Source organism: Gulosibacter sp. 10 (assembly GCF_900163695.1).
Lineage (GTDB): Bacteria > Actinomycetota > Actinomycetes > Actinomycetales > Microbacteriaceae > Gulosibacter.
Genome location: NZ_FUIC01000037.1, coordinates 1 through 51728, shown reverse-complemented (window position 1 = coordinate 51728; position 51728 = coordinate 1). Strand labels below are relative to the sequence as shown.

General features: G+C 71.9%; 63 protein-coding genes and 1 pseudogene (1 of these 64 running past the window's edge). 21 read left to right on the top strand and 43 right to left on the bottom strand.

The genetic code is table 11. From position 1 onward, the window contains the following. The 4 genes and pseudogenes from FM112_RS13570 to FM112_RS17720 all read right to left on the bottom strand — a co-directional run. Nucleotides 1-914 carry the 5' portion of an MFS transporter gene (locus FM112_RS13570; RefSeq protein WP_087008490.1) on the bottom strand. Its footprint begins 283 nt before the window's first position, so the window shows 914 of its 1197 coding nt (coding positions 1-914); its start codon is at nt 912-914; its stop codon lies off the left edge, out of view. Between the two features lie 17 nt (nt 915-931). Further along, the gene (locus FM112_RS13565; protein ID WP_087008488.1) at nt 932-1522 is read right to left on the bottom strand and encodes a TetR/AcrR family transcriptional regulator; all 591 of its coding nucleotides are present in this window, start codon (nt 1520-1522) and stop codon (nt 932-934) included. 134 nt (nt 1523-1656) lie between these two features. After that, complete coding sequence (locus FM112_RS13560) at nt 1657-2640, bottom strand: MFS transporter (RefSeq protein ID WP_369678173.1); 984 nt, start codon at nt 2638-2640, stop codon at nt 1657-1659. Between the two features lie 103 nt (nt 2641-2743). Then, nucleotides 2744-3037, bottom strand: a pseudogene (locus FM112_RS17720) (MFS transporter); the annotation flags it as partial. Nucleotides 3038-3238: 201 nt separating this feature from the next. Between FM112_RS17720 and FM112_RS13555 the strand changes: the two are divergent. Next, a complete protein-coding gene (locus FM112_RS13555; RefSeq protein WP_087008486.1) occupies nt 3239-4114 on the top strand; it encodes a helix-turn-helix transcriptional regulator in 876 nt (291 codons plus the stop codon). A gap of 38 nt (nt 4115-4152) precedes the next feature. Here FM112_RS13555 and FM112_RS13550 read toward each other — a convergent pair whose 3' ends face one another. The 9 genes from FM112_RS13550 to FM112_RS13510 form a co-directional block, all read right to left on the bottom strand. Beyond that, entirely contained in the window at nt 4153-4509 is a 357-nt protein-coding gene (locus FM112_RS13550; RefSeq protein ID WP_217874584.1) for a type II toxin-antitoxin system RelE/ParE family toxin, read from the bottom strand. Further along, the gene (locus FM112_RS13545; RefSeq protein WP_087008484.1) at nt 4506-4775 is read right to left on the bottom strand and encodes a hypothetical protein; all 270 of its coding nucleotides are present in this window, start codon (nt 4773-4775) and stop codon (nt 4506-4508) included. Before FM112_RS13545 ends, FM112_RS13550 begins: the two co-directional genes overlap by 4 nt. A 9-nt stretch (nt 4776-4784) precedes the next feature. Then, nucleotides 4785-5720 (bottom strand): LLM class flavin-dependent oxidoreductase, encoded by a 936-nt coding sequence (locus FM112_RS13540; protein WP_087008482.1) that lies wholly within the window; start codon nt 5718-5720, stop codon nt 4785-4787. After that, nucleotides 5717-6241: a hypothetical protein gene (locus FM112_RS13535; RefSeq protein ID WP_087008480.1), complete on the bottom strand. Its 525-nt coding sequence runs from the start codon at nt 6239-6241 to the stop codon at nt 5717-5719. Before FM112_RS13535 ends, FM112_RS13540 begins: the two co-directional genes overlap by 4 nt. Nucleotides 6242-6283: 42 nt before the next feature. After that, nucleotides 6284-7120: an alpha/beta hydrolase fold domain-containing protein gene (locus FM112_RS13530; RefSeq protein ID WP_087008478.1), complete on the bottom strand. Its 837-nt coding sequence runs from the start codon at nt 7118-7120 to the stop codon at nt 6284-6286. A 27-nt stretch (nt 7121-7147) separates the two neighbouring features. After that, on the bottom strand, nt 7148-7930 hold the full coding sequence (locus tag FM112_RS13525) for an SDR family NAD(P)-dependent oxidoreductase (protein WP_087008476.1): 783 nt from the start codon (nt 7928-7930) through the stop codon (nt 7148-7150). A gap of 14 nt (nt 7931-7944) precedes the next feature. Beyond that, a complete protein-coding gene (locus tag FM112_RS13520) occupies nt 7945-9243 on the bottom strand; it encodes an MFS transporter (protein WP_087008474.1) in 1299 nt (432 codons plus the stop codon). A 111-nt stretch (nt 9244-9354) separates the two neighbouring features. Continuing rightward, nucleotides 9355-10542 carry an MFS transporter gene (locus FM112_RS13515; protein ID WP_087008472.1) on the bottom strand — a complete coding sequence of 396 codons (1188 nt, stop codon included), beginning with the start codon at nt 10540-10542 and terminating at the stop codon, nt 9355-9357. 32 nt (nt 10543-10574) lie between these two features. Next, entirely contained in the window at nt 10575-11333 is a 759-nt protein-coding gene (locus FM112_RS13510; RefSeq protein WP_087008471.1) for an SDR family NAD(P)-dependent oxidoreductase, read from the bottom strand. A gap of 56 nt (nt 11334-11389) precedes the next feature. Here FM112_RS13510 and FM112_RS13505 point away from each other — a divergent pair, with 56 nt between their 5' ends. Continuing rightward, a complete protein-coding gene (locus FM112_RS13505; RefSeq protein WP_217874582.1) occupies nt 11390-11995 on the top strand; it encodes a TetR/AcrR family transcriptional regulator in 606 nt (201 codons plus the stop codon). Nucleotides 11996-12119: 124 nt separating this feature from the next. Here the strand turns inward: FM112_RS13505 and FM112_RS13500 are convergent, their stop codons facing one another. The 3 genes from FM112_RS13500 to FM112_RS13490 all read right to left on the bottom strand — a co-directional run bounded on the left by FM112_RS13500 (nt 12120) and on the right by FM112_RS13490 (nt 13973). Next, complete coding sequence (locus tag FM112_RS13500; protein ID WP_087008467.1) at nt 12120-12455, bottom strand: hypothetical protein; 336 nt, start codon at nt 12453-12455, stop codon at nt 12120-12122. A 160-nt stretch (nt 12456-12615) separates the two neighbouring features. Beyond that, the gene (locus tag FM112_RS13495; protein ID WP_087008465.1) at nt 12616-13335 is read right to left on the bottom strand and encodes a hypothetical protein; all 720 of its coding nucleotides are present in this window, start codon (nt 13333-13335) and stop codon (nt 12616-12618) included. Nucleotides 13336-13367: 32 nt separating this feature from the next. Continuing rightward, the gene (locus FM112_RS13490; protein WP_087008463.1) at nt 13368-13973 is read right to left on the bottom strand and encodes a TetR/AcrR family transcriptional regulator; all 606 of its coding nucleotides are present in this window, start codon (nt 13971-13973) and stop codon (nt 13368-13370) included. 69 nt (nt 13974-14042) lie between these two features. Between FM112_RS13490 and FM112_RS13485 the strand changes: the two genes are divergently transcribed. Both FM112_RS13485 and FM112_RS13480 read left to right on the top strand, forming a co-directional pair. After that, complete coding sequence (locus tag FM112_RS13485; RefSeq protein WP_087008461.1) at nt 14043-15455, top strand: MFS transporter; 1413 nt, start codon at nt 14043-14045, stop codon at nt 15453-15455. Further along, entirely contained in the window at nt 15383-15841 is a 459-nt protein-coding gene (locus FM112_RS13480; RefSeq protein ID WP_254910503.1) for a GNAT family N-acetyltransferase, read from the top strand. The genes FM112_RS13485 and FM112_RS13480 overlap by 73 nt, the downstream gene beginning before the upstream one ends. Nucleotides 15842-15874: 33 nt before the next feature. Here the strand turns inward: FM112_RS13480 and FM112_RS13475 are convergent, their stop codons facing one another. The 3 genes from FM112_RS13475 to FM112_RS13465 all read right to left on the bottom strand — a co-directional run bounded on the left by FM112_RS13475 (nt 15875) and on the right by FM112_RS13465 (nt 17873). After that, entirely contained in the window at nt 15875-16711 is an 837-nt protein-coding gene (locus tag FM112_RS13475) for an SDR family NAD(P)-dependent oxidoreductase (protein WP_087008458.1), read from the bottom strand. Then, the gene (locus tag FM112_RS13470) at nt 16708-17271 is read right to left on the bottom strand and encodes a TetR/AcrR family transcriptional regulator (RefSeq protein WP_217874580.1); all 564 of its coding nucleotides are present in this window, start codon (nt 17269-17271) and stop codon (nt 16708-16710) included. Before FM112_RS13470 ends, FM112_RS13475 begins: the two co-directional genes overlap by 4 nt. 266 nt (nt 17272-17537) lie before the next feature. Beyond that, a complete protein-coding gene (locus tag FM112_RS13465; protein ID WP_087008454.1) occupies nt 17538-17873 on the bottom strand; it encodes a hypothetical protein in 336 nt (111 codons plus the stop codon). A gap of 155 nt (nt 17874-18028) precedes the next feature. Here FM112_RS13465 and FM112_RS13460 point away from each other — a divergent pair, with 155 nt between their 5' ends. The 3 genes from FM112_RS13460 to FM112_RS13450 are packed head-to-tail and all read left to right on the top strand — an operon-like array spanning nt 18029 to nt 18826. Next, nucleotides 18029-18304, top strand: coding sequence for a hypothetical protein (locus tag FM112_RS13460; protein ID WP_217874578.1), 276 nt, complete (start codon nt 18029-18031; stop codon nt 18302-18304). Beyond that, entirely contained in the window at nt 18264-18572 is a 309-nt protein-coding gene (locus FM112_RS13455) for a hypothetical protein (protein WP_087008450.1), read from the top strand. The genes FM112_RS13460 and FM112_RS13455 overlap by 41 nt, the downstream gene beginning before the upstream one ends. Next, the gene (locus FM112_RS13450; RefSeq protein ID WP_087008448.1) at nt 18569-18826 is read left to right on the top strand and encodes a hypothetical protein; all 258 of its coding nucleotides are present in this window, start codon (nt 18569-18571) and stop codon (nt 18824-18826) included. Before FM112_RS13455 ends, FM112_RS13450 begins: the two co-directional genes overlap by 4 nt. 73 nt (nt 18827-18899) lie before the next feature. Here FM112_RS13450 and FM112_RS13445 read toward each other — a convergent pair whose 3' ends face one another. The 3 genes from FM112_RS13445 to FM112_RS13440 all read right to left on the bottom strand — a co-directional run bounded on the left by FM112_RS13445 (nt 18900) and on the right by FM112_RS13440 (nt 21371). Further along, nucleotides 18900-19532: a haloacid dehalogenase-like hydrolase gene (locus tag FM112_RS13445; RefSeq protein ID WP_217874576.1), complete on the bottom strand. Its 633-nt coding sequence runs from the start codon at nt 19530-19532 to the stop codon at nt 18900-18902. 49 nt (nt 19533-19581) lie between these two features. After that, complete coding sequence (locus FM112_RS16945) at nt 19582-20076, bottom strand: hypothetical protein (protein WP_140400693.1); 495 nt, start codon at nt 20074-20076, stop codon at nt 19582-19584. 107 nt (nt 20077-20183) lie between these two features. After that, nucleotides 20184-21371: an MFS transporter gene (locus tag FM112_RS13440; protein ID WP_087008444.1), complete on the bottom strand. Its 1188-nt coding sequence runs from the start codon at nt 21369-21371 to the stop codon at nt 20184-20186. A 65-nt stretch (nt 21372-21436) separates the two neighbouring features. Between FM112_RS13440 and FM112_RS13435 the strand changes: the two genes are divergently transcribed. Beyond that, nucleotides 21437-22204: a helix-turn-helix transcriptional regulator gene (locus FM112_RS13435; RefSeq protein WP_087008441.1), complete on the top strand. Its 768-nt coding sequence runs from the start codon at nt 21437-21439 to the stop codon at nt 22202-22204. Here the strand turns inward: FM112_RS13435 and FM112_RS13430 are convergent. From FM112_RS13430 to FM112_RS13410, 5 genes are all read right to left on the bottom strand, one after another. Then, nucleotides 22201-22731: a CGNR zinc finger domain-containing protein gene (locus FM112_RS13430; RefSeq protein WP_176386836.1), complete on the bottom strand. Its 531-nt coding sequence runs from the start codon at nt 22729-22731 to the stop codon at nt 22201-22203. The two genes, FM112_RS13435 and FM112_RS13430, sit on opposite strands and share 4 nt — an antisense overlap. A 40-nt stretch (nt 22732-22771) precedes the next feature. Next, the gene (locus tag FM112_RS13425; protein WP_176386835.1) at nt 22772-23554 is read right to left on the bottom strand and encodes a sulfite exporter TauE/SafE family protein; all 783 of its coding nucleotides are present in this window, start codon (nt 23552-23554) and stop codon (nt 22772-22774) included. A 112-nt stretch (nt 23555-23666) separates the two neighbouring features. Beyond that, on the bottom strand, nt 23667-23963 hold the full coding sequence (locus FM112_RS13420; protein ID WP_087008435.1) for a helix-turn-helix transcriptional regulator: 297 nt from the start codon (nt 23961-23963) through the stop codon (nt 23667-23669). A gap of 18 nt (nt 23964-23981) precedes the next feature. Next, nucleotides 23982-25430 (bottom strand): MFS transporter, encoded by a 1449-nt coding sequence (locus FM112_RS13415; protein ID WP_087008433.1) that lies wholly within the window; start codon nt 25428-25430, stop codon nt 23982-23984. A gap of 105 nt (nt 25431-25535) precedes the next feature. Then, entirely contained in the window at nt 25536-26756 is a 1221-nt protein-coding gene (locus FM112_RS13410) for an MFS transporter (protein WP_087008431.1), read from the bottom strand. 69 nt (nt 26757-26825) lie between these two features. Here FM112_RS13410 and FM112_RS13405 point away from each other — a divergent pair, with 69 nt between their 5' ends. After that, nucleotides 26826-27203, top strand: coding sequence for a MerR family transcriptional regulator (locus FM112_RS13405; RefSeq protein WP_087008429.1), 378 nt, complete (start codon nt 26826-26828; stop codon nt 27201-27203). Between the two features lie 53 nt (nt 27204-27256). Here FM112_RS13405 and FM112_RS13400 read toward each other — a convergent pair whose 3' ends face one another. Beyond that, nucleotides 27257-28486 (bottom strand): MFS transporter, encoded by a 1230-nt coding sequence (locus tag FM112_RS13400; RefSeq protein WP_087008427.1) that lies wholly within the window; start codon nt 28484-28486, stop codon nt 27257-27259. 96 nt (nt 28487-28582) lie between these two features. Here FM112_RS13400 and FM112_RS13395 point away from each other — a divergent pair, with 96 nt between their 5' ends. Then, nucleotides 28583-29569, top strand: coding sequence for a LysR family transcriptional regulator (locus FM112_RS13395; RefSeq protein WP_217874574.1), 987 nt, complete (start codon nt 28583-28585; stop codon nt 29567-29569). Between the two features lie 34 nt (nt 29570-29603). Here the strand turns inward: FM112_RS13395 and FM112_RS13390 are convergent, their stop codons facing one another. Next, nucleotides 29604-30146 carry a hypothetical protein gene (locus FM112_RS13390; protein ID WP_140400692.1) on the bottom strand — a complete coding sequence of 181 codons (543 nt, stop codon included), beginning with the start codon at nt 30144-30146 and terminating at the stop codon, nt 29604-29606. Nucleotides 30147-30528: 382 nt separating this feature from the next. Here FM112_RS13390 and FM112_RS13385 point away from each other — a divergent pair, with 382 nt between their 5' ends. Continuing rightward, nucleotides 30529-31362 carry an ABC transporter ATP-binding protein gene (locus FM112_RS13385; protein ID WP_087008580.1) on the top strand — a complete coding sequence of 278 codons (834 nt, stop codon included), beginning with the start codon at nt 30529-30531 and terminating at the stop codon, nt 31360-31362. Next, the gene (locus tag FM112_RS13380) at nt 31359-32132 is read left to right on the top strand and encodes an ABC transporter permease (RefSeq protein WP_087008423.1); all 774 of its coding nucleotides are present in this window, start codon (nt 31359-31361) and stop codon (nt 32130-32132) included. The genes FM112_RS13385 and FM112_RS13380 overlap by 4 nt, the downstream gene beginning before the upstream one ends. A 76-nt stretch (nt 32133-32208) precedes the next feature. Here the strand turns inward: FM112_RS13380 and FM112_RS13375 are convergent, their stop codons facing one another. Beyond that, nucleotides 32209-33486, bottom strand: coding sequence for an MFS transporter (locus FM112_RS13375; protein WP_176386834.1), 1278 nt, complete (start codon nt 33484-33486; stop codon nt 32209-32211). A 122-nt stretch (nt 33487-33608) separates the two neighbouring features. Here FM112_RS13375 and FM112_RS13370 point away from each other — a divergent pair, with 122 nt between their 5' ends. Then, nucleotides 33609-33926, top strand: coding sequence for a helix-turn-helix transcriptional regulator (locus tag FM112_RS13370; protein ID WP_087008421.1), 318 nt, complete (start codon nt 33609-33611; stop codon nt 33924-33926). 81 nt (nt 33927-34007) lie between these two features. On the opposite strand, the gene FM112_RS13365 is transcribed toward FM112_RS13370, so the two are convergent. Then, entirely contained in the window at nt 34008-34604 is a 597-nt protein-coding gene (locus FM112_RS13365; RefSeq protein WP_087008420.1) for a TetR/AcrR family transcriptional regulator, read from the bottom strand. Between the two features lie 77 nt (nt 34605-34681). Between FM112_RS13365 and FM112_RS13360 the strand changes: the two genes are divergently transcribed. Together FM112_RS13360 and FM112_RS13355 are read left to right on the top strand one after the other, a co-directional pair. Then, a complete protein-coding gene (locus tag FM112_RS13360) occupies nt 34682-35434 on the top strand; it encodes an SDR family oxidoreductase (RefSeq protein WP_087008418.1) in 753 nt (250 codons plus the stop codon). Then, nucleotides 35434-36678 (top strand): Cmx/CmrA family chloramphenicol efflux MFS transporter, encoded by a 1245-nt coding sequence (locus tag FM112_RS13355; RefSeq protein ID WP_217874572.1) that lies wholly within the window; start codon nt 35434-35436, stop codon nt 36676-36678. The genes FM112_RS13360 and FM112_RS13355 overlap by 1 nt, the downstream gene beginning before the upstream one ends. Before the next feature lie 94 nt (nt 36679-36772). Here FM112_RS13355 and FM112_RS13350 read toward each other — a convergent pair whose 3' ends face one another. Further along, nucleotides 36773-37324: a GNAT family N-acetyltransferase gene (locus tag FM112_RS13350; protein WP_087008416.1), complete on the bottom strand. Its 552-nt coding sequence runs from the start codon at nt 37322-37324 to the stop codon at nt 36773-36775. A 60-nt stretch (nt 37325-37384) separates the two neighbouring features. Here FM112_RS13350 and FM112_RS13345 point away from each other — a divergent pair, with 60 nt between their 5' ends. The 3 genes from FM112_RS13345 (at nt 37385) to FM112_RS13335 (ending at nt 38925) form a co-directional block, all read left to right on the top strand. Next, nucleotides 37385-37993, top strand: coding sequence for a TetR/AcrR family transcriptional regulator (locus tag FM112_RS13345; RefSeq protein WP_087008413.1), 609 nt, complete (start codon nt 37385-37387; stop codon nt 37991-37993). Between the two features lie 56 nt (nt 37994-38049). Next, nucleotides 38050-38187, top strand: a complete 138-nt coding sequence (locus FM112_RS17285) for a hypothetical protein (protein ID WP_176386833.1) — start codon at nt 38050-38052, stop codon at nt 38185-38187. A gap of 429 nt (nt 38188-38616) precedes the next feature. Continuing rightward, nucleotides 38617-38925, top strand: coding sequence for an MmcQ/YjbR family DNA-binding protein (locus FM112_RS13335; RefSeq protein WP_087008573.1), 309 nt, complete (start codon nt 38617-38619; stop codon nt 38923-38925). A gap of 140 nt (nt 38926-39065) precedes the next feature. Here FM112_RS13335 and FM112_RS13330 read toward each other — a convergent pair whose 3' ends face one another. The 7 genes from FM112_RS13330 to FM112_RS13300 all read right to left on the bottom strand — a co-directional run bounded on the left by FM112_RS13330 (nt 39066) and on the right by FM112_RS13300 (nt 44609). After that, nucleotides 39066-40427, bottom strand: a complete 1362-nt coding sequence (locus tag FM112_RS13330) for an MFS transporter (protein WP_087008412.1) — start codon at nt 40425-40427, stop codon at nt 39066-39068. Nucleotides 40428-40613: 186 nt separating this feature from the next. Continuing rightward, nucleotides 40614-41057: a MarR family winged helix-turn-helix transcriptional regulator gene (locus tag FM112_RS13325; RefSeq protein ID WP_087008410.1), complete on the bottom strand. Its 444-nt coding sequence runs from the start codon at nt 41055-41057 to the stop codon at nt 40614-40616. A 164-nt stretch (nt 41058-41221) separates the two neighbouring features. Further along, nucleotides 41222-42286: an MFS transporter gene (locus FM112_RS13320; protein WP_087008408.1), complete on the bottom strand. Its 1065-nt coding sequence runs from the start codon at nt 42284-42286 to the stop codon at nt 41222-41224. Next, nucleotides 42283-42588 (bottom strand): multidrug efflux SMR transporter, encoded by a 306-nt coding sequence (locus tag FM112_RS13315; RefSeq protein WP_254910502.1) that lies wholly within the window; start codon nt 42586-42588, stop codon nt 42283-42285. Before FM112_RS13315 ends, FM112_RS13320 begins: the two co-directional genes overlap by 4 nt. Before the next feature lie 142 nt (nt 42589-42730). Next, complete coding sequence (locus FM112_RS13310) at nt 42731-43051, bottom strand: multidrug efflux SMR transporter (RefSeq protein WP_087008404.1); 321 nt, start codon at nt 43049-43051, stop codon at nt 42731-42733. Nucleotides 43052-43198: 147 nt separating this feature from the next. Then, complete coding sequence (locus FM112_RS13305) at nt 43199-43645, bottom strand: MarR family winged helix-turn-helix transcriptional regulator (RefSeq protein WP_087008402.1); 447 nt, start codon at nt 43643-43645, stop codon at nt 43199-43201. Between the two features lie 76 nt (nt 43646-43721). Then, complete coding sequence (locus FM112_RS13300; RefSeq protein WP_087008400.1) at nt 43722-44609, bottom strand: EamA family transporter; 888 nt, start codon at nt 44607-44609, stop codon at nt 43722-43724. 71 nt (nt 44610-44680) lie between these two features. On the opposite strand from FM112_RS13300, the gene FM112_RS13295 reads away from it, so the two are divergent. Continuing rightward, a complete protein-coding gene (locus tag FM112_RS13295; protein ID WP_087008398.1) occupies nt 44681-45574 on the top strand; it encodes a LysR family transcriptional regulator in 894 nt (297 codons plus the stop codon). Nucleotides 45575-45634: 60 nt separating this feature from the next. Here FM112_RS13295 and FM112_RS13290 read toward each other — a convergent pair whose 3' ends face one another. Beyond that, on the bottom strand, nt 45635-46300 hold the full coding sequence (locus FM112_RS13290) for an NAD(P)-dependent oxidoreductase (RefSeq protein ID WP_087008396.1): 666 nt from the start codon (nt 46298-46300) through the stop codon (nt 45635-45637). Then, nucleotides 46297-47211, bottom strand: coding sequence for an EamA family transporter (locus FM112_RS13285; RefSeq protein ID WP_087008394.1), 915 nt, complete (start codon nt 47209-47211; stop codon nt 46297-46299). Before FM112_RS13285 ends, FM112_RS13290 begins: the two co-directional genes overlap by 4 nt. 78 nt (nt 47212-47289) lie before the next feature. Between FM112_RS13285 and FM112_RS13280 the strand changes: the two genes are divergently transcribed. Beyond that, a complete protein-coding gene (locus FM112_RS13280) occupies nt 47290-48174 on the top strand; it encodes a LysR family transcriptional regulator (RefSeq protein WP_087008392.1) in 885 nt (294 codons plus the stop codon). A gap of 29 nt (nt 48175-48203) precedes the next feature. Here the strand turns inward: FM112_RS13280 and FM112_RS13275 are convergent, their stop codons facing one another. Then, nucleotides 48204-48443, bottom strand: a complete 240-nt coding sequence (locus tag FM112_RS13275; RefSeq protein ID WP_087008390.1) for a hypothetical protein — start codon at nt 48441-48443, stop codon at nt 48204-48206. A gap of 66 nt (nt 48444-48509) precedes the next feature. Continuing rightward, entirely contained in the window at nt 48510-50483 is a 1974-nt protein-coding gene (locus FM112_RS13270) for a VWA domain-containing protein (RefSeq protein ID WP_087008388.1), read from the bottom strand. A 167-nt stretch (nt 50484-50650) separates the two neighbouring features. On the opposite strand from FM112_RS13270, the gene FM112_RS13265 reads away from it, so the two are divergent. Further along, on the top strand, nt 50651-51728 hold a 1078-nt coding region (locus FM112_RS13265; protein WP_176386832.1), incomplete at its 3' end, for a serine/threonine-protein kinase.

The following is a 51728-nucleotide window of genomic DNA, read 5'->3' as shown; positions in this document are numbered from 1 at the left end:
GCCATGCCGAGGCAGGTCTGCCACAGCTCGCCGGCCCAGCCGAGCGCCAGCAGCGCTCCGGCCGCGGCCACCGCGCCGGATCCAACCAGCGCCCTCGGCGGGGCCGTGGCGACGTATCTGCCGACGACGGGATTGGCGATGATCGCGGCGAGGGAGGCGGCTCCGAAGAGCAGGCCGATGACGAGCGGGCCGGCGCCGAGATGCGCCGGGAGCACCGGCTCGATGCCCGAGAGCGCGCCCGCGCCGATCGCGATGGCGATCACGATCGAGAGCGAGCCCGGCACCCGCAGCACCGCGAGCGGCCCCGCGGTGTCGTCGACCACCCGCGGCGAGCCGCTCACGAGGACGATGCGCAGCACGCCGTCGGCGAGGGCGACGCCCGCGGCCAGCAGGAACGGGGAAGCGGTGCCGAGGTGTTCGACCATGAACCCGGCGAGCGGCGGGCCGACCAGTACGCCGAGCGTGATGGTGGACATCGCGACCCCCATCGCCTGGCCGCGCTTCTCGAAGCTCGTGGTCGCCGCGATGAGCGAGAGCGCGGCGACCCACGACATCCCGCCCGCGACGCCCTGCGCCGAGCGGGCGATGAGCAGCAGCCAGTACGGGCCGCCCGTGGCGAACAGCAGCGTGGCCGCGGCCAGGCCCGCGAGGCCGATGAGCAGCGGCGTCTTCGGCCCGTGGCGGTCGACGATGCGGCCGGCGAAGAGCGTGGCGGCGATCATGGCGATCGCGTAGGAGGAGAAGAGGATGCCCGTCGCGGCCGGGCCCTGCTCGACCACCGCGGGGAGCAGGGGGAGCACGGGCACGGCCAGTCCGTGCACGAGCATGTCGGTGAACAGCGCGGCCGCGCCGACGATGAGGGCGCGGCCCGGGGTGGTGCCTCCGCCCGGTGCGGAGGAGGTGTGCGTCGTCATGAGGTGACGACTCCTTTCTATGCGTGCGGCAACCCCCTTGCCAGCGCCGTCAGGGCGGCGCCCAGCTCGTCGGGCTGCGGAAGATCATCGGGGCGCGTCACCGCGGTCACGGTGAGGCCCTGGAGGAGCGCCAGCGCGAGGTTCGCGACCGTCTGCGGTGCGGCCCCGGGGCCGGCGGCGGCATCGGCGGCGGAAGTATCGGCGGCGATGCCGGCGGCGATGCGATCGCGCCAGGCGTCGAGCGCGGCGTTCTTCTGCGAGATGTCGCTGAGCGCCTGCGGGGCGACGAGCACCGTGCAGGCCGCGAGCGCGCGGAAGCGGCGGTCGTCGCGCAGGAGGCGCACGAATTCCGTCAGCAGCGTCGCGGGGTCCGCCTCGGCATCGCCGAACAGCCGGTCGCCGTAGTCGGACCAGCCCCGGGAGAGGGCGGCCTCCAGCAGTGCGGCCTTGGAGCGGAAGTGGTGGTGCAGGGCGCCTCGGGTGACGCCTGCCCGCTCCGCGACATGCTCGAACGTCGCCCCCCGCCACCCCTTCTCCTCGAAGGCCATGAGCGCCGCCTCGAGCAGCGCCAGACGCGTCCGCTCCGCGTCCTCTGCAGTCCGTCTCATAGATACAGGTTATCCCGTATGTAAATGAAGGGCAACGGGTTCGGGCACTCGGAGCGGCGCCGCACGCGCACGAGCGCCCCGCGAGTTCCCGGCGAACCGGGTTCCTCTCGCAGGGCGCCCTGGGAGCGCGGGGATCAGGCCGCCGTCCCGCTCCGCTCCGCGGGAGCCTCTGCAGCGGCGGCCGGCCCGGGCAGGCGGAGGAAGATCGCGAGGAGGATCGCCGCGCCGAGGGCGACGGCGGCGTTCACGCCGATCGCGAGCTGCAGTCCGGGCAGCAGCGTGGCCGCGACCATGCCGGTGGCGATGGCGGACATGACCGGGGTGCCGAGGGCGATGCCGACCTGCTGGCTCATCGTGACGAGGCCGGTGGCGAGGCCCTGCTTGTCCGAGGGCACGCCCGCCGTCGAGGTGACGGTGTAGCCGACGATCGCGACGAGGTTGGCGATGCCGCCGACGAAGGTGAGGATCAGCAGCGGCACGAGCCAGGCGCGGCTCTCCCCGGCGAAGGCGAGCGGCGCGGTCGCGACGGCCTGGACGACGAGGCCGATGACGATCGCGGCCTTCGGATTCGTCCTGCCGATGATCCTCGGGGCGACGAGGCCGCCGATGACGGTGCCGATGCCGAGCACGCCGAGGATCAGCCCTGCGGTGATGGCCGTGTAGCCGAGGACCTCCTGCAGGTACAGGGTGAGGAGGAACACGAGCGAGGTGAAGGTGCCGAAGGCGAGCAGGCCTGCGGTGTTGCCCCAGCCGATGTTCGAGCGCTTCAGCAGCGACGGCGCGACCAGCGGCTCCTTGACGCGACCCTCGATCTTCAGGAACACGGCGAAGAGGATGAGGGCGGCGAGGATCGGCCCCCACGTGCCGGGGTGCGCCCAGCCGTTGTGCCCCGCCGTGTCGATGCCGAACACCAGGGCGACGAGCGCGACGGTGATCGTGATCGCGCCCGGCACGTCGAGCTTGGGGCGCTTGCCCGCAGCCGGTTCGCGGAGCACGAACGGCGCGATCGCGATGACGGCGACCGCGACGACGACGTTGATGAAGAACGCCCACCGCCACGAGACCGCGCCGGTGAGGAGCCCGCCGAGCACGGCGCCCGCGGTGAAGCCGGCGGCCATGAGCGCGCCGTTGAGTCCGAGCGCCCGGGAGCGCGCGGGGCCCTCGGGGGAACATCGTCGTCATGAGCGACAGCGCGGCGGGGGTGACCATCGCGGTGGCTATGCCCTGGCCGATGCGGGCCGCGATGAGCAGCATCGGCTCCTGCGCGAGGCCGCCCGCGAGGGAGGAGACGCCGAGGAGGACGATGCCGATGAGGAACAGGCGCTTGCGGCCGAACAGGTCGGCGACGCGGCCGAAGAACAGGGTGAATCCCGCCGCGCAGAGGGCGAAGGAGGTCACGATCCACTGCAGCGCGGAGGTCGGGAAGCCGAGCTCCGCGCCGATGTGGGGGAGGGCGACGTTGAGGATGGAGAAGTCGACCGCGAGGGTGAAGTTGGCGGTCAACAGGACCGCCATCGCGATCTTCTGCGCTGCGGTGAAGCGCTCCGCCGCCGCGGGGGTCGATGCGGTATCCGGTGATGCTATGGGTGTCTTGCTCATGGCATCCAGGCTCCGCCTGCGGGAACGGCGCAGCCAGCACCCCGGTATGACGAGTCTCGGCCAGCCTGGCACTCGCAGGGACAGGCTCGTCCGGGGCGGGAGCGGGACAATGGGGGCATGGCAGCAGCATCACAGCCCCTCGACATCGACGGCCCGGTCACCGAGCTGGGCGAGTTCCTGCGCTCGCGCCGCGACCGCATCACCCCGGAGGAGGCCGGGATCAGCAGCTACGGGCGCCGCCGGGTGCCCGGCCTGCGCCGCGAGGAGCTCGCGCAGCTCGCGGGGGTGTCGGTGACGTACCTGACCCGGCTCGAGCAGGGCCAGTCGCAGAACGCCTCGGATGCGATCATCGACGCCCTCGCCCGGGCGCTGCGGCTCGACGCCGACGAGCGCGCGCACCTGTACGCCCTCGCGCATCCCGCCCCGGAGAAGCGGCCCGCCGTCCAGGCCGGGCCCGAGATCGCGAAGCCGGGCGCCGAGCGGCTGCTGCACTCGATGGGCGACGTGCCCGCCGTGCTGCTGGGCCGCTTCAACGACATCCTCGCCTGGAACCGGGCGGGGCACCTCCTCCTCGCCGGCCATCTCGACTGCGAGGCGCCCTCGCGGCCCGAGGACCGTCCGAACCAGCTGAAGCTGCTGTTCCTCGACGAGCACGTCCGGGATCTCTACGTCGACTGGGAGGACGAGGCCGCGCTCGCGGTCGCCTCGCTCCGGTACGTCGCAGCGCAGTTCGCCGGGGATCGCCGCCTCGCGGAGCTCGTGGGGGAGCTGAGCATGAACAGCCCCGAGTTCGCGAGACTCTGGGCCGGGCACGACGTGCGGCTGTGCACGAGCGGCGGCAAGCGCTTCCGCCATCCCGAGGTCGGCGAGCTGGACCTGAACTACGAGGTGCTGCACCTGCCCGAGGGCAACGGGCAGCGCATCCTCACCCACACCGCCGAGCCCGGCAGCGCGTCGTTCGCCGCCCTGCGGCTGCTGACCTCGGCGACGTAATGGTCCTCGGCGTGATCTCGGGGTGATTCCGGCTGGGCCTACTCGAGGATGCGTCGAGCGGGGATATGCATCGCGTCGTGCAGCAGGCGAACCACCTCGATGACTTCGTCAACCTGCCGATACACGACGAAGTGACGGGGGTTGGCGATGCGCCGTACTGCTGGGCTGACCTCGTCGCGGCCCGTTCTCAAATGCACCGTGCGCAAGCCGAGCCCGAGGTCGTCGCGGTCGCGCGAGCCGGGCAGCTCCGGGTCATCGGCAATGCGCGCCAAAACGGCTTCGATGAGAGCGAGATAGCCGTCTCGCACAGATGACCCGAAGTGGTTCACCGACCATTCGAGAATACCGACAATGTCGTCCTCGGCATCACCGCCGAGGACGATCAGGTAAGTCACGCGCTCTTGGCGGTTGCCCGCTCGGTCGCCTGGCGGCCGAGTTCGCTCAGGTAGCCGCCGAGCTCTTCAACGGAAAGCCGGGTGCTTCTGCCTGCATCAAGACCGGCTACGCCTTGGTCGACTGCGGCACGAAGTTCGGCGTAACGAGCTTCGTCATATTCGTCGGTGGTTTCGAGCGAAGCGATGAGCTCCTGGGCGATCTCGGCTCGCTCGGAGCGCGGCAGCGCGCGCGCTGCTTCGAGCACTTCGGCCAGGCTCCAGTTCATGGGGTCATTCTACGACGAGCAAGCGACATCGGCGGAGAATCTGTCGGCCAGGAGCTGGTAGGAGGCCAGCCTGTCCCCGGGGTCGCCGGCGAGCGTGTTCACCATGACCTCATCGGCGCCGTGCGCCTCGGCCAGGGCCGTCAGTTCGCCCGCGACCCGGTCGGGGGTGCCCGCGATGATCGTCTTGGCGCGGGCGTTCGCGCGCGTGCGCTCCTGCTCGCTCCACTCCCATCGGGCGGCGGTCTCGGCGGAGGGGATCGGCCCGTCGTGGCCAAGGTCCTTGCGCGCCCGCCACAGCAGCATCGCCTCCGCCAGCGCCCGCGCCCGCTCCGGGTCCTCGGCGGCGACCGCGCGCACCGCCAGCATCGTGCGCGCACCGTGCCCGTGCTCCGCCGAAGCGGACCGGTAGGCGGCGGTGGCGGCCTCCCCGCCTCGGGGCGCGAAGAAGTGCCCGTGCACGTATCCGCTCCCCAGGCCGCCGGCGAGCGGCGCGGTCGAACCCCCTGCGCCGAGCACCCACACCCGGCCCGGCGGCTCGCCCTCGACGGGTGCATGCAGGCCGCCGAGTTCGCGCACGAGAGCGGCGATCTTCTCCCCGTAGACGGGATCGTCCAGCGCGGCGCGCCCCACCCCGGTATCGACGCGATCGCCGTGCACCTGCCCGAGCAGGCCCATGACCTCGACGACCTTGCTCGCCGGGTAGAGCGGGAGCAGGATGCCCCCGGTGCCCACGCGGATACGGCTGGTGCGCTCCAACGCGAGCGCGGCCATCATCTCCGGTGCGGCGCTGGCGAAGGACCGGGAGCGGTGGTGCTCGGCGTACCAGATCCGGTGGAAGCCGAGCGCCTCGGCGTCCTGGGCCAGGCGGAGGCCGTCGGCGACGGCCTCCGCCGGAGTGGGGGCGTGCTCCGTGAGCGGCACCTGGTCGAGGATCGACAGCCTCACGCCGGCCGCCTTTCGGCGACGGCCGGGTGGAGTGCGGGGATGATGCGCCAGTCGCCGCCGACCTGGAACACGAGGTTGTGGATGTCGGCTCCGGCGATCGTGCGGAGCACCGGCACCAGCTCTTCGGCCTGCTCGGCGGTGGCGACGTTGAGCGGCCACTCGCGGATGGTCGCGCCGCGCAGGTGCGGGTGGTGGAACCCGGCGCCGTAGGTGGCGATGATGCTGATCGGGGCGAGCTTCGCGGCCCGCTGCTCCGGCCAGGTGAGCAGCCAGGACGCGAGGAGCCCGCCGGTCGCGTCGCGATGCAGGCCGGTCGCGTCGATCTTCCCGATGCCGACGAGCAGATGGTCGTCGAACTCCGCCAGCACTCTTCGGGCAGGGGCGTCGAGCAGGTGCACGGCTTCGGCGAACGCGGACTCCTTGCCGGAGCGGGTGACGTGGCCGAAGTGGTTGCCGTCGCGCAGGTCGATGAAGTGCCGGGTCAGCGCCTCGAGGGGAGCCGGGATCGTGGTGGTGGTCATGATGGTGTCCTTCCTGGTGGATGCGGGTACTGATCGGATGGTCTACGTGGGTCGGGCGGCGGGGCCGGGTGGCGGCTTGGGCGGCGGAGTCGGGCCGGCGCCGGTGGGTGCCGCGAGCGCGGGTTCGGCCAACGCCGCCATGACGGCGGTCAGGACCGGGCTGCCGGGGCGCAGCAGATCGGCGTGGCCGGCGTCGGCGACGGTCGCGATGCTCGTGCGCACGCGGTCGGAGCGGAGCCGACAGGCATAGGCCCTCACGTCATCGCGCACCGGGTCGTGCTCGCCGACCACGAGCGTGACGGGAGTGAGCCCGGCCAGCGTCGCCGCTCGCAGCGGAGTCGCCGGCAGGCCCAGGCCGGCATCGGGATCGCGGCCGAGCCACTGCCGCCACGCCGCCCGCAGATCCGCAGCACTCGGGAACGCACCCGGTATCGCCGAATACGACGGGCTCGCGCAGTCGGGATCGAATGGCGGATACGCCAGCACCTGCGGCGGCACCGGCTGGCCGGCGTCGCGTCGGGTGAGCGCGGCCAGGCTCGCGATGGTGCCGCCCGCGCTGTCGCCGCCGACGACGGGCAAGCTGTTCGCCCGGGCATCGGCCCACTCCAGCGCGGCGAGTACGTCGAGCACTGCCGCTGGGAATCGGTGCGTCGGCGCGAGCCGATACTCGACCGATGCGACCGCCCACCCGCTTCGGGCCGCGAGCGCGGCCGTGATCGGCGCCCACTGCGCGGCGGAGCCGAACTGCCAGGAGCCGCCGTGCGCCCAGACGAGCCAGCCTCGCGGCTCCCGGGGCCGGTGCACGAGGAGCGGCACCCGCGAGCCATCGCTCGCGATCGTTTCAGCGGGGGTCGTTGCCGGAGTGGTGATCATGGTCATGCGTGCCTCGTTCAGCGTTGGCCCTGCTCACAGTCGACGCAGCGCGCCGCCGTCGACCGGCCACTCCGCCCCGGTCACCTGCGCCGCCCTGGGCGAGAGCAGATACGTGATCACCCCGGCCACGTCCTCGGGCCGGCCGATCCTGCCAGTGGGCAGGTGGCGCTCGTCACGGATGAAGCGGTCGACCGCCGTATCGGGGTCGGTGCCGAACCGCGCGGCCAGTTGCTCGGCGAACCCGCCCGGCGCATCGAACAGCGCGGTTCTGGTGGGGCCGGGCGAGACGACGTTCGAGCGGATACCGATCGGGCCGAACTCCGCCGCGAGCGACTTCGACAGCGACAGGATCGCCGCCTTCGACGCCGCATACGGGGCCATCGTCGGATCAGGCATCCGCGCTGCTTCGCTGCCCAGATGCACGATGCTCCCGCCCCTTTCGGACATGGCGGGGATCACGGCGCGGACGAGCCGAGCGGGTGCGAACAGGTTCACCTCGAACGTCGTCCGCCACAGGTCGTCGTCGAATTCGACGAACGAGTCGCGGGTGTCGAACAGGGCCGCGTTGTTCACCAGGCCGTCGATGCGGCCGCAGCGTTCCAGTACGTCGATGATCAGTCGCTCTGCCGCGTCGGGGTCGGCGAGGTCGGCGGCGATGAAGCCGGCCGCCTCCGGCAGCACCCCGGCAACGGGAGCGTTGCGGGCGACGGCGACGACCTGCGCGCCTTCGCGGGTGAGTTCGTGGACGGTGGCGAGGCCGATGCCGCTGGTGCCGCCGGTGACGATGATGACGTTGCCGTCGAGGTGGAGTTGCATGAGAGAGCCTTCCTTCAGAGAGCCGAAGCGGAGTGAGCGTGGGCGGTCTTGCGCCGTGCGGCGATGCGCGCGGCGACGATGAGCGCCAGGCCGATCACGGTGAGTGCGGCGCCGACGAAGGCGGGGCTGACGAGCCCGTAGCCCGCGGCGATGGCCGCTCCGGCGAGGCCGACGCCGATGGTGTTGCCGAGGTTGAACGCGGCGATGTTCGTCGCCGACGCGAGGGTCGCTGCGCCCTGCGCGTGCCGCATCACTCGCGCCTGCAAGCCGGGCACCGTGGCGAAGCCCACCAGCCCGAGGAGGAACAGCAGGATCGCAACGGGAACCGGCATCCCGGCGACCGCCCCCAGGGTGAGGATCACGACCGGGAGCAGGATCGAGAGGATCAGCACGGCGTTGTCGGCGTTCCGGTCGGCGGCTCTGCCGCCGAGGATGTTGCCCGCGAACAGCCCGGCTCCGAAGATCACCAGCAGCCACGGGATCGCCGATGCGGAGTAGCCGGTCACTTCGCGCAGCAGCGGCTCGATGTAGGTGAAGACGCCGAACATGCCGCCGAACACCAAAGCTGTCGTCAGCAGCGAGGCGAGCACCTGCGGGCGGGCGAGCGCCCGGAACTGCTGCGCGACGGGGAGCTGATCCTGCTCCGGCTGCGTCCGCGGCACCAGGGCGATGAGCCCTGCGAGGGCGAGCGCGCCGAGGGCGCTGATGATCCAGAACACCATCCGCCACCCGAACTGCTGGCCCACCAGCGCGCCGGCGGGCACGCCGAGCACGTTCGCGATCGTCAGCCCGGCGAACAGCGCGGCGACGGCGCTGGCCTGCTTGTCCTTCGGCACCAGCGACCCGGCGAGCACGGCGCCGATGCCGAAGTAGCCGCCGTGCGCGAGGGCGGCGACGATCCGCCCGGCGAACATGACCTCGTAGTTCGGCGCCCACGCGGAGAGCAGGTTGCCGGCGATGAAGAAGCCCAGCAGCAACACAAGTGCGTACTTCGGGGGCCGTCGCATGAGGAACGGGGTGATGACGAGCGCGCCGGGCACGACCGCCAGCGCGTACGCGCCGACGAGGTGCCCGGTCTGGCTGATGGTCACGCCGAGGTCGGCGGCCACCTCGGTGAGCAGGCCGGCGATGACGAACTCGGTCAACCCGATCCCGAAGCCGCCGACGCTCAGCGCGAAGAGCGCGAACGCGGCCCTCCTCCCCGGCACGGCGGGCGGGCGCCCGCCGACCGGATCGGACTGCGGCGCGGTCGGGGCCGGGCTGGGGCGCTTCGAAGAACCTGCTCGGTCGGGATGCACGGGTTTCACGGTCATGCATCCACCCTGCTCGGGCCTCGGGCGGCCAACCAGAACCCCCGGCTGCCTAGCACTCGGAGGGATACCCGGGCGGCCGGCATCCGGTGCGAGCCGCCCGCCCGGGTCGGGTCATCCCGCTCCCCGCGTCCGCGATGCGCCGGCGCGGAGCGCAAGCGCGGCGAGGGCGAGGCCGAGTACCGCGAAGGCCGCCCCGCCGAAGCCGCCCCAGCGCAGCAGCCCCGCCGCGACGCCGAGGCCGCCGATGGCGGAGCCGATCGCGTTGGCCAGGTTGAACGCCCCCACGTTCACCGCCAGCGACAGCGTCGGCGCGGCGCCGGCATGGCGCAGCACGAGCGATTGCAGCGGCGCGATCGTCGCGGTGGAGAGCAGGCCCAGGACGACCACGAGCCCGATCATCGGCACCCGGTATCCGGCGAGGAGCGGGAAGGCGGCCAGTACCGCGATGAGCGCCGCGAAGATGCCGACCAGGGTCCTGCCGAGGGAGAGGTCGGTCAGGCGCCCGGCGATGAGGTTCCCGGCGAACCCGCCGATGCCGTAGGCGAGCAGCAGCGCGGGGACGACCGGGGCGGGGATGCCGGTCACGCCCGTGAGCAGGGGCACGAGGTAGGTGAAGACGATGCCGACGCCGGCGAAGCCGATCACCGTGGTCGCGACCGCGAGGAGCACCGGCCCGCGCAGCAGGGCCCGGATCTCGTCGCGCATGCCGGTGCTCGGCGCGGGGGTGCGCGGCATCGCCCACGCCAGCAGGCTCGTGCCGACGATCGCGGCCGCCGCGATGATCGCGAACGGCAGCCGCCAGTTCGTGCCGCCGCCCAGGAGCGCGCCGAGGGGCACGCCGAGCACGGTGGCGACCGTGAGCCCCGAGGTGACGATCGCGACCGCGCGGCCCTGCCGCTGCGGCCCCATCGCCGTGGTCGCGGTGGCGAGGCTGATCGCGAAGAGCGTCGCCTGGCTGCAGGCGGACAGCACCCGGCCGACGATGATCCACCCGAAGGAGGGCGCGGCCACGGTGACCGCGGTGCCGACGACGAAGAGGGCGCCGAGCCCGAGCGCGAGGCCCTTGCGGGGGAGCCGCGCGGTCAGGACGGTCACGACGGGCCCGCCCACGGCCACGCCGAGCGCGTAGGCGGTGACGGTCTGGCCCGCCGCGGCGACGGAGACGCCGATATCGGCGGCGAGCTGCGGGAGGACTCCCGCGACGAGGTACTCGGCGCTCGCGGTCGCGAACACGAGGAGGACGAAGCCGCCCAGGACGACGGCCGGGCGGGCGGGAGCGGATGGCGGGGTCGGGGACATGCGCGCGCGTTCGGATTCGGTCGGCCGGGGGATCAGAGGCTCGATCCGCCGGTCGCGTCGATGGTCTGGCCGGTGACCCAGCGGCCGCGGTCGCTCGCGAGGAAGGCGATGACGTCGGCGACGTCCTCGGGCCGGCCGATCCTGCCGAATGCGGAGACCTGCGCGGCGCCGTCGCGGGCTCCGGGCTCGTCGATCCAGTCGGCGTTGAGATCGGTGTCGATGATGCCTGGCGCGACCGCGTTCACCGTGATGCCGCGCTTCGCGAGCTCGGGCGAGACGGCGTGCAGCACGCCTTCGAGCCCGGCCTTCGAGGCCGTGTAGGCGAGGTGGGTCGGCGCGGCGACGGTGGTGTACCCGGTCGAGACCGCGACGACGCGGCCGTCGTCGTTGAGCGAGTCCGCGAGGTGGTGGAGGAGGAACAGCGGCGCGGTGAGGTTCACCGCCTGCACGCGGGCGTACGTCTCGGCATCGAGCTCGCCGAGCGTCTGCGCGCCGTTGATGCCGGCGTTGCTCACGAGCACGTCGGTGCCCTCGAAGCCCTCCTCGGCCAGGGCCCGCCGCCATTCCCGCGCGATCGCGGAGGCGGCGGCCTCTCCCGTCGACAGGTCCGCCCGGATCAGCCGCGGAGTGGCGCCGAGCGAGCGCACCCGCTCGGCGGTCCGCTCTGCGGCTGCGCGGTCGCGGCCGTAGTGGATGCCGATGAGCGAGACGCCGTCGCGGGCGAGCGCGGAGGCGACGGCGGCGCCGATGCCTCGGGAGGCTCCGGTGATGAGGGCGGTGGAACGGGGCATGATTTCTCCGTAGTGATCGTTACGAAATAGGTTCGTGAGATACCGTAGCAGTCACTATGGAAAAGTTGCGCAGGGCGGGACGACCCCGCTCCTTCGATCCGGACGCGGCGCTGCACAGCGCGCTCCTGGTCTTCTGGGAGCACGGCTATGAAGGCGCGAGCATGGCGCGACTGCAGGAGGCCACCGGGCTCACGGCCCCGCAGCTCTACCGCGCGTTCGAGTCCAAGGAGCGACTGTTCGAGCGCGCGGTGCGGCTCTATCAGAACGAGTACGGCTTCGCCATCCGCTCGGATCTCCCGCTCGCCGAGGCCGTCGACGAGTACTTCGACCGCGCCGCGAGGGAGTTCAGCGCCGAGCCGGGGCGGGGCTGCCTCGTCTCGACGGGCCTGCTCGTCACCGGTCGCGACGGCGAGGCGGCGGCAGCGGTGGTCCGGGCCGAGCGCGAGCACGCGCTGGCGGGGCTGCGCGGCCGGATCGCGGATGCCGTCGAGCGGGGCGAGCTCCCGGCGGGCGTCGATGCCGAGGGGCTCGCCCGAGCCCTCGGCGCGCTCATCCAGGGCATGTCCGTGCAGGCGCACGACGGCGCCGACTACGAGGACCTCGCGCATATCGCCGGGGCGGCCGGGGCGCTCCTCGCCGCGACGGCCGGGGTGCCGGGGTGAGGCGTCGGGCGCCGGCGCCGGCATGATCGGCGCCCCGCGGCGCCCGCACCGTTCGGTGCGGCAGCGGTTGCACGGCACCGGTCCGTCGCCTCGACCGCATGACCGCCACGGCGGGCCCGGATGCTCAGCTCGGCGTGTCGGTGCTCCCGTCGCGGCTCGGCGCAGGGCGGGTCACCGTGAAGGGCTGATGATTGAAGAAGCCGTTCCGCGCTTCGAGTCGAACGCGTTGGCCGTCGTCCGCATCGACCGTCGTCTCCTGGGCGCCGAGCACCGCGCTCGTGCCCCGGTATCGGGCGCCCACGGCGACGGTTCGGATGCCGGCCTCGACCTCGATCTCGGTGGGCCGCCCCCACGCCGCGGAGGCTTCGGCTCCGTCGACGCGGATGACCGGTCGGGTGAAGAGCCTGAGGAACCAGCCGTTGAGCCAGTGCGTTCGCGGCACGATCGCCAGGACGGGCATGGTGCGGCCTCCGTTCTGCGGGGCTGTCGGGCGCGGCGTGGGCGCAGTGCTTCAACACCATACCGGATGCACAGTTTTGCCCTCCGCGGTGCCCGCCCGACAGGAGAGGGCCGCGGACCATCGCGACGAGCCGGCGTCGTCCTCGCCCCGCGGCGCCCGATCAGGACTCGGCCTGCCACTCCTCGCCCGGCACCGCCGGCACGGTCCGCTCGGCCAGGGCCGTCGCCAGCGCGGCCCGCGCCCGTTCGGCCTCGGGGTCCAGGTCGGCGCCGTCGTCGGTCCGTCCGGGCATCTGCTCGAGCTCCGCACGCAGCTCGTCTCGGAGGCTCCTGTTGACCTGCGCCAGGTTCCGATCGATGATCGCGGCCCGTTCCCGATCGCGCGAGCGCACGACGGCGAGAACGACCCAACAGAGCAGCATCACCAGGCCCGCCCCCGCGTAGAGCAGCGGCGCCCAGCCGGCCGAGACGCCGCGCGCGGCCGCGACCGCGCACACGAGCGCCACGATCGCGGAGCACAGCACGGCGGCGCCCCGGATGCGGGAGACGGGATGCCTTCCCGACACGATGACGGCGGCCGCGCCGAGGGCCGCCGACCAGCACGCCCCTCCGACTCCGACTCGGGCCCACTGCCCTCCGGCCGTGTACCGGCCGAGCTCCGAGGCGATCATGACCGCGGTGCCCGTCCAGACGAGGACCGCCAGCAGGTGCACCGTCCGCATGCGCGTCGAGCGGTGCTGCTCGTCGACGGCGGCGAGATCGGCGGCGTGGGTCCGGGCGAACCGGCGCGACCGCTGTCGCATCTCCGCGACCAGTCGATGGGCTCCGCGACGGCGCAGCACCCGCTCGTGCTCGTCCGGGGCAGGCTCGCCCTCATCCACGCGCCGCCTCCCTTCCCGTCGAGTACTCGATGCTAGCGCGCGGTCGGCCCCACTCCGCGGAGCAGGGTGTCGACGACCCGTCTGGAGAGCGCGTCGGCATCCGCGTCGTCGGCCGTCGGGCCGACCGAGGCTTCGTGCACGAGGGCGTAGAACACCGCCAGCACCCACTCGGGGTCCGCATCGGCATCGATCACTCCCGCATCCGCGCACTCGGCGACGAGCCGGCCGGCGAGCTCGCGGATGCGCGCCTGCGACTCCGCCACCAGCGGATCGTCGGCCGGCGGCAGCGTGCGCGCGTACGCGAGGCCGGTCTTCGCCTCGATCGCGTTGCGCGTCGCCCGGTGCAGCGCCTCCTCGGGTGCGACGGCGCCGATCTGCGCGTCCTCGAGCGCCGACGCGATGCGTCCGACCGCCCAGCGCGAGAGCGCCACGAGCAGATCGTTCCGCGTGGGGAACCGGCGGTAGACCGTGGTCCTCGCTGCCCCGGCCGCGCTCGCGATCTCCTCAAGCGTGGCGGCCGGATCCGCTCGCAGCAGCCGGTCCGCGGCTCGCAGGATCTCGAACGCCTTGGCCGCGGCGTCGGCGCGCAGGCGCGTGCCGAAGACCCGCTCCGCGAATTCCCGGTCGACCGCATCCATGCCCCGATCCTACGCGGGCTCGCACCTCTCGAGTGCAATAAGTGGAACATTAATGTTCCAGTTAACGATATGGTGGTCGCTCGGAACGAGGGAAGCGGGGAGCGGATGCGCGAGAACGTCAGTCGGCCGATCGGCGGGGGAGCGAGGAGGGGAGCGCTGCTGGTCGCGGTCCTGGCCGCGGTGTTCGCGGTGCCGCTGTCGGTGTCGGGCACGGCGGTGGCCCTCGCGGATATCGCCGCCTCGCTCGGGGAGTCGGCGGCGGGGCAGCAGTGGGCGCTCAACGGGTTCAACATCACGTTCGCGGCTTCGACGCTGGCGTGGGGATCGCTCGCGGACCGCGTCGGCCGTCGGCCGTCCTTCCAGGCGGGGGCGATCCTGTTCATCGCGGGATCGGTCCTGAGCGTCCTGGCCGAGAGCTACGTCGTCCTCGACGCGGCGCGCATCCTGGCCGGGCTCGGCGCCGGCGCGGTGTTCTCGGTCGGCTCCGCCCTGCTCTCGGTGGTCTACGCGGGCGAGGGCCGCGCTCGCGTGTTCTCGCTGCTCGGGGCGATGGCCGGCCTCGCCCTGGCATTCGGGCCGACGCTGTGCGGGATCATCGCCCAGACGTGGACCTGGCGGGCGATCTTCGGGGTGCAGGGCGGGCTGCTCGTCGTGTCGTTCGCGCTGATGCAGGCGGCGCGGCCCCTGCTCCGCGACGAGCCCCGCTCGACCGCGCCGTTCGACTGGCCGGCCGCGATCCTGTTCTTCGCCGCCATCGCATCGCTCGTCGCCGCGCTCGTGACCGGCTCCGAGGCGGGATGGGCGTCGGCGCCGACGCTCGGGCTCGCGCTGATCGCGGCGTTCGCGTTCGCGGCCCTGCTCCGGCGCGAGCGCCGGGCCGAGCATCCGCTGCTCGATCTCGCCCTGATCCGGCAGCCGCGGTTCCTCGGGGTGACGCTCGTGGTCGCGGTGGCGAGCTTCACCTTCGCCGCGGGCGCGGTCGTGTCCGCGTGGCTGCTCGTGCCGGCGATGGTGATGCTGGGCGCCGGGTTTGGCCTCCACGCGGGCCTGGTCGATAACGAGGGGCTCGCCGCCGCGCCGGATGAGGACGCGGGCATGGCGGCGGGATGGATCAACACCATGCGCGTGGGGACGGAGGCGGTCGCGGTCTCGCTGTTCGGCGCGGTGTTCATCCCCGCGCTCGGCGGGGGGGGGGAGCCCGGCGCCGGCCTTCGCCGCGATCGCGCTCGGCGGGGGAGTCGTCGCGCTCGCCCTGGCGGTGATCTCGATCCGCGCCATGCGCCGCCGATGAGCGCTCGCGCGTCGTGGCGTCTGCGATACTCGTGCTCGTGCACGACTGGCCCGCGGCGCTGCCGATCGAAACGCCCAGGGTGTCGATGGAGCCCCTGGCCGTCAGCCACGCCCCGGAGATGCGGGAAGCGCTCGCGGACCCCGGCCTGTATCGATACATCGGCGGAGCGCCCCCATCGCTCCGGGAGCTGACGGACCGCTACTCGCGACAGGCCGCCGGTCGATCGGCCGATGGCGAGCAGGGGTGGCTGAACTGGATCATCCGTCGTCGCGACAGCGGTGACGCCATTGGTTTCACGCAGGCGACGCTGCACGGCGAAGGAAGCTCCGTCGTCGCCGATATCGCCTGGGTGGTCGCCGCGCGGCACCAGGGGCGCGGATTCGCGTCGGAGGCCGCTGCAGCGATGCGCGCCTGGTTGCGGGGCCGAGGGATCGACCGGTGCATCGCCTTCATCGCGCCCGCGAATCTCGCCTCCGAACGAGTCGCGCGCACGCTGGGGCTCCACCCGACCGAGGAAGTCGTGGACGGGGAGGTCCACTGGGAATCCTCGCCTGCCACGCGGAACAGGAGCCGATAGCCTCGGCTGCGGACAGGCTGCCGTGCGCGGGCATCACCAGCGGATGCCGAGCATCTCCTCGCTGCGCCGCCAGTGCTCGCGCACGACGACCGGATCGTAGGCCTGGCGATGGGTCCGCCCGCGGCGTCTCGGCGAGACGCGGTACTCGCCCGAGGCCCAGGCCTCTCCGGGTGCGCCCTCGATGAAGTATCGGAGCCGCCGGCCTCCCCGTTCCGGAGAGATGAGGAACCGCTTCAGCGCGCCGTGGTAGATGCGTCGGAAATAGCCGTCGGTGTCCGAGGCGAAGTTGGTCGCGACAGTGCCGGGATGGAACGCCACGGAGGACAGGCCGCGTTCGTGGAAGCGGTCGTGCAGGCCCTTGGCGAACAGGATGTTCGCCAGTTTCGCGTCGCCGTACGCCTTGGACGGCGTGAAGCTCCGCCAGTCCTCGAGGTCCTCGAGGTCGATGCCGCCGAACAGGCGGGCGCCGATGCTGGACGTGTTCACGACGGACGCGCGACTCTCGAGCAGCGTGCCGAGCAGCAGATGCGTCAGCAGGAAGGGCGCGAGGTGGTTGACCTGGAAGGTCTTCTCGAAGCCGTCGGGGGTGGCGGTCGGGCCGGAGAACATGCCGCCCGCGTTATTGGCCAGCACGTCGATCCGCTCGCAGCTGCTGCCGATCGCCTCCGCGAGGAGGCGCACCTCGTCGAGCCTCGTGAAATCGGCGAGGTGATACTCCGCGCCGGTCTCCTCGGCGACCGCCTTCGTCTTCTGCGGCGAGCGCCCGACGAGGACCAGCCGGACGCCGGCGCCTGCGAGCTGCCTGGCGGCCGCCGCGCCGATGCCGTCGCTCGCGCCGGTGATGACGATCGTCCGCTCCGCGCCCATCATCGGCCCTTCTCGTCGTGTGGATTCCGGCGCTCCGCGGGGCCGGCGATGGCGCGAACGAGCAGCGAGACGTCGTCTTCCGGCAGCACCGCTGCGCCGTCTTCGGCGCCGGCGAGGGCGATGCGTGCGAGGATCGCGCCGACCAGCACGTGGGCGGCGGCATCGGCGTCGGCGCCGATGTGCTCGCCCCGGGCCTCGGCGCGATGCAGGATCGCCGCCAGGTGGTCGCGCGTCGGGGTGAAGACGCTCGTGCGGATGATGGCCGCGAGTTCGGCGTCGTGGGCGGCTTCGCCGACCAGCGTCACCAGCGTCGCCCCGATCCTGCCGGAGAGCGCTCGTCGCTTCTGGGCGAACAGCGTTCGCAGGTCGCTCTCCAGCGCACCGGTATCGATGTCGGCGGTCTCGGATTCGGCGATGCTCCCGGCCGCGGCGAGCAGCAGATCGCGCTTCGAGGGCCAGCGCCGGTACAGGGTCGCCGTCGAGACGCCGGCTCGCTTCGCGACCGCGGCAGTGGTCAGGCGGGCGTAGCCCTCGTCCGCGAGCAGCGACAGAACCGCTTCCACGATCGACGGAGTGAGGGCCGCATCGATGGGGCGGCCTCGTGCCCCTGTGCTCGGCGCTTCATCGGGGGCCATGGCCGCTCCATCCTCGATATCAATACGAAACGATACAGTTTCTTAAACTAGTGCGTCCTTCCGCGTGCCCGCAAGTGCGGTGCGGAGCCGGACGAGGGGCTCGCGGCTGTTCCGGTGACGAGAGCGTCTCCGTTCGGCGGGCATGCGATCAGTCGGCGGAAGCGATGGTCCCGTGCGAACACCGTGGTACCGGCTCAGGTTTCCGCTCCGGCGCCGCGCGCTTCCGGCGGCTCATCGGCGTTCGCCGGCCGACGTGCGCCGCGGCTCGAGACGAGGGCGAGCGCGATGCCCAGGAAGGCGACGGCGGTGTTGAATCCGAAGGCCCAGGCGAAGCCCGCGGTCCCGGCGATGCGAGCCACGAAGATCGTCAGGATCGCGATCCCGACGCCGTTCGAGACGTACTGGGCCGAGGTGAGGACGGCCCCGGCGGCGCCGCTGAGCTGGCTCGGGACGCCGGTGTTGCCGAGCACGAATGCGGAGGTGAAGACCAGCCCGTGGCCGAGTCCGCTGATGAGGAATTCCGGGAGCATGCCGGCCCGACGTTCAGCGTGCTCGGTAGTGCGACTACGGGGCGCCATGGTGGAGATGGCGTTGTTTGTGGTTGCCGCGGTTCCGAGTCAGTCGGAATCAACCGAGGAAAGAGCTTGGCAAGTTTCCTTGTGGCAAGTAAACTTGTGGAATAGAGTTGGAGCCCATCATTCTCGACAGTGCCTACCGGCGCGGCGTCTCGGATGCCGCGATGCTCCATGCGCTCCGTTTCCCTGTCCGCCATTTCGTGCAAGACGACTCGATGACGATGTTCATCGGCCCCGATGAAACCGGCACCCTCGTGGAGGTCGGTGTGATCGAGTGGCACGGCGTCGTCGCCATCGCTCACGCCATGCGCCCGGCCCCGAACCAAGTATCTGAGGTGAACGACCATGACTCGACGCTCAATAGAAGACATCAAAGCTCGTGCTGACGCGTTCGCCGACGCCTTCGAGAACTACGATCCGAAGCCCGGCGATCAGGACGCACCCCTCCCGCCTGTGATGGCGGTCAAGCTCGCGGCCTGGCGACGCGACGCCGCCGAGCGGGAACTGGCCGATGCGGTACAGGCGGCGCGTGAGCAGCGGCTGTCCTGGCGAGAGGTCGGCGAGGCGATCGGAACCAGCGGCGAAGCCGCGCGCCAACGCTACGGCGCCTCGGCGCGACCAACCGGGGCGCGTCCGAACCGGTCAACGAGGTGAGCCACCTCGTCGAGTGGTACCTCTATCTCAGTGAGGAGGAGCGCGCCGAGGAATTCGAGTTCTCCGTGCCGAAGGGCGACTATGCGCCGCATTACGCGCGGAACATCGGCACGCTGCTCTACGCCTGGGAGCACGGCGGTTCCCGGGCGCTGTCCACCGCGCGCTGCGGGTACGAGATCGACCGCCTCGTGCAGGCGATCTTCGCCCTGCCCGGGTACGAGCCGTGGTCGGAGCGGGCGTACCCGTACTGCTGAGCGCCGGATGTGACCCGGAGCGCGAGCCATCGCCCGTCGCGCGCCCTCCGCCGCTAGGCGAGGAGCCGCGAGCCTACACGGCCTCGTCTGCGATCACGAACCCGGCTCGCGAGTAGCGTCTCCGGGTCTTCTCGGAGGCTCCGATGAGGACCACACGGCCCGCGGCGCGAGCGGTCGGGAGGTCGGTGAAGGAGTCGGTCACGAACTCGGCGGTTTCGACGGCGACTCTCTGCTCGCGAAGCGCTTCGACCTTTCTCGCGCCGACGCGATGGTCGGCGACGCGCATCCCCGATCCCGTCTCGGTCAGCGTCGAGGCGGAGAGCAGATCGTACGGCACTCCGGCCCGGGCGAGCAGCGCCTGCGCGAGGCGCTCCTCGGTCGCGGTGGCGATGACGATCCTCACACCCCGGGAGTGCTGACGGCGGATGCGCTCGACGGTCCCGACGCGCATCCACGCCGGGTCCTCGCCGATCCGGTCGCCGAAGGCGCTCGCGAGCTCGGCGTAATCCTCGTCGCGCATGCCTGCGAGCGCGATCTCGGCGACTCGCGCGGCCGCGACTCGTCTACGTCTCTCCTGGGCGCCGAGGAGCATGACCGCGGTTGCCGGCAGCGCCCGCAGCAGCCGCAGGGGAGCGCGGCGCAACCGCGCGAGGATCAGCGCGCTGAACGAGTCCCGAGTCGTGATCACGCCGTCCAAGTCGTACACGATGAGATCGGGGTGCGCTCCGGGCGGCGAGGGTATCATCCGGAGCACTTCAGCGACCGCGGCGAGGGCGTGAACGCCACCAGCCGATATGGTGCCGGGCCGATGCCAGCTGAAGGGGCAGTGTCGCCAGGCCCGCAAGGTGCCCGATCACTGCAGCAGCACGACGTCGCGATGCGATCAAGGCTGCCGTCGAACCCGCGATCGTCATGAGAAGTGCGACGTTGTAAGCCGGAAGCACTCGTTTCGGAAGTCCCTCCGCCTCGGTCAACACGGGGACGCCGTTCCGGAATCGCCACGGCCAGTCGACGTAATGCTGCAGCGCGAGCGCCTGATAGGTTCCATTCGCGAACCCCGCGGCAGCATCGCGGCCTACGCCTCGTCTGGTCAACAGCAGCAGATTCGCCGTGAACAGCCCTGCCCAGACGAGTACGGCCTTCCTGCGGCCCAGATACGGTTCGCCGGGCAAGCCCAGCCCGGCTGCGCTCTCGATACCGTGATGCGCCGCCACCGCTCCGATGGTCGTCGCCTCAATCGCTCTTCGCATGTGGACAGTATTTCGTATTTCTCCTCTGCAAAGGGCGGAGCGCGGCGACCATCTTCGAGCAATCACCCGCATATGACCAGGGCAGGGGAAGCACGCTGCGGCCGGGCTCACCGACGGCGCGCGCGTTCGAATCCGGCGAGGACGAGGACGGCGCCGCCGATCCACCAGATCCCTGCGACGAGTCCGGTCCGCTCCAGCAGCGGGGCGCCCGCGGCGTGACTCGTGGAGAGGCCGCCGACGGCGACGCCCGCGCTCGTGCCGAGCTGACGGAGCGCGTTGTTGAGGCCGCCCGCCATGCCCGGGCGCGCCGGCCAGGCCGCCATCGTCTCCCCGACGATGGCCGAGGTCATCAGCCCCAATCCGACGCCGACGCCGAGCAGCCCAGGAACCAGCCCGGCGATGCCCGACAGCCGTCCGAGCGTGAGGAGGCCGAGGCCGCCGAGAATCAGCCCGAGCGCCGCGACGGCCCGTCGTCCGCAGCGGATGACCAGCCTGCCGGCGACCGGGCCGAGCACGACGAAGGGCAGGGTGGCGAGCAGCAGGATCGCCCCGGCGGGCCCGGAGGCGAGCCGCAGGTCGTCCTGGAGATGCACGGTCAGGACCTGCAGCGTGCCGTTGGCGCCGCTGGTCATGACCGCTGCGGCGATGACGGAGGCGACCAGCGCGCGCACGCCTTCCGGCTTCCCCCGCTCTACGGTCGGGCCGTCCGCCGTCAGGAGCCGGGAGGTGCCGGCGAATGCGGCGAGGGCGAACGGCACGTTGATCCAGAACACGGCCCGCCAGTCCAGGACGGCGACGAGCAGGCCTCCCGCCCCGGGGCCGATGGCCGTGGCCAGGGCGCTCACTCCCGACCAGACGCCCAGCGCCCGCGCCCGGGGCGCCGGCTCCCGCCAGGTGGCCGTCAGCGCGGCGAGCCCGGCCGGGAGCATCGCCGCAGCCGCGAGCCCCTGGACGGCGCGGGCGGCGATCACGGCCTCCCACGCCCATCCGGCGGCGCCGAGGCCCGAAGCGGCGGCGAAGACCGCCAGCCCCCAGAGCAGGACGCGGCGCGGTCCGGCGCGGTCGACGAGCCATCCGGCCGGCAGCAGCCCGGCCGCCAGGGGCACGGTGTACGCGTCGACGAGGAGCGGCCAGGCCTCCCGCGGGATGCCGAAGGCGCGCCCGAGGCTCGGCTGGGCCACGTTCATCGACAGCACATCGAGCAGGACGAGGAACATGGGCACGCACAGGACTGTCAGCAGCAGCGGGCTCCCGCCGCTCGGTCGCGCGTCGAGGAAACGTGATGGTCGGCTCATGCGTCCATCGTGGAACCGGAACCCTTCGACGCCGGCCGAACGATGGCGGCAGGATACTGGTGGGCATGGAAGCGCAGCCCGATCTCGCCGCGGCGGCGGCACTGTTCGCGGACCGGACCCGCGCCCGGATGCTCATCGAGCTCGTCGACGGCGCAGCACGCCCCGCCGGGCATCTCGCGCGCATCGCCGGGGTCGCGGCGTCGACAGCCAGCTCGCACCTGGCCCGCCTCGAGGCCGCGGGCTTCGTGGCGGTCGAGGTCTCGGGGCGGACCCGGCGGTATCGCATCGCCGATCCGCGCGTCGTCGCCGCGATCGAAGCGCTCCTCCCGCTCGCGAGCACCGAGCCGCCGGTCGGGCTGACCGCCGTCGAGTCGTGGCGTCGGCTGCGGGTCGCGCGGTCGTGCTACGACCATCTCGCGGGCTCGCTCGGCGTCGACCTCCTCGCAGGCCTCCTCGAGCGCGGCGCGCTCGTGCGCACCGACGGGATCGACGGCACCGCTCCGGCACCGACCGACGCGTTGAGCGCGCGGGTGCGGAACGCGCCCTATGCCCCGGGGCCGGGTGCGGAGGCGGTGCTCGGCCGGATCGGTGTCGACCTCGACGCCCTGCTCGGGGCGAGGCGTCCGCTGATCCGCGTGTGCATGGACTGGTCGGAGCAGCGCCACCACCTCGCGGGGGCGCTGGGTGCCGCGATCATGACCCGGATGCTCGACCTCGGCTGGGTCGCGCGGCGCAGCGGTCGACGCGACCTCCGCGTCCTCGAGCTCGAGTCGATCGCCGCCTGGCTCGCCGAACCGCCGCGCCCCGGCGGCGCACCGTGCGGGGAGCGCTAACGGCCCGTCCGCCTCGCCTTCTCGCGGTGCCTCCTGACCGCGTCGGTGTTGGCGCAGTGCGGGCTGCAGTAGCGCTGCGTTCCCGGGCGGGAGCAATCGGCCCAGACGCGATCGCAGCCGGACACGGCGCAGCGGCCGAGTCTGCCCATGCCTCGCTCGACCAGGTGGAGCGCGGTGCCGATGGCGATGATGACGGCCACGAGCCGGCCCGCGGGGCAGTCGTCCTCGCGGAAATGCAGGTGCCAGCCGGTGCCGCGATGATCGGTCAGGCGCGGGTGGGCGGCGTAGTCGGCCAGCAGCGAGTTGAGCCGTTCGGCGCGCTCCGGCTCCGCTCCCGCGTCGACCACGGCGAGCCAGCGGCGCATGAACGCCCGGATCTCGACGAGGTCGTCGTCGGCGACCGCTCGGGGCAGCGCGAGGTCGGCGGCTGCCAGCATCCGTGCCAGTTCCTCCGCGGTGCTCGGCGGATCGTTGGCGAGCGAGACCGCGAGCTGCATGGCCTCCTTGCCGTCATCGTTCAGGCGCATGGATCCATTACAGCACCCGGGCCCCGCCGGTTCGCGGCCGTCATCGGACGAGGACCATTCTGAGGACGGACAGTGCGATGCAGGCGATGAGGAGCCGGTGCAGGACGGACTCGGGGATGCGACGGGCGATGGCTGCGCCCGCCCAGCCGCCGAGCGCGTGCAGCGCGGCGAGCAGGACGACCAGGCGTGGATCGGGCGCGGTGACCATCCAGAGCGCGATGCCCGCCGCGAGGTTCAGCAGCGCCTGCATGAGCCGTGCCGCGGCGAGGCATTCGTGCACGGGGCGGGCGAGGAGGCGTTGGAGCGCGAGCTGGAGCAGGCTGCCCGTGGCCGGCCCGATCATCCCGTCGTAGATCGCGATGCCGCCGATGACTGCCGGAACCGCGCGCGGATGCGGAGGCGCCCGGCGAGCCTCCGCCGCCCGGCGCCGGCGGTGGGCGCGGAGGAGCAGCCCGGCGACGAGCGCCGCGAGGGCGGCGGCCGCCATCCAGGACAGCAGCGCGACATCGATGCGGGTCGCGAGCCACGCCCCGAGCAGCACCCCGGCAAGGGCGCATCCGAGCGTCGCCGCGAGCAGTCCGCGATCGAGCGGTCCGGCGCCGGGGGAGCGGTATCGGCGGGCGGCGACGAGGTTCCCCGCCACCGCGACGGCCTTGTTCACCGCCAACGGCACGCTCGCGGCGACGCCGGGCGGGGAGGCGCCGATGAGCGCGGGCAGCAGCACCGCGCCGCCCGATCCGACCGATGCGTCGAGCGCGCCCGCGAGCAGTACCGCGACCAGCAGGACGGCGAGGTCGGCTCCGCCGAGCGTTTCGATTCCCACGGAACCCAGCCTGAGGCAATGGCATCAGGCAAATAAACCATTACCGTCGAAGACGGGCGGTGCTTCGCGCTCGGTCGCGATCGCCGGCAGGGGCCGACCTCTCGGCGTCGCGCTACTCCTCGGAGGCGAGGATGCTGTCAAGCAGCCCGGGGAAGCGCTCGTCGAGGTCGCCTCGGCGGAGGGAGAGCAGGTTCTCCCTGCCCGAGGGGCGCTGGTCGATGACCCCGGCGTCGCGCAGCGCCTTCCAATGGTGCGTGAGCGTGGACTTGGAGATCCCCTCCACGATGCCGCCGCAGCGGTGCTCCTCGTGGTCGGCGAGGACGCGCACGATCTGGAGCCGCACCGGATGGCCGAGCGCGGTGAGCACCTCGGGGAGGCGCATGTCCTCGGTTCGGATCGTCACTGCCATGAGCTCGATGCTACTACTCTACGGCTCCACTAGTGCTGACGAACCGTCGTGGGGCGCCTTCGCGTCGGCTCGGCGCGGGACGAGGACGAGCGCCACGATCGCGATCACGGCAATCCCGACCGTCGCGGCGATGATCGCGGCCTGCGCGCCCGCGGCGACCCGGTCGGCGCTCGTGCCGCTCGCGACGCCGGTGCTGATCGCGACGCAGATCGCCAGCCCGATCGCGTTGCCCGTGTTCTGCGCGGTCGAGCCGATGCCCGAGGCGATGCCCTGCTCGTGATCGGCCACGCCGGTGCCGACGGCGGCCCACATCGCCGTCCAGACGATGCCCTGGCCGAGGCCGGAGATCACGATGCCGGGCGTCATGGTCAGGAGCGAGCCGGCGGCGGTGGCCTCGAGCGCCCACCAGGCGGTGCCGGCGATCCCGAGCGCCGCGCCGAGGGCGAGCGCGAATCGCGCGCCGAGCGTCGTGGTGAGCCTGCCGCCCGCCTGGGTGCCGATGAAGATCGACGCCGACGGGATGAGGAAGGCCAGCCCGGTCTGCAAGGGGGTGAAGGCGTGCACGTCCTGCAGGAGCACGGTGAGGAAGTAGGGCAGTGCGCCGAACGATCCCATGTAGAGGAACGTCGCGGCCGAGCCGCCGACGGTGAACCTGTTGCGGAAGAGCCGGAACGGGATCAGGGGATCCGATGCCCTGCGCTCGATGAGCAGGAACGCGATGAGGAGCACGACCGCGAGGATCGCGGTGATCACGACCGGCGTATCGCCCCAGCCGACCTCGGGGCCCTGCACGAGCGCGAACACGAGCAGCGTCGCCGCCGCCGTGATGGCCAGGCCGCCGGGCAGGTCGAAGCGGCGCCTGACCGCGGCGGGCGGGTCGTGCGGGATCGACTTCCACGCCGCCAGCGCGACGAGTCCCGCGAGGGGCACGTTGACGTAGAACACGGCGGGCCAGCCGAACGCGTCGGTGAGCACGCCGCCGGCGAGCGACCCGATCGTCAGTCCCGATGCGCCGGCGCCGCCCCAGACGGCCAGCGCCCGGTTCCTCGCGGCGCCCTCGGCGTAGAGCCGGTTCACGAGCGACAGCGTGGAGGGGAAGAGCATGGCCCCGCCGATGCCCTGCAGCACTCGGGCGGCGATGAGGACCTCGGGCGACCACGCCAGGCCGCCCAGCAGCGACGAGACCGCGTACACCCACAGGGCGGCGATGAACACGCGCCGCTGGCCGAGCATGTCGGCGGCGCGTCCGCCGAGCAGCATGAAGCCGCCCATGAACACCACGTAGGCCGAGACGACCCACTGGAGCGTCTGCCCGCCGAAGCCCAGGCCCGAGCCGATCTCGGGCAGCGCCACGAACACGATGTTGATGTCCAGCGAGATGATCAGCTGCGCCGTCGCCAGCAGTGCCAGGGTCCATCCCGTTCCCCGCGCCGCGCGCTGCGCCGCGGCCCCGTCCGTCCGACTCATAGTTCGTCCCTTCTAGTTCTATCGAATAATAGGGCTAGAGTACGCGAACAATAGATCTGCTGCCAAGCCGGATCGCCCTCCGAAGGGCTGCTGTGGGGTGCTCGATCATTCGTCGGCGCTCCCGTCCGACGCGGCCGCCCGGCCGCCGGGGAAGCCTGCGCGCGAGGCGAGGATGACGGCCAGCGTCGGCACCAGGAGGGCCACGAGCGCCCAGGGCAGCGCGAGCACGCCCGCTTTCGCGAGCAGCACGCCGCCGACGACGCCGCCGAGGGCCATGCCGACGTTCCAGAGGGTGACCAGCATCGACTGCGCGGTATCCGCCGCCTTGCCGCCCGCATCCGCGATCGCCGTCTGCGTCAGCGTCGGTACGCCGCCCCAGCCCAGGCCCCAGAGGATCACCGCGACGTAGACGAGCGCGTGGATCGAGTGCACGACCGCGAGGGCCGCCGCGGCGATCGCGACCAGGACGGTCGCCGCGAGGATGAGGGCGCGCAGGCGGGTCTGGATGAGCGCGCCCGTGATCCAGATGGAGACCAGCGAGGCGAGGCCGAAGGCGAGCAGCACGAGATCGACGCGGTCGCCGAGGCCGATGCTCTCGAGGTAGGCGGCGATGTAGGTGTAGCCGATGGTGTGCGCGAGGATGAACAGCAGCACGACCGCGAGGACGGCGATGACGCCCGGCGTCGCGAGGGTGGCCCTGACGCCGGTGCTCCTGTCCCGCGGCAGGCCGGGCTGGTCGGGCACGAGCAGCAGCACCCATGCCAGCAGCAGCACGGTGATGATCGTCATGGCCAGGAATGCGCCCCGCCAGCTCGTGAGGTTCGCGACGAACGCGCCGGCGGGCACGCCGAGCCCGAGTGCGACGGGGATGCCCGTCATGACCAGGGCGATGGCCTTGCCCTGCAGCTCGGGGGCGACCATGCGGCGCGCGTAGCCCGCGATCATCGCCCACGCCAGACCGGCGGCGACGCCGGCGGCGAAGCGGGCGATCATCGTCAGTGCGAAGTCGGAGGAGAGCACCGTGACGGTGTTCGAGACGGCGAACAGTGCCATGGTCGCCAGCAGCAGGGGCTTGCGCCGCCATCTGGCCGTCAGGATCGCCAGGGGGATCGTCGTCAGCGCCGTCGCGATCGCGTAGACGGTCACGGTCTGCCCGGCGGCGGACTCGCTCACGCCCAGGCTCGTGCTCATGCCCGGCAGCACGCCGGCGGGCAGCGTCTCGGTCAGCGAGGTGATGAAGACCGCCGTGGTCAGCGCCAGCAGAGGCGCCAGCGGCAGGCGGGAAGTGGGCGGATGCGTCGTTGTCGTCGTGTTCGAGGTCGTCATGAGAACATGGTCGAACCTTGACGGTAGTGTCAAGGTCAAGTCGGATCGTGCAGCGACGGGGGAGTGCGGATGCGGATCGGCGAGCTGGCCGGGAGAACCGGGACATCGGCGCGGCAGCTGCGCTACTACGAGGCGCAGGGCCTGATCCTGGCGCAGCGCACCGAGAACGGGTACCGCTGGTACGAGGAGGCCGACGTCGACCGCGTGCTGCAGATACGCGGCCTGCTCGACGCCGGGCTGCCGGTGCGGATCATCAAGCAGATCCTGCCCTGCCTGGACAAGCCGCGCACGATCTACTTCAAGGACGCCACCCCGGAGATGCTCGCGCTCCTGCGGCACCATCGGGACCGGATGGACGAGCGCATCCGGTGCCTCGCGAGGAATCGGGACGCCATCGACGAGTACCTCGGCGAGGTGGGGCGCTGCGCGGCGGAGCGGAGCGCGTAGGGCGTCGGACATCTCCGCCCGGCGCTCCTCATGGGAGCCGGGCCGGGACGGATTCAGCGCGGGCCCGCGCCGGTCCGCCCGGCCGGGCTGCGCTTCGGGCCTGGCCCGAGCAGGCCGACGAGCAGGGAGGCCAGGGCGAGGGCGGCGGTGGCCCAGAGCATCGGCACGATGCCCGCGCTCTCGACCACGAGGCCACCGGCGGCTGCGCCGAGGGCGATGGAGCCGGTGAAGATCCCGACGTACAGGCCGGTGATGTGCTCGACCCGATCCGGCGCCGCGGTCGTCATCCACAACTGCGCGCCGACCGAGAGGCCGCCGTAGGCGACGCCCCAGAGGGCGATGGCGATCCCGGCGGCAAGCGCGCTCGTGCCGAACCCGGCGAGGACCGCGATCGCGATCGCGATCCCTGCCGCCAGCAGCAGCACGGTGAGGCGGGGCTTGCGGCCGGCCGCGGCTCCGGCGACGAAGTTCCCCACCAGACCGAACGCCCCGTAGAGCAGCAGGAGCAGGGCGATGGAGTTGGCGGAGAGGCCGGTCTGGTTCTCGAGCACTGGGCGCACGTAGGTGTAGGCGGCGAAATGCGCCGTCACCAGCAGCACCACGACGATCAGCCCGGTGACGACGCCCGGGCGCAGCAGCGACCTCCGAGGCGCGGCGTCGCCGGTCGTCGCATCCGCCGCGGGCCGGCGCAGCGTCGGCAGCGCGAAGACCAGGGCGAGGGCGATCACGAGCGCCAGCGCCGCCAGGGCGCCGAACGCGGCCCGCCATCCGAAGGCGTTCCCGATGAGGGTGCCCAGCGGCACGCCGAGCACCGAAGCCGAGGCGACGCCGCTGACGGCGAACGAGACGGCGAGGGCGACGTCGCGCGGGGCCACGAGCCGGGTTGCGACGGCGGAGGCCATGCCCCACACCACGCCCATCCCGATGCCGAGGATGATCCGCGACACCAGCAGCAGTCCGAAACCGCCCGCGACCGCGGTCAGGGCGTTGCCGAGGGCGAGGACGACCATCGCGGCGGCGAGGACCTTGCGGCGGTCGAGGTCGCCGAGGAGACGCGGCACGACCGGGGCGGCGACGGCGGAGACGAGGCCCGTGACGGTGAGGCTCGTGCCGGCGGCGCCGGGGGAGATGCCGAGGCCGTCGGCCATCGGGGTGAGCACCCCGACCGGCAGCATCTCGGAGGTGACCACGAGGAACGTCGCCAGGGTGAGCACGCCCACGGCGCTCCACCGGCGCGCCGACGTGCGATCCTCTCGGGCGGGTGACGATACGGAAGCGTTCATAGCTGCAAGCCCACCGCCTCGAGGCCTCGGGAACAACGGCGAACTCCTCATCGATCGATGAGCAGCACTGATCGATCGGGGGATAGGCTGACGGGCATGAGCGCCGAGTACCCGACCATGCATCAGGCGAACATCCAGCAGATCGAGTGCCTGATCGCGCTCGGCGAAGAGCTCCACTTCGGCCGCACCGCCGAGCGCCTGGGCTACTCGCAGTCCCGCGTCAGCCAGCTCATCGCCGAGCTCGAGACGCGCGTCGGCGCGCGCCTCGTGGAGCGCACGAGCCGCCGCGTCGCCCTCACCCGCATCGGCGCGCAGTTCGTCGCCGAGGTCCGGCCCGCCTACCGGGCCCTGACGCGCACCTTCGCCCGCGCCCGCGAACGCGCCCTGCGAGGAGCCGTGGAGGAGCTGCGGATCGGGTTCACCGGCATGGTCTACGAGGAGATCACCACGGCCTTCCGCGCCCTCGACGAGGAGCGCGGCATCGCCGTGCACACCCACGACCTGCCGCTCGGCTCGCCGTTCGTCGCCGTGCTCGAGGGCGAGGTGGACGCGGCGATCGCCGAGCTGCCCGTTCACGAGCCCGAGCTGACCGTCGGGTATCGATTCCCGCCGCAGGATCAGCTCGTGGCCATCGCCAGCGCCCACCCCCTCGCCGGGCGGGACTCGATCGATGTCGAGGAGCTGGCGGGGCTCGACCTGCTGCACCGCGTCGGCGACGCACCGCACTACTGGAAGGCCGCCCGAACCCCGCCGGCGACCCCGGCCGGCGCGCCGATCCTCTCCACGACGGGCATCACGACGATCCAGCAGGGGATGGCGCTCGCGGCCTCCGGGCGCCACGCGCTGCTCGCGTGCCGGCCATTGGCCGAGCACCACACCCGCACCGATCTGCGCTTCATCCCCGTCCGTGGCCTCGAGGCCACCAGCCGGCTCGGGCTCGTCTGGCGCGCCGACCGCACCAGTCCGCAGCTCGTCGCCCTCGCGCGGCTCCTCGAGCACGGAGCTCCGGCAGGGGATGGCGCGGCATCGATGGAACGCGAGACGACTCCGCCGGCCGGCAGGCGCCCCGTCTGCGCACCATGACCGCTCCCCGGCCCGAGGGGGCTGACCGGATGGGCTATCCGGGCTGGGCGACGGGCGCGAGGCCCACGAACTGCATCCGGTCCTGTCCGTAGAAGCATGTCTGCAGGGCGAAGTCGCCGCCGAGGCCGGCGAGGTCGTCGGTGGTGGCCCAGACCTTCGGGGTGTGCCGGATGTCGACGACCTCGTACACGGTCTCGTCGCCTTCGACCTGCACGTGCTGGCCGATCTCCCAGGTCAGGATCACATCGCCCTGGCAGTTGTTATGCGCGGCCCAGATCGGCGGCACCTCCGGATGCTCGTACGAGGCCATATGGGTGAAGGTGCCATCGCATCTGTCGAGTTCGGGGATGTGCCCGCTGACGCCGAGCCGGACGGTCGGGAGCTCGCCGGTGGCCTGCTCCCGGATGTCGGCGGCGGTGTCGATGAGCGAGGTTCGAACGTTGCCGTAGTGATACGCGACCTCGTCGGGGGCGAGCAGCGTCGCCGTCCCGAGCGCGGCGCCCGAGACGAACAGCACTGCGCCGAGCGCGCCGAGCACCCTGCCTCTGCGGCGTCTTCGTGGGGACTTTCCGGACATGCCCCGTCCTCTCATCAGTGCTGGCGTGAGCTTAGCAAGGCGGACTTGTATCGCATCGGCGCGGGCTGAGCGCCTCTTCGCCGGACGCGGACGACCTCGCATCGACCGGCATGCTCCAGACCGGCCCGGCAGCTGCTGCGGACGGCGGAGCATCGCGCGGGCCGAGGCCCAGGGTCGCGGCGAGCCCTCCGCGACCCGTGCCCCCACGACTCGATTCCGCCCCGGTACTCAGTGATGCTAAGCATAAGTACCCAGTGTTACTTTGTAGCGGTAGTCAGTGTCACCGAGTAGTTCGGGTCGCGACTGCCCGAACGAGTTCCGGAAGCGGCGGAGTCCTCTCCGCAGGATGACCGGAACAGCCGAGCGAAGGGGAACGATGATCATGACCGCGAAACGGGACGACCGGGAGCGCGCGCCCGGTCGAGGCGATCGACGAGGCGGAGGGGAGGGATCGGCGGCGATCCGGGTGCGCGGACTCGAGAAGTCCTTCAAGGCGCTTCCCGTGCTGCGCGGCGTGGACTTCGAGGTGGCGCGGGGCGGCATCTTCGCCCTGCTCGGGTCCAACGGGGCCGGCAAGACCACGCTCGTCAGGATCATGTCCACGCTGCTCAGGGCCGACGCGGGAACGTGCGCCATCGGCGGATTCGACGTGGCGGCGCAGGCCGCCGAGGTGCGGAAGTCGATCAGCCTCACCGGACAGTTCGCCGCGGTGGACGAGGTCCTCACGGGTCGCGAGAACCTCGTGCTGATCGCGAGGCTCCGCCGCCAGTCCGATCCCGGTGCGACCGCCGATGCGCTGCTCGCCCGCTTCTCGCTGGGCGAGGCGGGAGGGCGCCGGGTCGCCACGTATTCCGGAGGGATGCGGCGGCGCCTGGACATCGCCATGAGCCTGATCGGCGATCCGGCGATCGTCTTCCTCGACGAGCCGACGACCGGGCTGGACCCGCAGGCGCGCATCGAGGTGTGGCAGGCGGTGAGGGGGCTGGCGGAGAGCGGGACCACGGTGCTGCTCACGACCCAGTACCTCGAGGAGGCCGAGCAGCTCGCCGACCGCATCGCGATCCTGCACCGGGGCCGCATCATCGCCGACGGCACGCTCGACGAGCTGAAGCGGCTGCTGCCCCCGGCGAAGACCGAGTACGTCGAGAAGCAGCCGACGCTCGAAGAGGTGTTCCTCGCGATCATCGGCGACGACGCGGAAGGGGCCGGACGATGACCGTGCGTGCTCTCGGCGACACCGCCATTCTCACCGGCCGCTCGCTGGCACACATCCTGCGCAGCCCCGACACCATCATCACCACGGCGCTCATGCCGATCGCGATGATGCTGCTGTTCGTCTACGTGTTCGGCGGCGCGATCGACACCGGCCCCGGAGCGGCGGACGGCGCGTATGTGGACTACCTGCTGCCCGGCATCCTGCTCATCACGGTCGCCTCGGGCATCGCCTATACCGCGTTCCGCCTCTTCACGGACATGACCGGGGGCATCGTCGAACGGTTCCGATCGATGCCCATCGCCCGGTCGAGCGTGCTGTGGGCGCATGTGCTCACCTCGCTCGTCGCGATCCTCGCGTCGCTCGTGGTCGTCGTCGGCGTCGCCCTGCTCATGGGCTTCCGCTCGAGCGCGAGCCCCCCGGAGTGGCTCGCCGTCGCGGGGATCCTCATCCTGTTCACGCTGGCGCTGACCTGGATCGCCGTGATCCCCGGTCTGACCGCGAAGTCCGTCGACGGCGCGAGCGCCTTCTCCTATCCGCTGATCTTCCTGCCCTTCCTCAGCTCCGCATTTGTGCCCACGGAGTCGATGCCCGGCCCGGTGCGCTGGTTCGCGGAGAACCAGCCGGTGACCGCCATCGTCGACACGATCCGCGCTCTGCTCGCCGGGCGGCCCGTCGGCGCCGAGATCTGGATCGCGCTGGCCTGGTGCCTCGGCATCCTCGCCATCGCCTACCTCGTCGCGACGACCATCTACCGGCGCAAGACCCGGTGAGCCCCGCATCCCTCGCCGATGCGATCCCGAGGGGCGCGGGTGGGGTGCGGTCCTCGGGCCGCACCCCGGCCCCGCCTCAGCGGGCCGCCTCGACCCCCTCGGCGGGTCGGCGTCTGCCGGCGCGGGTGAGCGCGGCGAAGGCGATGCCCGCGAGTGCGACGAGCGCGATCATGGTCCCCGCCGCGATCATGAGCCCGCCGCGGTAGATCCACGGCTCGCCCGGCCCGCCGGAGGCGACCAGCTCGCCGGGGGCGCCGGGGAGTGCGGCGGTGATGACCGCGGCGAGGATCGCGGCGTAGGCGGCGACGAACACCGCCTCGGCGCCGATGCGGAAGAGATTGATGACGCCGGATGCGGCGCCCGCCCGTTCGGCGGGCACGGCGGCGAGCGCTTCGGCGTCCACGAACCCGAGGGGCAGGCCGAAGCCCAGGCCGAGCAGGAGCATCGGCGCGACCCCGAGCACGACCGGCAGATCGGGGCGCAGCAGGAGGAGCACGCCCGCGCCGCCGACGACGAGGCACGCGAACGAGGCCGCGATGATCGCGGCCGGCGTCACTCGGGTGCGCTCCATGATCCGGTGCACGGCGACCGGGGCGATGAGCACCGGGATGGTCATCACGAGCATCAGCGCGCCGATGACGCCCGGGGCGAGGTCGTGGATCGCGCCGAGCGCGCCGGGCAGGTAGGTGAGGAACGTGACGAAGCCGATCGCCCCGGCGACGGGGACGAGCGTCATGGCGAGGAACCTCGGGGCGCGCAATGCCGAGAAGTCCAGCATCTCCCGCAGCGAGGTCGCGCCGCGGCCGAGCTGCGGCAGCCGCGTCGCGCCGATGAGGGCGATGAGCAGCACGATGGTGTGCGCGGCGAAGATGCCCGTCCAGCCCCAGGCCGACAGCAGCAGCCCGGAGAGGGCGGGTCCGGCAGCGAGCCCGAGGCCGTTGACCGTGCCGAACAGCGCGAACGCCTGGGCTTTCGCCTTGCCCTCGAACAGGTGGCTCAGGATCGGCGCCGCCCCGGTGAGCACGGCCGCGGAGCCGATGCCCGCGACGATCCGACCCGCGTCCAAGGCGATGATGCTCGGGGCCAGCGCGCTGACGACGCCGCCGATGACCGCGATGACGATGCCGATGCGGAACGAGCGCGTGTACCCGATCCGGTCGGAGAAGGCGCCCCAGGCGATCGTGCAGACCGCGAAGGAGACGTTGAAGCCGTTGACCACCCACTGCAGCGGGGTCGGGCTCGATCCGAGGTCGGCGGCGATCGCCGGGAGCGCGACGGCGGTGCCGGAGATGGACAGCGGGATGACGAACTGGGCCAGCAGGATCACGGCCAGCAGCAGTCTGGGGCGGGGCATACGCACTCCTTTGGTTCGATAAAGGGCTAAGGTTCGATTAATAACGAACCTAGGCTGTCATGACGGTAAGGTACGATGCAAATCGAACGTGCTGCACGACTGGGATATGGAGGGCGGCGAGCATGGCGAACCCGACTGCCGGTGCTGAGCCGGAGGAGATCGAATTGGGCGCGGTGCTCTCGGCGCTCGCCGACCCGCACCGTCGGAAGGTCGTTCACGATCTCGTGAACGATGCCGACGGCAGCGAGCGCTCCTGCACGAGCTTCGGCCTCGACCTGTCGAAGTCCACCCGCAGCCACCACTTCAAGGTGCTCCGCGAGGCCGGCCTCGTGCACCAGGTCGACCGGGGCAACCGGAGCGAGGTCACGCTGCGCAGGCGCGACGTCGACGAGCGGTTTCCGGGCCTGCTCGACCTGATCGGGCGCGAGGGCGAGGGCTGACGCAATCGCCGGTCCTCAGCGGGCGTGGCGGCCCGGCGTGCCGGGCGGGCGCGTCCATGACAACTGCCGGAGCGGTCGCGATCAGTCGGGCAGCGCTGCGAGTGCGACCTGCACGATGGCGTCGAGCTCGCGTCGCGAGGCGCCGTCGCGAGCCCGCTGCACCAGCCCTCCGATCATCGACATGACGTAGCCGACCAGGCCGACCGGATCCACCTCGGGGGAGAGTCTGCCCGCGGCGATATCGGCGTCGACCCTCTCGCGAAGCGCGCGGTCCTTCTCCCCGCGCAGGTGCGAGAGCGACGCCCGCACCTCCTCGTCATCCGTCCCGGCGTCGCCGCTTCCCAGGAGGCAGCCGCGCGGCAGTCCGCGACGCGTGTACCGGCCCGGGGCCTCGGTGAGGATGCGGCGCATCGCACCGACGGCGGTGGCCTCCTCCCGGATCGCCGCGTTCATGAAGTCCCCGTACGCCTGGTCGTAGACGCGGATCGCCTCGTCGAACAGCGCGCGCTTGCTGCCGAACGCGTTGTACAGGCTCGGCTGCCCGATCCCGAGCTCCTCGCTGAGATCGCGGACCGAGGTGGCCTCGTAGCCCTTGCGCCAGAACAGGCGGATCGCGCGGTCGAGCGCGGCGTCGCGGTCGAAGCTCCGCGGCCGTCCCTGCGCTGTCCTGGTGCTCATGCCCCCATTTTAGAGCATCCACTACAAAAGGTGTTACGGTGCATATCTCTAGCGTTCGCTACATAAAGGAGGATGGGATGGCAGGACTCGACGGGAAGACGGCGCTCGTCACGGGGGCGACGCGGGGCATCGGCCGCGCCATCGCCCTGCGATTGGCGGGGGACGGGGCGCGAGTGGCCGTCCACTACGGCTCGAGCGACGAGGCCGCGGGACGCGTGGTCGAGCGCATCCGGGCGCGGGGCGGGGAGGCGTTCGCGGTGCGATCGCGCCTGGGCGTTCCGGGAGACGTGAAGCGGCTGTGGTCGGAGTTCGACCGGCACGCGGACGGGGTGGACATCATCGTCAACAACGCGGGCATCCTCGGCGGCAGAACGGCCTACCCCGAGGTCGACGAGTCGGACTTCGACGAGGTGTTCGCGGTGAACACCAGGGCGCCGTTCTTCATCGTGCAAGAGGCGCTGAGCCGGCTGCGCGAAGGAGGGAGGATCATCAACCTCTCGTCCTCCCTCACGCACGGCTCGCGCAATCCCGACCTGCTGGCCTACTCCATGTCGAAGGCCGCGATCGACGCCTTCACCGGCGCGCTGGCAAAGCAGCTGGGGTCCCGCGGCATCACGGTCAACGCGGTCGGTCCCGGAGCGACCGCCACCGATATGAACGCCGCGCGCCTCGCCACCGCGGAAGGCAGGGAGGCGATAGCGTCCCGGTCTCCGCTGAACCGCGTCGCGGCGCCGGAGGACATCGCCGACGTCGTCGCGCTCCTCGCCTCCGACGATGCCCGATGGGTGACCGGTCAGTGGGTCGACGCGACCGGCGGGGCGCTGCTGTGATGCCCGGACCCGCGACTGCCGTTCGAGCAGCCGGGCCGGCGACGCGGCGCGGCGGCCTGCCGCTGGCGATCTGGGGCATCGGCTTCGGCATCTTCGCGCAGGGCACCAGCGAGCTCATGCTCGCCGGGCTCCTGCCGGAGATGGCCGGCGACCTGGGGGTGACGATCCCGCAGGCGGGCTGGCTCATCAGCGCATTCGCGCTCGGCATGCTCGTCGGCGCACCGGTTCTCGCGGTGCTCACCCTGCGCTGGCCGCGCAGACTCGCGCTGCTCGTGTTCCTCGGCGTCTTCGTCATCAGCCACGTCGTCGGCGCCCTCTCCGAGAGCTACGGGCTGCTGTTCGCGATGCGGTTCCTCGGGGCATTCGCCTACGCGGGGTTCTGGGCGGTCGGCGGCAGCACCGCGATGTCGATGGTCGGCCCCGAGCGTCGCGGCCGGGCGATGAGCATCGTCGCCGGAGGGCTCACCGTCGCCACCGTGATCGGTCTTCCCGCCGGCACCTGGATCGGCCAGCTCTTCGGCTGGCGCGGGGCATTCTGGGCCGTGGCGATCCTCTCGGCCTTCGCGGCGCTCGTACTGCTCGCCTCGGTGCCGAAGCTGCGCTCCGAGAACCCGCCAAGCGTGCGCGAGGAGCTGCGCGGGCTGAGGCCGCCGCGCCTCTGGCTCTCCTACGGGATGACCGCGGTCGCGACCACGGCGCTGCTCGGTACGTTCTCCTACCTCGCCGCGATGCTGGTCGAGGTCACCGGTTTCGACTCGGCCTGGGTGCCCGCCGTGCTCTTCGGGTACGGGCTCGGCGCGCTCATCGGCATCGCCATCGGGGGCAAGGCCGCCGACCGGTTCCCGCGGGCGGTGCTGGGAATCGGTTTCGCCGGCCTGCTCGTGGCGTCGCTGCTGCTCTCGCTGCTCGCGCACCATGCCGTTGCGACCGCGACGCTCGTGGTCGCGGTCGGGCTGCTCGGCTTCAGCACCAACCCGGCGCTGAACTCCCGCTTCCTCGCCATCGCGCCCGAGGCGCCCACCCTGTCGGTGTCGGGCAATATCTCGGCCTTCAACGTCGGCATCACCCTCGGCCCGTGGATCGGGGGACTCGTGCTCTCCGGCGGATACGGCTATCCGGCCATACCGGCGGTCGGCGCGGGAATCGCGGCCCTCGCGCTGCTGCTCTGGGGATGGGATATCGCGCTGCAAGCGCGGCGGCGAGCCCGCGAGGCCCGGGAGAAGATCGCCGCCAGCACTGGCTGAGGCGTGGGCGATCGCGGGGGACCGCGAAGAGCTCGGCGATTGCGAGCCGATGCCCGCGAGGGCGGCGCCGTCGAGCTGCGGCGGAGTGCGCGGGTCAGCGGTCGCCGGCGAGCATCGCGAAGACGAGGGTGTCCGTCCACTCGCCCTTGTTCCACCAGTCCTGCCGCATGTGCGCCTCTTGTCGCATCCCAAGCGCCGACGCGAGTTTGGCCGACGCGACATTGCGGGCATCCATCTGCGCCGTCACGCGGTGCAGGCGGTAGTGCTCGAACGCGACGCGCAGCACCTCGGCGACCGCTTCTCGGGCGAAGCCCCGGCCGCCGTGGGCGGGGTCGAGCACCCAGCCGACCTCCGCGATGCGGCGCTCGACATCGGTGAGCCACAGCAGCACATCCCCGATCGGGGTGCAGTCGCGCTCGATCACCAGTGCGAGCGCGGCGGCGTCGCTGTCGAGGTCGGTCTTGACCAGCCGCTCCTCGGTCCGCTTCGCCGCATCCTCCGGTGTCCACGGCTCGTCCAGCAGATACCGCGCCACCTCGGGCTGCGAGTAGACGCCCTGCAGCCACTCCGCATCACTCGACTCGTGCGCGCGCAGGCGAAGACGGTCGGTGGCGAGGGGGAGCAGCGAGGATCGAAGACCGTTCACGTCGGCAAAACTAACATAGTACGGATATCAATACAAACATCGTTCGGATAGCCTGGCGGCGTGAGTTACTGGGAGCACCGCAAGCCCGTGCAACGGGCGCGCGCGGTCGATGTGGGCGAGGCCGCCCGTGCCGCGACCGCTCTGCTGGACGAGGGCGGGCTGCGTGCGCTCACCGTGCGAGCGGTGGCGGCGCGGCTCGATGTGGCACCGGCGAGCCTGTACTCGCGCCTGGAATCGGTCGACGACCTGTTCGACCTCGCCCTCGATGCGGCGCTCGGCGATGATCCGGCCATCCGGGCAGCACTGGTCGATGCGGGCATCGCCGAGCTGATGCTCGCCTATTTCCGTCACCTCTCGAGTCATCGGTGGGCGTGCCAGGTGATCGGCATGCGCGCGCCCCGGGGCCCGAACTACCTGCGGCTCTCCGAGCGCATGGTCGTGCTGCTGGCCGAGGACGGTGCGGCGGATCCCCTGAGCGCTGCGTACGCCCTGTCGAACTTCGTGATCGGCAGCGCCACCACGGCGCCGATGGCCGACGACGAGCGCGCCGCGCCGGTCGACCCTGAGATCGCACCGATCTACGCGCGGCGGCACGCCGAGCATGCGGTCGATCCCGAAGCCATCCTGACCGCGGGGCTCGCCGCGCTGCGCGCTCGGGTGACGGGGTAGAGGTCGATGCAAGGGGCGAGCGCTCAGGGAAGCAACGCTACTGACGCCCCGCTGGTTTGAATCTGCGGCCTCGATTCCACGCCTGCGTCGCCGACTACCTGAGCGAGCACATGGACACCGTTCGGAAGCGGATCGAAGAGCTCGACGAACAGCGCGGCACCATCGAGCACCTCCAGCGGCTCATCGTGGCCTGAGGCAGGCCGAGCACCATCGGCCGCTTCCCCAGCGCGAAACTGCTCGGAGCAACGACCTGATCCGCAATTCCAGGCACGGGACTGCAGCGAGCATGCTTACGACGGCGCTAAGAGGCCTCTCGCTGCCTCCGCCAGAGATCGATGTCTAGCCGATACCCGGCAGGCAGTGCCAGAGCGCTCAGGCCGGCTTGGCTGTGGAATCGCACGTGGGAATGCTCCTGCGAGCCGCGAACTCGTCCCGGCTCAAGCCGGCCGCCGAGGAGCTCCCATTCGTCCCGGTCGTTCATGCCCAGCAGCACGCCGTCGTCCTCGTCGAGAACGACTCCTTTCACCGAGACGGGCCACCGCATAGGCAGAAGCCTAGGTTCTCCATCTGGACGAGTGAGCCCGCCGAGGCGCGTCCGTACTGCGGTCCCTAGACTGATGGCTGTGATCACCGAGGACACCGCCCGCGAGCTGGCGCTAGCACTACCGGGGGCCATCGAGCAAGACCACCACGGCTTCCCGTCCTTCCGGGTCAACGGCAGGATCTTCGCGACACTGCCTCAGCCCGACCGGCTGCGAGCGATGCTCGACGAACCCGAGATCCGCACCGCGGCCTCCGAACACCCCGAAGCCTGCACGGAGTACTACTGGGGCAAACGCCTGGCCTGCGTCGAGATCGACCTCGCCGGCACTGACGCGGAACTCGTCCGAGACCTGCTCGCCCAGGCCTGGGAGCATCAGGCACACAGATGAAACGCCTGGCGACCAGACAGCGCTGTCCGGAGTGGTGGACTCGTAGGGGCGAAACAGTAGTTTGGGCCTGATCTGCGGTTTTCAGTCTACTGCTGGCGTCAGCGCTCGTCGGAGGCTGCCGCGTGTGTCCGGCCGCGTCATCACTTCCTGACTACTTGTCCTCGCGGCAGGCGTGCCGCAGTGATGGCCATGAGCGCGGTGAACACGGTGAGGTACGCGAACGTCTCGGGTCGAACGGTCATGGTGAGGGCGATGAGGATGGTGCAGACCGAGACGCCCAGGGCGCTGCCGAGTTGCGTGGCCAGACGGCCTGCGGTGCTGGCGTGGACGACCTCGTCGGGGGTGAGCTGGTGGTAGGTCGCGGACATGGTCAGCACGGTCAGCGCTCCGATGCCGCCTCCGCGTACCAGCAGTTCGATGCCCTGGACGATGAGCCAACCGGTCGTCTGCTCTACCGGGATCGCGAACACCAGGGTGCCCGTGATGGTGCAGATGATGAAGAGGTACGCGGTCGTGCGGGTACCCCATAGGACGACGAGTCGATTGGAGAGCATCCGACTGCAGTACGCTCCGACGCTCTGGATCGCCAACAGCAGCCCAGCGGCGAGAGCGGTGTAAGCGAGGTTCTGCTGGTAGTGCAGCGGGATGAGGAACAGGCCGCCGTAGAACACGATGCTCGCGATCACCAGCGTCGACCAGGACGAGGTGAACGAGCCACGGGCGAATAGGTGCACGTCGATCAATGGCGAGGACGAGCGGTGCGCGTGCAATGCGTAGCCGCCGATGAGCAGCACCCCACCGGCGAACAGCACGATACTGACCCAGGCGGCGGTGCTGCCGGTGGTGGTCAGGCCGTAGACGGCGGCGAGCAGGCCCGGAGTGAGCAGCAGGCAGCCGGTGGCGTCGAGCCGCACTGTACGGTCGGCGGGTACTCGGTGGAGGAGGCGGATCGCGAGCAGGATCGCCACGATGCCGATGGGCACATTGATCAGGAAGATCGATCGCCACCCGATCCCGTCGAGCAGCACCCCGCCGATCAACAGCGCGATCGTCGGGGCGATCACGGCGGGTAGACCGACAGCGGTCATCGCACGCGTAGCCTGCGCCTTGCCTGCGCTCGTGACCATCAGTGTTTGCATGATCGGGATCGAGAACCCTGCCGCCAACCCCTGGGCGAGGCGGAAGCCGATGAGCGATTCGATGCTCCAGGCGCTCGCGCACAGGATCGATGCGATCGTGAACACGGCCAGCGCCACGGTCCACACGCGGGCAGCACCGAAGCGGCGGGTCGCCCACCCGCTGAGCGGAATCGCGACCGCTGAAGCCAACCCGTACCCGGTGATGACCCGCTGGGTCAGCGCGACCGGCGAGTCGAACACCGTGCCGAGGGAATGGACGGCGACATTGACGATGCTGGTATCGAGAAGCGGCAGCACCGCGCCGAAGACCAGCGCGAGCACGATTCGCCGTGTCTCGGGGCTGAGACGATCATCCTGCCTCATCAGGGTGGCTCCTTTCGAATACCGCCCTGCACGCGCGAGGGATATGCGGGCATGGCGAGATAGCCCGGCGACGCTCAGGCATCAGAGGGCGGTGAGAATGTGTGGGTGATTTAGGCGGTGAACGGGCATGCCGGAATCACCCGCTGGTACTCGGGCGTCAGCGGGCGGTGGGAGCGCGTTCGCGGTCTAGGCGGAGAACGGGCCGGTCTGCGTGAGCGCGGTCAACATCGCTGCGAACTGCTCTCGCGCGTCGGACGGCCAACCGCTCAGGAAGTCGTCCAGCAGCACGGTGAGACGAGAACGCATCACCGCCACGGTCTGCTGCCCGTCCGGGGTCAGCGATAACTGTGTCCAGCGTGCATCGCGAGGATCGGCGCCACGAGCTACGAGGCCTGCCATCTCCAGTGTTGACGCGTGGCGGGAGACCACCGAACGATCCAGGCCGACAGCATCGGCCAGTTCCTTCGCGGTCGACGGTCCGCAGCGGTCGAGGCCGCTGAGCACTGGATACGTCGACTCGTTCACTGCGTCGCCGAGTCCTTCGGTCAATCGGGCGTAGATTCGCTGTCGAATGTCGCGCTGCAGCAGGGCGCCGAGCGCGTCGGCGACCTGCTCACCTGAATTGCTCATACCTCCATCCTATGCGTGCTTCATGCACGCATGCAAGTGGCACGCATATGGATCGAGCACGCCATAGCCCACTGCACGTGGTCAAGGGGTTGCTGCCTCATGGGCTGCATCCCGTGCTCCCGGCGGCGCTCATCGAGCTGGAGCAGCAGGGCGGTTGTCCCGCGCTATGCGGCGATCGTCACGCCGACCGCGAGCGCTCCGAGTCCGAGGCCGACGTCGAAGCAGATGTTCCAAGCCGCGCTCGCCCTGTTGACGGCGGCAGCGGTGTTCGCCCGGTTCATGAGGACGGTGAGCGCGACGATCTGGGACGCTCCCGAGGCGAATCCGACGACGACGCCGGCCGCGAGCAGCTGCGCCGGGAGGGCGCTGAGCGCGATCCCGACGGCTCCGAGCGCGAGCAGCGCGAACGAGAGCAGCCCGACGTTGAACGACGTCCAGCGGTTCGCCGCCCGGCCGCCGATCATCCGCCCGGCCGCGAGCGCGCTTTGGATCGCGAACGCCGCGAGCACGGGCAGCCAGGCGCGCCGGTCGTCCGGCTCTGCCGAGAGGCCGGAGAGCACGGAGGCGTAGACCGTGACGGCGAGCAGGTGCGCTCCGAGCCCCATGAGGTCGCCCCATCCCCAAGGCCGGGGACGCGCGGCCGAGTCCGGAGGCCCGCCGCGCGCGTCCCCTCCGTCGGCCGAGGCGCCGCCCTCGGGCTCCGCGGTGCGCCGCGCCGGGAGAAGCGACGCGGCAGCGAGGAGCGCGCCCGCGAGCGCGACGCCGTGGATGCCGAACGTCTGGGCGAGCCAGAGGCCGAGGGGAGCGCCGAGCGCCCCGCCGATGGCCGATCCGAATCCGTAGAGCCCGAGCGCGTTCCCCAGCAGCTCCGCCGGGGCGGCCTCCTTGACCCAGGCGGTGCTGGCGACGACGAAGCCCCCGAACCCGGCGCCGAGCAGCACCATGCCCGGCCAGTGCCCCGCGAGCGGCATGACAGCGCTCCCGGCTCCCATCGACACCACTGCCGCCGAGACCATGCGCCGCCGGCTGGTCGGCCATCTGCTCAGGAGCGGCACGAACGGCTGCACGGCGACGACGATGAGCATGACGATCGCGACCCGCGCTCCCGAGCCGGGACCGTCGTCGGCGAGGGCGCTGGGGGCGGCGGCGTAGAAGCTGTAGAACGCGGCGAAGGCCCCGCCCGCCGTGGTCGCGATACCGCGGGCGGAGGCCGGCGACTGCCGAGTCATGCCGAGGTGCGGTCCGGCGCCTGGATCTTGGCCTCGAGCTTCGGGCTGTCGGCGAGCTTGAGCCACACGACTCCGGCGATGATGACCGCCAGCCAGAACCCCTTGGCCGGGGTCAGCGTCTCGTCGAAGAACGCCGGCCCGAGCACGGCCGCGCCGATCGCGCCGATGCCCGCCCAGACGGCGTAGCCGATGCCGACGTCGATCCTCTTGAGCGCGACGCTGAGGAAGAACAGGGTGAACAGGAAGAACACGACGGCGATGGCGGACCAGAGCGGGTCGGTGAATCCGGCGCTGCCGTTCACGGAGAGGGCGTAGCCGACCTCGAAGGCGCGGGCGACGAGCAGCGCGATCCAGGCGCCGCCCTTCTTCTCGGCCTGGACGGGGGGCGGCGGATGCGGTTGTCGTAGTCATGCGAGTTTTCCTTTCGAGAATGCGCGGGCGGGGTCAGGCGGTGCCGGCGAGGTTGAGGCCGACGACGCCGCCGATCACGACGAGGATGCCGAGGAGCTTCTTCCAGGTGAGCTTCTGGGAGAGGAAGAGCGCGCCGATGATGACGATCCCGACCCCGGCCAGCGAGGTCCAGAGCGCGTAGCCGACGCCGACGTCGAAGGTCAGCAGCGCCAGGCTGAGGAAGAAGGTCGCGATCGCCCCGGAGACGAGGGTGGCGACCGTCCACCAGAGGTGCTTGAAGCCGTTCGCCTTCCCGGCGGAGATGCCGACGGCGACCTCGAAGACGATCGCGACGCCCAGATAGAGCCAGCTCATGATGATGTTCCTTTCGGCGGGTGCCCGGCCGCGCGGTTGCGCGGCCGGAGGGGATGCGGATGGCGGGTGAATGGTTCGACGATGTATAAGTGTGTGTACATACACATATATGGGTGGAAAAGCGCCCGCGGCGAGACGCTGCGGGCGTCAGGGCTCGACGAGCGCGCTCACCTCCGCGAGCGCCGACGCCACGAGGCCGGCGTCGAGATGGGGGAAGTGCTTCGCCGGGTTGCTCAGCAGGTCCTGCACGCGAGCCTCGAACGGCTCGCGCACCTCGCGCAGCAGCGCCTCGCCCGGCTCGTCGATCACGGCGTACACGCCGCGCCCGTCGTCCTGGCACACATCGCGGCGAGCGTGCCCCTTGGTCTCGAGGCGGCTGACGAGGCGGGTGGTCGAGGTCGAGGTGAGGCCGACCCGCTGGGCGAGCACCGTGATCCGCAGCTCCTTGCTCGATTCCCGGCTCAGGAGGGTCAAGGCGCGGTACTCGGTCAGGCCGAGGCGGTAGTTGTCGCCCAGCCACTTGTCGAGGCTCGCATCCACCGCCGAGGCGAAGGCCGCGACTCGCGACCACGCGCCGCTCGCGCTGTCGGTCATGCCGCCCTCCGGTTCGTAAAGTGCGTGTACATGCACCTATATTATCGAGAGCTTCGCCCGAGTCAAGTGCGGCGCGTCATCGTCTCCGTCGCGATCTCGATGCGGGCGCGACGGCGACGAGCACCACGCCCGCAACGACGAGCGCGCCGCCCGCCAGCTCGCCCGGCTGCACGCGCTCGTCGAGGAGCAGCCACGCCGAGGTCATGCCGAATACCGGTACGAGCAGGGAGAACGGCGCGACCAGACCCGCGGGATGCCGCGACAGCAGCCAGGTCCAGATCCCGGAGCCCCCGATCGTGGCGACGATTGCCGTGAACAGCAGGCCGAGCGTCGGCCAGAGCCCCTCCGGGCCGATCGCGCCGCGCAGCGCCGCCCCGATCCGCTCGGGCCCCTCGAGCACCGCGCTCAGGGCGAGGAGCGGCAGGGGAGGGACGACGGTCATCCAGAGCATCAGGCGAAACGGCTCGGTCGTGCGCGCCTGCCGGTTGCAGACGTTGCCGATCGCCCATCCGAGCCCCGCCGCCAGAGTGAGGAGGAACGGCAGCAGCGCGGCGTGCTCGGCGCGCTGCCAGCCGACCACGAGCAGCCCGAACAGCGCCGCGACGATGCCGATGGCGCGGGCCGGCGTCGGCCTCTCGCGGAGGAGGACCGCGCCGAGCAGCACCGTGAACGGCGCCGAGGACTGCAGGACCAGCGAGGCGAGGCCGGCGGGCATCCCCGCCGCCATGCCCCAGTAGAGGAAGCCGAACTGGAGCACGCCGAATCCGAGGCCGTAGCCGATCACCCACCGCCGCCGCACCCGGGGCGGGCGCACGAACAGCAGCGTCGGGATCGCGATCAGCCCGAACCGCAGCGCCGCCAGCAGCAGCGGCGGGTAGGCGGCGAGCGATAGGTCGATCGCGATGAAGTTGACGCCCCACAGGGCGGCCACCGCGATCGCGAGCAGCACGTGTCGGATCGGCATGCACTCATCGTTCGCCGCGGCCTTCTTGAGGTCAACTGAAAGGATTTGCAGTAACTATGTAGGCTGACTGCATGGACGTCCGGCATCTCCAGCTCCTGCGCGAACTCGCGGATCGGGGGAGCGTGACCGCGGTGGCGGCCGCCACGCATCGGACGGTCTCGGCCGTCTCGCAGCAGCTGCGCACCGCCCAGCGGGATGCGGGCATGCGGCTCGTCGAGCCGGCCGGCCGCGGCGTCCGGCTCACCGACGCCGGACGGCTGCTCGCCGAGGGCGCCGTCGAGGTCGAGACGGCGCTCGCCGCGGTGCAGGCGCGGTGGGACGCGTACCGCGACGATCCTGGCGGCCCGGTCGGCGTCGTCGCCTTTCCGAGCGCCGCGACGCTCCTCTTCCCGCGGCTGCTCGACGCGGCGCAGCGGGAGGGCATCGAGCTGCGCGTCACCGATCTCGACCCCGCCGAATCCGAGTTCGCGGGCCTGACGGCGGAGTTCGACATCGTGATCGCGCACAGCCTCGGCGGGCCTCGACCGGTCGGCGCCGAGTCGCTCGTCGTGCGCGAACTGGTCGCGGAGCCGCTCGACATCGCCATGGCGCCGTCCCATCCGCTCGCCGCCAGGGCCCGGCTGCGCGCCGAGGACGTGGCCGAGGCGACCTGGATCGGCGTGCCCCGCGGGTATCCCTTCGACACGGTGCTGAACGCCATCGAGCAGCGGGTCGGCGAGCCCCTGCGCGTCGCGCAGCGGGTCCGCGACAACCGGCTCATCGAGGCCCTCGTCGCGGGCGGCGACCGCCTCGCCGTGCTGCCGCGGTTCACCACCGCGGGCAACGACTCGCTCGTGCTGCGTCCCATCGTCGACGTCCCGGCGCTCCGCCACATGACCGCCGTCATGCGTCCGGACCGGGCCCGCCGGCGCGCGGTCGGCACCGTGCTCGCCGCGATCGCCGATGCGGCCCGGCAGCAGACCTAGACGTCGGCATCGGATCCGGCCCGTCCGTCTCCCGGGGCTCATCGCGAGTCCGGTCGGATCTCACCGCTCGCTCCTATTCGTCGCCGCGGCCTGCACGACGGTGAAGTGCCGGTCGCGGCCGGGATGCTCGAGCTCGTCGAGGACCGCCAATGCGAGATCGGCCGCGGCGATGCGCGATCGGCCGTGCTCGTCCACGAGGAGCGTGGTGGTGCCGCGGCGGTAGCCGCCGGACTGTTCGCCGCGCTCGAGCATCGCGGGAGGACTCAGATACACCCAGCCGCGGTACGGATGCGCGGCGCAGGCGCGGTACTGCTCCAGGCTCGCCCGCGCGATCCGCCGCCACGCCTCGGGCACGTGCTCGGGGTCGTCGATCAGGAGCGTGCCGGGATCGCTCGGGGAGCGCAGCGGCGCCGAGCCTCCGATCACGAGCACGGGGGCGTCCCGTCGTTCAGCCGCGTCGAGCAGACCGCGGGTGAGGGCGGCAAGCCGATGCTCGTCGCCGGGAGCGAGGCGGACGGCCAGCACGGCCGCATCGACCTCCGAGAGCGCCGGGTCGAGCGCGGCGGGATCGCCGACGTCGGCCGCCATCTGCGTGATCCGCGTTCCTCGAGCCTCGTCCGGGCGCGGATGCCTGGAGAGCGCGAGCACGTGATGGCCTCGGCTCGCCGATTCGGCGACGATGGCGCTGCCGGCCATGCCGGTCGCTCCGAAGACGGCGATTCTCATGAGACGATGCCCTTCCGCCCGGGCGCCAGCTGTCCCGCGAGCATCGCCGCGAGGGCGAGCACGAATCCGGCGAGCTGGAGCGGCGTGAGGGTCTCGCCCGCGAGCACGACGCCGAGCACGGCGGCGACGAGCGGGGACAGCAGTCCGAGCAGCGCGGTCGCGGTGACCGGGAGCCTGCGGATGCCGGAGAACCAGATCGTGTAGGTCGCCAGCGCCCCGATCAGCCCGAGCCAGGCGTAGCCGAGCAGCGCCGGCCCGTCGATGCCGGCAGGGACGCCGTCGATCGCCAGCGCCGGGATCAGCAGCACGAGCCCCGCGGCGGTGAGCTGCCAGCCGGCGAGCCCGATCGCCGAGACCCCCTCGGGCCGTCCCCACTTCTTCGTGAGCACCACGCCGGTGCCCATCGACGCGGCGCCCGCGAGGCCCGCGAGGATGCCGATCGCGTCGAATCCGGCATCCGGGCGGAGCACGACCATGGCCACTCCGAGCATCCCGGCCGCGCCCCACCACACCCGCCAGGCCGAGAGGCGCTCGTGCAGGATCGCCACGGCGAGGAAGGCCACCACGATGGGCTGCGACGCCCCGAGCGTGGCGGCCACGCCGCCCGGCAGGTGCTGCGCGGCGACGAAGAGCAGCGGGAAGAACGCCCCCATGTTCAGCGTGCCGAGCACGAGGCTCTTCCACCACCACGAGCCCCGCGGGAGGCGCCGCGAGACGAGCAGCGCGATGAGCCCCGCGGGGAGCGAGCGCATGAGCGCCGCGAAGAGCGGATGCCCCTCGGGCAGCAGGTGCGTGGTGACGATGTAGGTGGTGCCCCACACCATCGGCACGATCGCCGTCAGGGCGGTCCAGCCGAAGCGGGCCCCCGCGGTGGTCGCGGACGGCGCCGTCGGAGCGGTCGTAGTGGTCATGGATCCAGCATGGGCGCCCGAAACCGATGGGTGCAATACATGATTGCCATGGCATCCATGGGCTGAAAGCATGGATGCATGGAATTACGGCATCTGCGCTACGTCGTGGCGATCGCGGAGGAGCAGAGCTTCACGCGCGCCGCTGAGCGCTGCTTCATCGTGCAGTCCTCGCTCAGCCACCAGATCAAGGCCCTGGAGCGGGAGCTGGGCGTGGCGCTCTTCGCCCGCACCAGCCGCCGCGTGGAGCTCACCGCCGCGGGGCGGGCGTTCCTGCCGGCGGCACGGGTGAGCATCGAGGCGGCCGAGCGCGCGGCCGCCGAGGCCGTCGCCGCCACCGGCGAGATCCGCGGCACGCTCATCCTCGGGGTCATCCCGACGGCGACCGCCGTGGACGTGCCCGCCGTGCTCGGCGAGTTCCGCCGGGCGCATCCGGCGGTGCGGGTGCGGCTGCGCGGCGGCGGCAGCGACGAGTTCGTCGCGGCGATCGCCGGGGGCGGGATGGACGCGGCGCTGCTCGGGCTGTCCGGAGCGACGACGCCGGAGGGGGTGGAGTTCCGCGAGCTCGCGAGCGAGCGGCTCGTCGCGGTCGTCGACGCCCGGCACCGCCTGGCCGCTCGCCGCCGCATCCGCCTCGAGGACCTCGCCGGGGAGCCCTTCGTGGATTTCCCCCAGGGCTCGCCCGGCCGCGTCCAGTCCGACCTCGCGTTCGAGGGCGCCGGGCTGGCCCGCGAGGTCGCCTTCGAGGCGGCGAGCACCGACCTCATCCTCGGGATCGTGCGCGAGGGCCTCGCCGTGACGCTGCTCTCGGCCGCGGTGGTGCCCGAGCAGGCGGAACTCCGCACCGTCGCCGTGGCGGACGGCCCGACCCGCGTCGAGTACCTCGCCTGGAGCGCATTCAACCCCAGCCCGGCCGCGACGGCTTTCCTGCAGCTGCTGGCGGGGGAGCGCGACCGGCGGAGCTGATCGAGCCGGCCGCTCCGGCTCCGCGGCCGCTACCGCTGCGCGTCGTGCACGACGCCCCGGGCGCTCGCGGCACCGGATGCGCCGTCGGTGCGGGACGCGAGGGAGCTCATCACCACCGAGCAGACCGTGAGCGCGGTGCCGACGAGGAAGCAGACGATGCCGATGACGGCCAGCGGGCCGAATCCGTCGGTGATGACGCCGATCGCCGTCGCGGCGATGCCGAGGGCCTCGAGGACGACGCCCAGGGCCAGGATCTTCGTGAAGCGCATGCGTCGATTCTACGGGCGGAGCGCGTCCCGGGCGGGCCGGCGCGCGATCCGCCGGCCCGCCCGGCCTCACCGCCTCGCGCGGTTGCGCCGCACGAGCCAGATGCCGGCTCCGGCGGCGCCGAGCGCGACGACCCCGGCGGCGATCGCCCCCACGAGCAGCGGCGAGACCCCCGCCCCGTCGGCGCCGGCCGCGGTCTCCTCGTCCTCCTCGACGGGCTCGCGGCGGTCGTCCACCGTCGGGTTGTCCGGGGCCTCGCCCTCGGTGATGAGCGCCGGGTCCTCGCCGGCCTCGCCGTCTACCTGCAGGGTGAGCAGGAACAGCACCGGCACCTGCGCCTCGTCCTCGTCGGAGCCGTGCGAGGTGTCGTAGCGCAGCTGCAGGGTATGCGTGCCGCCGAGCCAGGCGGAGCCCGCCACGAAGTCCTCGGACTCGCGGTTCGCGATGCCCACCGGGACCGGCATGCCGCCGCCGCTCGGGGTCGTGGACCGCAGGTTCGCCGAGCCGCCGTTGCTGACGCCGTTCTCGCGGACGAGCTGCCGGATGGGATTGTGCGTCGCGATGGTGAGTTCGTGGTAGTCGGCGAGCGCGGCGTCCTGCGGGCCCTCGAGCACCTCCACGGCCCAGGAGAGCTGCTGGCCCTCGTGCACGTCCACGGCGATCGTGCCCAGGTCGCCCGGCACCATCTCGATGGCGTAGGTGCCCGGCTCATGGAGCGGAGCGGTGGAGAAGGAGGCGCCGAGCTCGGTCACGTCGCCGGGGTCGGCGCCCGGCTCGGCGCCCTCGTTGGCGGCGGCCTCTGCGGGAGCGCCCGGGCTCTCTGCGCCGGCGGGCTCGATCGCCACGACGAGCTCGACGGGCAGGGGCTGGTCGGCGTGCGCGGGGCCGCCCCGTGCGACCCCGAGGTAGACCGGGCCCGGGGCGCACCCCTCCGGCCCCGCCGGATCCGAGCTCGCCTCGGCGAGCACGGGGGCGTCGCCCCGCAGCTGCGGGCCGATGTTGCCGCTGTCCCAGTGCGCGCAGGAGTCGCCATCGCCATCGACGATCGTCATGTCCAGGTTGAGGCTGTCGTCCTCGTACAGCGTGAGCCCGTCGTTCGCGGGCGGCGGCACGATCGTCGCGGTGGCGTGCAGGCGCTCGCCCTCCTCGAGGTCCACCCGGTAGTACTTCGCGGTGGACTCCGCGCCCGCCTCGAGCGCGAACGTGTCGAGGTATTCGCCGGGGGCGACGGTCGGCGCCGAGGCTGGGGCGTCGCCGCCCTCGACGGGGGTGCCCGAGACCTCGTAGCCCTGCATGGTCTGCGTGGTGCGCACGACGAGCTGCTTCGCGAGCTCGTCGCCGTCCTGGGCATCGGAGTACGTGCCGCCGGTAGCATCGGCGATGCAGGAGAGCTCGGCCCGCGCCTCCTCGTCCACGCGGAACCCGATGGCGTGGACGGCGAGATCGACGCCCTGCGCCTCGAGCTCCTCCGCCACCTCGCAGGCAGGCGGGGGAGCGCAGGTGTCGAGCCCGTCGCTGACGAGGACGATGGCGCGGGGCCCCTCGTCCGGCAGCTGCTCGGCGGCCACTCGCAGCGAGGCGCCGATCGGCGTGTAGCCGGACGGGGTCGCCTCCGCGATGCCGGTCTTGAGCGCCTCGGCGTTCCCGGATCCCACGGGGACGAGCGTCTCGATGTCCTCGCAGCTCGCCTCGCGGTCGGCATCGCCCGAGCCCGTGTTCGCCCCGTAGGCCACGAGCCCGAGCTCGGCGTCCGCCGAGAGCTGGTCGACGAGCCCCGTCGCCGCGGCCTGGGCGGCCTCCATGCGGGTGGCGCCCGAGTCGTCGCCGTCCGGCTCGGCCATCGAGCCGGACGCGTCGAGGATGAGCACGGTCGGCACGACGGAATCGTTCCCGCGGGAGTCGGCCTCGGCGCCGGGGGCCGGGGCGAGCGTCGAGAGCCCCACCGTCGCGACGAGGGCGGCGCCGAGCGCGGGGATGAGTCGTCGGGATCGGAACGGGGCGGTCCTTCCCGTGCGGCGGTCCTGCAGGCGTGTGCGGAGCATGGTCCTCTTTCTCGTTCGTCTGTCGGAGTGCGGATGATGCCGAACGTCACAAAGATTTGCATATGCAAACACTTGGTCGCAAGGGTCGTCGCGCCAACCCCACCCGCGGAGCAATCCCCCTGCGAGGCGGGGATGGGCGATCCGTCGGCCTGTAGCATGACGAAGCGATGGGAGAGTTGATCGCCGGGCGCGTCGAATTGCTCGACCCCCTGGGCCGCGGAGCCGCGGGGGCGGTCTGGCGAGCCGTCGATCGACGGCGCGGCGGGATCTGCGCGGCCAAGGTGATGCGGCAGCGCGACAGCGCCGACATCATCCGCTTCCTCCGCGAGCAGTCGGCAGGGGCGAGGCACCGCGGCGGCATCGGGGCCCATCGGCACCTCCTCACCCCCTACGCGTGGGTGGCCGACGAGGACGACGTGGTGCTCCTCATGCCGCTGGCGCGCGGGGGCACCCTCGCGGAGGCGTTGGGCGACCACGGAGCCCTCGCGCCGGCGCTCGTCGCCGAGCTCCTGCGTCAGCTGCTCGACGGCCTCGCCGCGGTGCACGCGGCCGGATGGGTGCACCGCGATGTCACCCCGGCGAACCTCATGCTCGAAGCCACGGGCACGGCCCGCCCGCACCTGCGCCTGGCCGACTTCGGCATCGCGCTCCGGCTCGGCGAGCCGCGGATGACCGCGCTGGGACACGTGCCCGGCACCCCCGGATTCATCGCCCCCGAGATCCTGCGGGGCGGCCCGGTCTCGACGGCGCAGGACGTCTGGGCCGCCGGGGCCGTGGCGCTGACCGCCCTCGACCCCCTGCTCGAGCTGACCGGGACGGCGGCGGACGAGCGCGCACGGCCCGCCGGGGAGGCCCTCGACCGGCTGCTGCCGGAGCGGGGGGAGCCCCGGGCGGACGCGCTTCGCGAGGCGCTGCTGCGGATGCTCGACGCCGACCCCGAGGCCCGGCCGGGCGCGGCCGAGGCGCGCGAGGCGCTGCCCGCGCCCGCCGGTCCGGCGGGGGACTGGGCGCTCACCGCCGAGGGCGAGGTCTTCGAGGTGTTCGACCAGATCGAGTCGTGGTCCGACGAGTCGAGCGGCCCGGAGCCCGCCCGCCCCGCGGGGGCGCCCGTATCCGCTCCGGTATCGAGCTCCGCCCTGGCGCCGAACCCTGCTTCGGCGCCGAACCCCGTCCCGGCACAGAAGCCCGCCCCGGCGCCGCGCCGCTCGCCCGCAGGACGTCGCCCGCCGACCGCAGCTCTTCCGC

Coding starts and splice junctions, on each gene's coding strand:
- FM112_RS13565 (WP_087008488.1), bottom strand. CDS start 1,522: ATGAGACGGACTGCAGAGGACGCGGAGCGGACGCGTCTGGCGCTGCTC.
- FM112_RS13560 (WP_369678173.1), bottom strand. CDS start 2,640: ATGGCCGCCGGCTTCACCGCGGGCGCCGTGCTCGGCGGGCTCCTCACC.
- FM112_RS13555 (WP_087008486.1), top strand. CDS start 3,239: ATGGCAGCAGCATCACAGCCCCTCGACATCGACGGCCCGGTCACCGAG.
- FM112_RS13545 (WP_087008484.1), bottom strand. CDS start 4,775: ATGAACTGGAGCCTGGCCGAAGTGCTCGAAGCAGCGCGCGCGCTGCCG.
- FM112_RS13535 (WP_087008480.1), bottom strand. CDS start 6,241: ATGACCACCACCACGATCCCGGCTCCCCTCGAGGCGCTGACCCGGCAC.
- FM112_RS13530 (WP_087008478.1), bottom strand. CDS start 7,120: ATGACCATGATCACCACTCCGGCAACGACCCCCGCTGAAACGATCGCG.
- FM112_RS13525 (WP_087008476.1), bottom strand. CDS start 7,930: ATGCAACTCCACCTCGACGGCAACGTCATCATCGTCACCGGCGGCACC.
- FM112_RS13520 (WP_087008474.1), bottom strand. CDS start 9,243: ATGACCGTGAAACCCGTGCATCCCGACCGAGCAGGTTCTTCGAAGCGC.
- FM112_RS13515 (WP_087008472.1), bottom strand. CDS start 10,542: ATGTCCCCGACCCCGCCATCCGCTCCCGCCCGCCCGGCCGTCGTCCTG.
- FM112_RS13510 (WP_087008471.1), bottom strand. CDS start 11,333: ATGCCCCGTTCCACCGCCCTCATCACCGGAGCCTCCCGAGGCATCGGC.
- FM112_RS13505 (WP_217874582.1), top strand. CDS start 11,390: ATGGAAAAGTTGCGCAGGGCGGGACGACCCCGCTCCTTCGATCCGGAC.
- FM112_RS13500 (WP_087008467.1), bottom strand. CDS start 12,455: ATGCCCGTCCTGGCGATCGTGCCGCGAACGCACTGGCTCAACGGCTGG.
- FM112_RS13490 (WP_087008463.1), bottom strand. CDS start 13,973: ATGGATGCGGTCGACCGGGAATTCGCGGAGCGGGTCTTCGGCACGCGC.
- FM112_RS13485 (WP_087008461.1), top strand. CDS start 14,043: ATGGTGGTCGCTCGGAACGAGGGAAGCGGGGAGCGGATGCGCGAGAAC.
- FM112_RS13480 (WP_254910503.1), top strand. CDS start 15,383: ATGCGGGAAGCGCTCGCGGACCCCGGCCTGTATCGATACATCGGCGGA.
- FM112_RS13475 (WP_087008458.1), bottom strand. CDS start 16,711: ATGATGGGCGCGGAGCGGACGATCGTCATCACCGGCGCGAGCGACGGC.
- FM112_RS13465 (WP_087008454.1), bottom strand. CDS start 17,873: ATGCTCCCGGAATTCCTCATCAGCGGACTCGGCCACGGGCTGGTCTTC.
- FM112_RS13455 (WP_087008450.1), top strand. CDS start 18,264: ATGACTCGACGCTCAATAGAAGACATCAAAGCTCGTGCTGACGCGTTC.
- FM112_RS16945 (WP_140400693.1), bottom strand. CDS start 20,076: ATGCGAAGAGCGATTGAGGCGACGACCATCGGAGCGGTGGCGGCGCAT.
- FM112_RS13440 (WP_087008444.1), bottom strand. CDS start 21,371: ATGAGCCGACCATCACGTTTCCTCGACGCGCGACCGAGCGGCGGGAGC.
- FM112_RS13435 (WP_087008441.1), top strand. CDS start 21,437: ATGGAAGCGCAGCCCGATCTCGCCGCGGCGGCGGCACTGTTCGCGGAC.
- FM112_RS13430 (WP_176386836.1), bottom strand. CDS start 22,731: ATGCGCCTGAACGATGACGGCAAGGAGGCCATGCAGCTCGCGGTCTCG.
- FM112_RS13420 (WP_087008435.1), bottom strand. CDS start 23,963: ATGGCAGTGACGATCCGAACCGAGGACATGCGCCTCCCCGAGGTGCTC.
- FM112_RS13415 (WP_087008433.1), bottom strand. CDS start 25,430: ATGAGTCGGACGGACGGGGCCGCGGCGCAGCGCGCGGCGCGGGGAACG.
- FM112_RS13410 (WP_087008431.1), bottom strand. CDS start 26,756: ATGACGACCTCGAACACGACGACAACGACGCATCCGCCCACTTCCCGC.
- FM112_RS13405 (WP_087008429.1), top strand. CDS start 26,826: ATGCGGATCGGCGAGCTGGCCGGGAGAACCGGGACATCGGCGCGGCAG.
- FM112_RS13400 (WP_087008427.1), bottom strand. CDS start 28,486: ATGAACGCTTCCGTATCGTCACCCGCCCGAGAGGATCGCACGTCGGCG.
- FM112_RS13395 (WP_217874574.1), top strand. CDS start 28,583: ATGAGCGCCGAGTACCCGACCATGCATCAGGCGAACATCCAGCAGATC.
- FM112_RS13390 (WP_140400692.1), bottom strand. CDS start 30,146: ATGTCCGGAAAGTCCCCACGAAGACGCCGCAGAGGCAGGGTGCTCGGC.
- FM112_RS13385 (WP_087008580.1), top strand. CDS start 30,529: ATGACCGCGAAACGGGACGACCGGGAGCGCGCGCCCGGTCGAGGCGAT.
- FM112_RS13380 (WP_087008423.1), top strand. CDS start 31,359: ATGACCGTGCGTGCTCTCGGCGACACCGCCATTCTCACCGGCCGCTCG.
- FM112_RS13375 (WP_176386834.1), bottom strand. CDS start 33,486: ATGCCCCGCCCCAGACTGCTGCTGGCCGTGATCCTGCTGGCCCAGTTC.
- FM112_RS13370 (WP_087008421.1), top strand. CDS start 33,609: ATGGCGAACCCGACTGCCGGTGCTGAGCCGGAGGAGATCGAATTGGGC.
- FM112_RS13365 (WP_087008420.1), bottom strand. CDS start 34,604: ATGAGCACCAGGACAGCGCAGGGACGGCCGCGGAGCTTCGACCGCGAC.
- FM112_RS13360 (WP_087008418.1), top strand. CDS start 34,682: ATGGCAGGACTCGACGGGAAGACGGCGCTCGTCACGGGGGCGACGCGG.
- FM112_RS13355 (WP_217874572.1), top strand. CDS start 35,434: ATGCCCGGACCCGCGACTGCCGTTCGAGCAGCCGGGCCGGCGACGCGG.
- FM112_RS13330 (WP_087008412.1), bottom strand. CDS start 40,427: ATGAGGCAGGATGATCGTCTCAGCCCCGAGACACGGCGAATCGTGCTC.
- FM112_RS13325 (WP_087008410.1), bottom strand. CDS start 41,057: ATGAGCAATTCAGGTGAGCAGGTCGCCGACGCGCTCGGCGCCCTGCTG.
- FM112_RS13320 (WP_087008408.1), bottom strand. CDS start 42,286: ATGACTCGGCAGTCGCCGGCCTCCGCCCGCGGTATCGCGACCACGGCG.
- FM112_RS13310 (WP_087008404.1), bottom strand. CDS start 43,051: ATGAGCTGGCTCTATCTGGGCGTCGCGATCGTCTTCGAGGTCGCCGTC.
- FM112_RS13305 (WP_087008402.1), bottom strand. CDS start 43,645: ATGACCGACAGCGCGAGCGGCGCGTGGTCGCGAGTCGCGGCCTTCGCC.
- FM112_RS13300 (WP_087008400.1), bottom strand. CDS start 44,609: ATGCCGATCCGACACGTGCTGCTCGCGATCGCGGTGGCCGCCCTGTGG.
- FM112_RS13295 (WP_087008398.1), top strand. CDS start 44,681: ATGGACGTCCGGCATCTCCAGCTCCTGCGCGAACTCGCGGATCGGGGG.
- FM112_RS13290 (WP_087008396.1), bottom strand. CDS start 46,300: ATGAGAATCGCCGTCTTCGGAGCGACCGGCATGGCCGGCAGCGCCATC.
- FM112_RS13285 (WP_087008394.1), bottom strand. CDS start 47,211: ATGACCACTACGACCGCTCCGACGGCGCCGTCCGCGACCACCGCGGGG.
- FM112_RS13280 (WP_087008392.1), top strand. CDS start 47,290: ATGGAATTACGGCATCTGCGCTACGTCGTGGCGATCGCGGAGGAGCAG.
- FM112_RS13275 (WP_087008390.1), bottom strand. CDS start 48,443: ATGCGCTTCACGAAGATCCTGGCCCTGGGCGTCGTCCTCGAGGCCCTC.
- FM112_RS13270 (WP_087008388.1), bottom strand. CDS start 50,483: ATGCTCCGCACACGCCTGCAGGACCGCCGCACGGGAAGGACCGCCCCG.